At 66.5% G+C, this 46,346-nt stretch carries 43 protein-coding genes, 1 tRNA gene, 3 pseudogenes and 1 other annotated feature; of the genes and pseudogenes, 29 read left to right on the top strand and 18 right to left on the bottom strand.

Translation table 11 applies throughout. The features are described from left to right. Positions 1–704: pseudogene (locus tag M4D77_RS10775) on the top strand (endonuclease domain-containing protein); the annotation flags it as partial. A gap of 73 nt (positions 705–777) precedes the next feature. On the opposite strand, the gene M4D77_RS10780 reads toward M4D77_RS10775, so the two are convergent. After that, positions 778–1,602: a maleylpyruvate isomerase family mycothiol-dependent enzyme gene (locus tag M4D77_RS10780; protein ID WP_226513576.1), complete on the bottom strand. Its 825-nt coding sequence runs from the start codon at positions 1,600–1,602 to the stop codon at positions 778–780. 158 nt (positions 1,603–1,760) lie between these two features. Between M4D77_RS10780 and M4D77_RS10785 the strand changes: the two genes are divergently transcribed. The 5 genes from M4D77_RS10785 (at position 1,761) to M4D77_RS10805 (ending at position 6,714) form a co-directional block, all read left to right on the top strand. Next, the gene (locus tag M4D77_RS10785; RefSeq protein WP_226513577.1) at positions 1,761–3,326 is read left to right on the top strand and encodes a serine/threonine-protein kinase; all 1,566 of its coding nucleotides are present in this window, start codon (positions 1,761–1,763) and stop codon (positions 3,324–3,326) included. Between the two features lie 70 nt (positions 3,327–3,396). Next, positions 3,397–4,380, top strand: a complete 984-nt coding sequence (locus M4D77_RS10790; RefSeq protein WP_226513578.1) for a YafY family protein — start codon at positions 3,397–3,399, stop codon at positions 4,378–4,380. A gap of 102 nt (positions 4,381–4,482) precedes the next feature. After that, on the top strand, positions 4,483–5,574 hold the full coding sequence (locus M4D77_RS10795) for an NAD(P)H-binding protein (protein WP_226513579.1): 1,092 nt from the start codon (positions 4,483–4,485) through the stop codon (positions 5,572–5,574). Positions 5,575–5,625: 51 nt separating this feature from the next. Further along, positions 5,626–6,333: a type II CAAX endopeptidase family protein gene (locus M4D77_RS10800; RefSeq protein ID WP_226513580.1), complete on the top strand. Its 708-nt coding sequence runs from the start codon at positions 5,626–5,628 to the stop codon at positions 6,331–6,333. Between the two features lie 306 nt (positions 6,334–6,639). Further along, positions 6,640–6,714, top strand: a tRNA-Val gene (locus M4D77_RS10805). 152 nt (positions 6,715–6,866) lie between these two features. Here the strand turns inward: M4D77_RS10805 and M4D77_RS10810 are convergent. From M4D77_RS10810 to xerC, 4 genes are read right to left on the bottom strand one after another with little or no spacing between them, the layout of a single operon-like run. Further along, the gene (locus tag M4D77_RS10810; protein WP_226513581.1) at positions 6,867–7,358 is read right to left on the bottom strand and encodes a hypothetical protein; all 492 of its coding nucleotides are present in this window, start codon (positions 7,356–7,358) and stop codon (positions 6,867–6,869) included. Beyond that, a complete protein-coding gene (locus tag M4D77_RS10815; protein WP_226513582.1) occupies positions 7,358–7,747 on the bottom strand; it encodes a helix-turn-helix domain-containing protein in 390 nt (129 codons plus the stop codon). The genes M4D77_RS10810 and M4D77_RS10815 overlap by 1 nt, the downstream gene beginning before the upstream one ends. 39 nt (positions 7,748–7,786) lie before the next feature. Next, complete coding sequence (locus tag M4D77_RS10820; RefSeq protein ID WP_226513583.1) at positions 7,787–8,260, bottom strand: hypothetical protein; 474 nt, start codon at positions 8,258–8,260, stop codon at positions 7,787–7,789. Positions 8,261–8,300: 40 nt separating this feature from the next. Next, positions 8,301–9,650 carry a tyrosine recombinase XerC gene (gene xerC / locus M4D77_RS10825; RefSeq protein WP_226513584.1) on the bottom strand — a complete coding sequence of 450 codons (1,350 nt, stop codon included), beginning with the start codon at positions 9,648–9,650 and terminating at the stop codon, positions 8,301–8,303. Between the two features lie 160 nt (positions 9,651–9,810). Between xerC and M4D77_RS10830 the strand changes: the two genes are divergently transcribed. From M4D77_RS10830 to M4D77_RS10850, 5 genes are all read left to right on the top strand, one after another. Beyond that, positions 9,811–10,143, top strand: a complete 333-nt coding sequence (locus M4D77_RS10830; RefSeq protein WP_226513585.1) for an excisionase family DNA-binding protein — start codon at positions 9,811–9,813, stop codon at positions 10,141–10,143. 4 nt (positions 10,144–10,147) lie between these two features. Then, the gene (locus M4D77_RS10835) at positions 10,148–10,738 is read left to right on the top strand and encodes an NUMOD4 domain-containing protein (RefSeq protein WP_226513586.1); all 591 of its coding nucleotides are present in this window, start codon (positions 10,148–10,150) and stop codon (positions 10,736–10,738) included. Positions 10,739–11,034: 296 nt separating this feature from the next. Next, positions 11,035–12,021 (top strand): AAA family ATPase, encoded by a 987-nt coding sequence (locus M4D77_RS10840; RefSeq protein ID WP_226513587.1) that lies wholly within the window; start codon positions 11,035–11,037, stop codon positions 12,019–12,021. 498 nt (positions 12,022–12,519) lie between these two features. Continuing rightward, on the top strand, positions 12,520–12,930 hold the full coding sequence (locus tag M4D77_RS10845; protein ID WP_226513588.1) for a hypothetical protein: 411 nt from the start codon (positions 12,520–12,522) through the stop codon (positions 12,928–12,930). Positions 12,931–13,069: 139 nt separating this feature from the next. Next, positions 13,070–13,555, top strand: a complete 486-nt coding sequence (locus M4D77_RS10850) for a hypothetical protein (protein ID WP_226513589.1) — start codon at positions 13,070–13,072, stop codon at positions 13,553–13,555. Between the two features lie 304 nt (positions 13,556–13,859). On the opposite strand, the gene M4D77_RS10855 is transcribed toward M4D77_RS10850, so the two are convergent. Next, entirely contained in the window at positions 13,860–14,417 is a 558-nt protein-coding gene (locus M4D77_RS10855) for a hypothetical protein (protein ID WP_226513590.1), read from the bottom strand. 827 nt (positions 14,418–15,244) lie between these two features. Then, positions 15,245–16,550: pseudogene (locus M4D77_RS10860) on the bottom strand (IS256 family transposase). Between the two features lie 488 nt (positions 16,551–17,038). Here M4D77_RS10860 and M4D77_RS10865 point away from each other — a divergent pair. Further along, positions 17,039–18,321, top strand: a protein-coding gene (locus M4D77_RS10865) for an IS3 family transposase (RefSeq protein ID WP_226513591.1) whose coding sequence is annotated in 2 segments (ribosomal slippage) — positions 17,039–17,327 and positions 17,327–18,321 — 1,284 coding nt in all. Because the reading frame shifts where the segments join, the coding sequence is not laid out codon by codon here. Next, positions 17,317–17,445: a sequence feature (AL1L pseudoknot), on the top strand. It overlaps the preceding gene by 129 nt. A gap of 647 nt (positions 18,322–18,968) precedes the next feature. Further along, positions 18,969–19,820, top strand: coding sequence for a TIR domain-containing protein (locus M4D77_RS10870; RefSeq protein ID WP_226513592.1), 852 nt, complete (start codon positions 18,969–18,971; stop codon positions 19,818–19,820). Between the two features lie 428 nt (positions 19,821–20,248). On the opposite strand, the gene M4D77_RS10875 is transcribed toward M4D77_RS10870, so the two are convergent. Continuing rightward, complete coding sequence (locus M4D77_RS10875) at positions 20,249–20,728, bottom strand: hypothetical protein (RefSeq protein WP_226513593.1); 480 nt, start codon at positions 20,726–20,728, stop codon at positions 20,249–20,251. Continuing rightward, positions 20,721–21,383, bottom strand: a complete 663-nt coding sequence (locus M4D77_RS10880; RefSeq protein ID WP_226513594.1) for an RNA polymerase sigma factor — start codon at positions 21,381–21,383, stop codon at positions 20,721–20,723. Before M4D77_RS10880 ends, M4D77_RS10875 begins: the two co-directional genes overlap by 8 nt. A 124-nt stretch (positions 21,384–21,507) precedes the next feature. Between M4D77_RS10880 and M4D77_RS10885 the strand changes: the two genes are divergently transcribed. From M4D77_RS10885 to M4D77_RS10915, 7 genes are all read left to right on the top strand, one after another. Next, on the top strand, positions 21,508–22,020 hold the full coding sequence (locus M4D77_RS10885; RefSeq protein WP_226513595.1) for an Asp23/Gls24 family envelope stress response protein: 513 nt from the start codon (positions 21,508–21,510) through the stop codon (positions 22,018–22,020). Further along, complete coding sequence (locus M4D77_RS10890) at positions 22,020–22,370, top strand: hypothetical protein (RefSeq protein ID WP_226513596.1); 351 nt, start codon at positions 22,020–22,022, stop codon at positions 22,368–22,370. Before M4D77_RS10885 ends, M4D77_RS10890 begins: the two co-directional genes overlap by 1 nt. After that, the gene (locus M4D77_RS10895) at positions 22,367–22,546 is read left to right on the top strand and encodes a DUF2273 domain-containing protein (RefSeq protein ID WP_226513597.1); all 180 of its coding nucleotides are present in this window, start codon (positions 22,367–22,369) and stop codon (positions 22,544–22,546) included. Before M4D77_RS10890 ends, M4D77_RS10895 begins: the two co-directional genes overlap by 4 nt. Continuing rightward, positions 22,539–23,087 carry an Asp23/Gls24 family envelope stress response protein gene (locus tag M4D77_RS10900; RefSeq protein WP_226513598.1) on the top strand — a complete coding sequence of 183 codons (549 nt, stop codon included), beginning with the start codon at positions 22,539–22,541 and terminating at the stop codon, positions 23,085–23,087. Before M4D77_RS10895 ends, M4D77_RS10900 begins: the two co-directional genes overlap by 8 nt. Then, on the top strand, positions 23,084–23,674 hold the full coding sequence (locus M4D77_RS10905; protein ID WP_226513599.1) for a DUF6286 domain-containing protein: 591 nt from the start codon (positions 23,084–23,086) through the stop codon (positions 23,672–23,674). Before M4D77_RS10900 ends, M4D77_RS10905 begins: the two co-directional genes overlap by 4 nt. Beyond that, positions 23,671–24,219 (top strand): alkaline shock response membrane anchor protein AmaP, encoded by a 549-nt coding sequence (locus M4D77_RS10910; protein ID WP_226513600.1) that lies wholly within the window; start codon positions 23,671–23,673, stop codon positions 24,217–24,219. Before M4D77_RS10905 ends, M4D77_RS10910 begins: the two co-directional genes overlap by 4 nt. Before the next feature lie 70 nt (positions 24,220–24,289). Further along, positions 24,290–24,487, top strand: a complete 198-nt coding sequence (locus M4D77_RS10915) for a CsbD family protein (protein ID WP_226513601.1) — start codon at positions 24,290–24,292, stop codon at positions 24,485–24,487. A gap of 101 nt (positions 24,488–24,588) precedes the next feature. Here the strand turns inward: M4D77_RS10915 and M4D77_RS10920 are convergent, their stop codons facing one another. Continuing rightward, positions 24,589–25,794, bottom strand: coding sequence for an RtcB family protein (locus M4D77_RS10920; RefSeq protein ID WP_226513602.1), 1,206 nt, complete (start codon positions 25,792–25,794; stop codon positions 24,589–24,591). 475 nt (positions 25,795–26,269) lie between these two features. On the opposite strand from M4D77_RS10920, the gene M4D77_RS10925 reads away from it, so the two are divergent. Together M4D77_RS10925 and M4D77_RS10930 are read left to right on the top strand one after the other, a co-directional pair. Then, the gene (locus tag M4D77_RS10925) at positions 26,270–28,051 is read left to right on the top strand and encodes an ABC transporter ATP-binding protein (protein WP_226513603.1); all 1,782 of its coding nucleotides are present in this window, start codon (positions 26,270–26,272) and stop codon (positions 28,049–28,051) included. After that, entirely contained in the window at positions 28,048–28,938 is an 891-nt protein-coding gene (locus M4D77_RS10930; protein ID WP_226513604.1) for a serine/threonine-protein kinase, read from the top strand. Before M4D77_RS10925 ends, M4D77_RS10930 begins: the two co-directional genes overlap by 4 nt. On the opposite strand, the gene M4D77_RS10935 is transcribed toward M4D77_RS10930, so the two are convergent. The 3 genes from M4D77_RS10935 to M4D77_RS10945 all read right to left on the bottom strand — a co-directional run bounded on the left by M4D77_RS10935 (position 28,928) and on the right by M4D77_RS10945 (position 30,689). Next, a complete protein-coding gene (locus M4D77_RS10935) occupies positions 28,928–29,410 on the bottom strand; it encodes a peroxiredoxin (protein WP_068971527.1) in 483 nt (160 codons plus the stop codon). The genes M4D77_RS10930 and M4D77_RS10935 overlap by 11 nt on opposite strands. Continuing rightward, complete coding sequence (locus tag M4D77_RS10940) at positions 29,407–29,829, bottom strand: DUF3052 domain-containing protein (RefSeq protein ID WP_058252048.1); 423 nt, start codon at positions 29,827–29,829, stop codon at positions 29,407–29,409. The genes M4D77_RS10935 and M4D77_RS10940 overlap by 4 nt, the downstream gene beginning before the upstream one ends. A gap of 239 nt (positions 29,830–30,068) precedes the next feature. After that, entirely contained in the window at positions 30,069–30,689 is a 621-nt protein-coding gene (locus M4D77_RS10945) for a hypothetical protein (protein WP_226513605.1), read from the bottom strand. 151 nt (positions 30,690–30,840) lie between these two features. Between M4D77_RS10945 and aceE the strand changes: the two genes are divergently transcribed. From aceE to M4D77_RS10975, 6 genes are all read left to right on the top strand, one after another. Next, positions 30,841–33,720 carry a pyruvate dehydrogenase (acetyl-transferring), homodimeric type gene (gene aceE, locus M4D77_RS10950; protein ID WP_226514260.1) on the top strand — a complete coding sequence of 960 codons (2,880 nt, stop codon included), beginning with the start codon at positions 30,841–30,843 and terminating at the stop codon, positions 33,718–33,720. Positions 33,721–33,798: 78 nt separating this feature from the next. Then, entirely contained in the window at positions 33,799–35,070 is a 1,272-nt protein-coding gene (locus M4D77_RS10955) for a CdaR family transcriptional regulator (RefSeq protein ID WP_065630086.1), read from the top strand. A 195-nt stretch (positions 35,071–35,265) separates the two neighbouring features. Next, the gene (locus M4D77_RS10960; protein WP_137810264.1) at positions 35,266–36,174 is read left to right on the top strand and encodes an ACP S-malonyltransferase; all 909 of its coding nucleotides are present in this window, start codon (positions 35,266–35,268) and stop codon (positions 36,172–36,174) included. A gap of 131 nt (positions 36,175–36,305) precedes the next feature. Beyond that, positions 36,306–36,608, top strand: coding sequence for a meromycolate extension acyl carrier protein AcpM (gene acpM, locus M4D77_RS10965; protein ID WP_058252053.1), 303 nt, complete (start codon positions 36,306–36,308; stop codon positions 36,606–36,608). Continuing rightward, positions 36,608–37,876, top strand: a complete 1,269-nt coding sequence (locus M4D77_RS10970) for a KasA/KasB family beta-ketoacyl-ACP synthase (RefSeq protein ID WP_065630088.1) — start codon at positions 36,608–36,610, stop codon at positions 37,874–37,876. The genes acpM and M4D77_RS10970 overlap by 1 nt, the downstream gene beginning before the upstream one ends. A 38-nt stretch (positions 37,877–37,914) precedes the next feature. Next, on the top strand, positions 37,915–39,366 hold the full coding sequence (locus M4D77_RS10975) for an acyl-CoA carboxylase subunit beta (protein WP_058252055.1): 1,452 nt from the start codon (positions 37,915–37,917) through the stop codon (positions 39,364–39,366). A gap of 73 nt (positions 39,367–39,439) precedes the next feature. Here M4D77_RS10975 and M4D77_RS10980 read toward each other — a convergent pair whose 3' ends face one another. The 5 genes and pseudogenes from M4D77_RS10980 to M4D77_RS11000 all read right to left on the bottom strand — a co-directional run bounded on the left by M4D77_RS10980 (position 39,440) and on the right by M4D77_RS11000 (position 44,806). Continuing rightward, positions 39,440–39,958, bottom strand: a complete 519-nt coding sequence (locus M4D77_RS10980; RefSeq protein WP_226513606.1) for a DUF3145 domain-containing protein — start codon at positions 39,956–39,958, stop codon at positions 39,440–39,442. Positions 39,959–40,086: 128 nt separating this feature from the next. Next, positions 40,087–40,905, bottom strand: coding sequence for a serine hydrolase (locus tag M4D77_RS10985; RefSeq protein ID WP_226513607.1), 819 nt, complete (start codon positions 40,903–40,905; stop codon positions 40,087–40,089). 23 nt (positions 40,906–40,928) lie between these two features. Then, on the bottom strand, positions 40,929–42,059 hold the full coding sequence (locus M4D77_RS10990) for an NDMA-dependent alcohol dehydrogenase (protein WP_226513608.1): 1,131 nt from the start codon (positions 42,057–42,059) through the stop codon (positions 40,929–40,931). 252 nt (positions 42,060–42,311) lie between these two features. Then, a pseudogene (fadD5, locus tag M4D77_RS10995) lies at positions 42,312–43,917 on the bottom strand (fatty-acid--CoA ligase FadD5). Positions 43,918–43,999: 82 nt separating this feature from the next. Then, on the bottom strand, positions 44,000–44,806 hold the full coding sequence (locus tag M4D77_RS11000) for an enoyl-CoA hydratase-related protein (RefSeq protein ID WP_226513610.1): 807 nt from the start codon (positions 44,804–44,806) through the stop codon (positions 44,000–44,002). Positions 44,807–45,008: 202 nt separating this feature from the next. Between M4D77_RS11000 and M4D77_RS11005 the strand changes: the two genes are divergently transcribed. Then, on the top strand, positions 45,009–46,196 hold the full coding sequence (locus M4D77_RS11005; protein ID WP_226513611.1) for a TetR/AcrR family transcriptional regulator: 1,188 nt from the start codon (positions 45,009–45,011) through the stop codon (positions 46,194–46,196). Positions 46,197–46,346: the final 150 nt, after the last annotated feature.

The raw sequence follows: 46,346 nt of genomic DNA on the forward strand, positions 1-46,346 counted from the left end.
CGCGCGCACAGGCACGGATCGCGGTGCTCTCCGTGAGCTCGACGCCGCGTTGGGTGGGGTTGCCGCCGCTTGGTGGTTGGGCCTCCACCCGAAAGAACCTCGAAAACACCTGGTGTTCACCGGCTCTCACGGAGCGCATTCGCGCTCGTCGGCGACTGCGGTGGTCCGGCACCGCCGCCTGACCGACGCCGACGTCACCACGCACGCCGACCTCAGGGTCACTGCAGCGGCGCTCACCGTCCTCGACGCCTCCGCCGAACTCGGAATCGCTGTCCTCGATTCGGCGCTTCTCTCCGGCTCGGTGAAACTCGCCGACCTACAGGCCGCGCACTTGCGCTACCCCGGGCGGCATGGTTCTCCGGCCATCACTCAGTACTTGCGACTTCTCGGCGACGGCGCGATCGGAGGCGGAGCGAATCGTGGCCACGTTGTTTCGCGAGTCGGGCATAGTGAGCTGGACACCGAACGTGAGCGCCGAGGGATATGTCATCGACGTGGCCTTCACCCGGGAGAAGCTGGCTGTCGAAATCGACGGATTCGACTATCACCGCGATGTCACGACGTTTCAGCGAGACCGGACAAAGCGCAATGCGCTCATCGCCGCGGGCTGGACCGTCGTGAACTTCACCTGGGCCGACATCGTCGAACGCGGCGATCAGGTGGTGACCACGGTGAGAAATGCGTTGAGCCGTTCGGCCGCCTGATCCGGTTGCGACTTGTCCCGCAAAGCGATACAAACCGCAAGCGGATCAAGACGAGCCGCAAAGGGCCACCCGACTAGATCACGTAGTTCATCCGGCTCAGGATCGCTTGTCCGAGAGCCTGATCGCCGTGCAACTCGACCGCGGACGGATCGGCATCCCGTCGGCCGCCGGCGTACCGCGCAAGATTCATCGCATCCAGCCGGATACGCACGTCGGCAGCGTCGTCGCCGCCGTCGAACTCGTCGACGACGCCCGCCCGGTCCCCGACGGCGATTCGCACGGTCCGCGGAGACACCCCGGTGATGTCGAAGAGGACGGTGCTGCCCTTCGGTGCATCGGCTCGCTTCCCGACGACGAAGGGCAACGACGCGCCGATCTCGTCGAGTGCGAACGACGCCGGGCCCGGCTCTGCCACGGCTGAACGATCGGTGCCGTCACGCAGGTCGATCTCGTGCACCCAACAGTCGAAGATCCGAATCCGCATGAATCGCCCGTACGTGTCCGGCCCGGCGGGCGTCATCGCCTCGGCATCGAAGTCGTTCTGCGACATGGATTTCAACGCCTCGGTCCGGACGCCGATGATCTCGTCGAGGGCGGCAACCACCTCGGCACGCGGCTTCGGGCGGTAATGGTCGACCCACTTCTCGTTGAGTTCGCCGATCGGGTTACGGACGTGGTCGAGGGCGCTGACCGTACGGGTGGCCTCGACGTCGCGGCCGTCGAGCATGCTTTCGGTCCCGACGATGTGGGCGACGATGTCGGCATTGGTCCAGCCGGGCAGAACCGACGGGGCCGACCACGCGTCGTCGTCGAGCGCGCGGGCCAGTTCGCCGATCACGCCCCACTGCGCGATCAGAGCCTCGGTCACCTCGTCGATCGGCAGGATCGTCGTCGCCATCGTTTCTCCTCGGGTCTGGATCGGCGATCAGGGTCGCCGGCGGGTCACTCGGTTCAACCGTATCGGGGACCGATCTGCGGATCCCGGGACCCGCCGAACGGAGGACAATGCGCGGTGTCGGCCCCGGCGAACGACCCGGGCACCCTACGCTTGTCCGCGTGTCTGCATCCGTGCGCGCCGGCGACCGGCTCGGTCCGTACCTCATCGACGGGTTGATCGGCCGGGGCGGAATGGGCGAGGTGTACCGCGCGACCGACACCCGCAAGGACCGGGTCGTCGCCCTGAAGCTGCTCAGCCCTCAGGTCGCCGACGACCCGGCTTTCCGTGACCGGTTCCACCGCGAGTCGCGCGTTGCCGCCCGCCTCAACGATCCACACGTCATCCCGATCCATGACTGGGGAGAGATCGACGGGCGCCTGTTCATCGACATGCGCCTGGTCGACGGCCGCGACCTCCGCACCCTGCTCCTGCAGGACGGACCTCTGCCGGCTGAACGCGCGCTGCGGATCGTCGGTCAGATCGGTGACGCCCTGGATGCTGCGCATCGATCCGGCCTGGTCCATCGGGACGTCAAACCCGACAACATCCTCGTCGACGATCGCGACTTCGCGTACCTCGTGGATTTCGGTCTCGCACAGGCCGACACCGACACACGGTTCACGAGCACCGGCACCGCGGTCGGCTCCTTCGGCTACATGGCGCCGGAGCGATTCGGCGACGATGCCGTCGGGCCGCCCGCCGACATCTACGCGCTGGCGTGCGTGCTGTTCGAATGTCTCGCCGGAGTGCACCCGTTCGCCTCGGCGACCACCATCGAGCGGTTGATCGCCGCCCACCTCACCGCCCCGCCGCCGCGCCTCGGTGCCGCGATCGATCACGTCATCGCCCGCGGGATGGCGAAAGATCCGTCGCAGCGCCAGCTCTCGGCGGCAGCGCTGGTCGCCGACGCCGGCGCCGCCCTGCGGTCGGAGCCTCTCGGTGGCGCGCCGACGATCGTCCCGGCCGGAACCCCCACCGTCGTGCCCGCCACCCCGTCGGCATCGACACCCGCCGCTCCAGCCGGGCCGTGGGACGCCACCCGGGCCGCGGTCTGGACCACACCGCCCCGCCGCCGGTCACCTCTCGTTCCCATCGTCGTGGCGACGTCCGTCGTGCTGCTGATCTGCGCCGGCGTCGTTGCCTGGGCGATCATCACGACCGAGCGGGACAACCCGGCGACCACAGCCGCCGACGCATCCGCAGTGTCCACGACCACCGAGGCGGCGCCCCAGCCGACGACGCCGACGCCGGCCGAACCGACACCCCTTCCCGGACCGACTTCGCAACCGGGCCCCGCGTCGCAGCCGGGTCCGGCACCCCGGCCGTCGGCGAGTCCTCAACCCGCAATCGTCCCCGGCGATCTCGGTCTCACCGTGCCGATGACCCGGCCGGCGTGCGACGGCACGGGGATCGTCGTGGTCGCCAACGCGACCGCACCCGGGACCTACCCCGGCGAGGTGCAGTCCTATTTGAACCAGTACCCGGGTGCGAGCTACTTGCGCACAGATCAGTCGTGTCCGTCGCTGAAGCAGGTGAGCGATGACGGCACTCCGATCTATGCGGTCTACTACGTCGCGGGCCGCACTCTCGAGGACATCTGCACGATGCGCAACCAGATCGGCGGCCTTGCATACGGCCGCTGGCTCGACTACACCACCGACCCGGAATCGCAGATCACCTGCTGACCGCGCCCCTACAGGGACGACGCGACGAACAAGGACCGGACCTGTCCGCATCGTCGGGCAGGATGGGCACATGTTGGAAACCTCCGCGCGGTTGCTCGCGTTGCTGTCGCTACTGCAGACACGACGCGAGTGGTCGGGTCCCGAACTCGCCGAGCGCCTGGACATCACCACCCGCACCGTGCGGCGCGACATCGACAAATTGCGCGAACTGGGCTACCCGGTGGACGCCAACGTCGGCTCGCGCGGTGGCTACCGGCTGGGCGCCGGCGCGGAGATGCCGCCGCTGCTGCTCGACGACCAGGAGGTCCTCGCGGTCGCCCTGGGTCTCGACGCGGTGACGACCGGTGCGGTCGCCGACATGGCGGAGGCCTCGGCGGGCGCGCTCGCGAAGCTGCGTCAGGTCATGCCGTCGAGGCTGCGCCACCGACTCGACGCCCTGCGGATCGAGGCCGTGCCCCGTACCGCGCCGGCGAGCGCGGTGTCCGCGGACCGGCTCACCGAAATCGCGACCGCGTGCCATCGGAACGAGCGGCTACGGTTCGACTATCGGCGCAACGACGGGGAGGAGAGCCGACGCGAGATCGAACCCTATCGACTCGTGCGCAACGGGAACCGTTGGTACCTGGTCGGTTTCGACATCCAACGCGGCGCCTGGCGATCGTTCCGCGTCGACCGGATGGAACCGAAGGTGCCGACCGGACCGCGTTTCACCCCGCGCGAACCACCCGAGGGCGGCGCGGCGGCGTTCGTTCTCCGGGGCCTCGGGTCCGTCTACCGGCGGGCGACGGCGCGGGTGCGTATCCATGCCTCGCTCGACGCGGTGTCGGCGATGGTCCACGAATCGTGGGGTGCACTCGAGTCCGGCGACGAGCACAGTTGCGAGATCACGCTGTACAGCACGTCGCTCGCGGAGATCGCTCGCTGGCTGTACGCCTTCGGCGCGGATTTCACCGTGATCGAACCGGTTGAACTCCGGGCCGAGTTGGTGGCCGCCGCGGAGTACCACGACCGGGTCGCCGAACGGTACCGACGGGCAGTCGTCGCGCAACCGTGACCGTCACCGACGCCGTTACCCGACCGTGACATCGGCACCGTGTCTGTCACATGAACGCACCCGAGCCGACCGACTCCGCCGATTTTCTCTACCGTCGGTGTCATGCGACTTCTCATCACTGGCGCCACGGGGTACGTCGGTTCCCGCTTGGTGTGCGCATTGCTCAAGCAGGGACACGACGTGGTCGTCACGTCGCGGGACACCCGGAAGCTGGCCAAGTTCGGTTGGTCGGACCAAGTCAGCATGGTGACCATGGACGCCGACGACCCGGCTTCGGTCCAGAAGGCGATGTCGGACGCCGGCCAGATCGACGCGATCTACTACCTCGTCCACGCCATCGGCCAGGCCGACTTCGCGAACGGCGACCGCGACGCCGCACGCAACGTCGCCGAAGCCGCGCGTGACGCCGGAGTGGGACGGATCATCTATCTCGGCGGTTTCGTGCCGTCGGACGACAAACTGTCCACCCATCTGCAGAGCCGCGCCGACGTCGCCGACGGACTGGTGGTCGACGGCGGGCCCGAACTGGTGTGGCTGCGCGCCGCAGTGGTCATCGGCGCGGGTTCGACGTCGTTCGAGATCATTCGCTACATGGCCGACCGACTGCCGGTGATCCCCGAACCCGACTGGATCACCAACGAGATGGATCCCATCTCCATCCGCGACGCGGTCCACTATCTGGCCGCGGCGTGCGACTCCTCCGTCTTGCCCGCCGGGAACTACGACATCTCCGGACCCGACAGCGCACGCTACATCTCGATCCTGCACGAGTACGTGTCGGCGATCCGGATGCCGAGGCTGCGGCTACCGGTCTTCGGGATCTCGACCCGGCTCGCGGGCCGGGTCGGCGGCATGCTGGTGCCGGTCCCGGCGTCGCTCACCGAGGAGCTCGTCACCTCCCTCGACCACCCGATGACGGCGTCCGAGCACCGCATCCGCGATCTCGTCCCGCCGCCCGAGGGCGGACTGACACCGATGCGCGAGGCCGTCCGCGCGTCCGTGCGGTCGCCGTATCCGCGCTCGGTGTGCGACCTCGACGACCTCCACCACCTCGCCGACACCGACCCGGCCTGGGCCGGCGGCGACTGGCTGCGGGTGAAACGCAGCGTCGTCGAGACGATCGGCACGTCCCTCGGGGTGGCCACGAAGGTCGTCGGAGTCCTCCGACCGAGTCGCGCCGATGTAGCGTCGTGACCGGTGACCATTGATCGACCGATTTCCTGACCGATCGAACTAGGTGGTGATGTGCTGGTGACCTCACTGGCGCGCGACCTGTACGACTCCGTCGCCGCGGACCGCGACCCCGATCCCGGCGCCCACTACATCCGACGACGCTGGCTGGTCGGCGTCTTCCTCGTCATCGGTGCGGTGGTTCTCGGCATCTCCCTACGGGTGGAGCCGGGTGACGCCGCGTTCTACCCGTTGACCATCGGTCTGGCGGCGGTGTGGATCGTCGGTGCGTTCGTCTCCGGACCGCTGCGGCTCGGTGCCTTCAGCCCCACCCCCTCGCGCCCGCCCGACCGGATCGGGGCGATCGGACTCGGCGTCGTCGTCGGCCTGGCCGTGGGCGGCGCGTTCGTGCTCGGTGGCCTGGTGGCACGGATGATCCCCGGCGTCAGCGACCTCGCCAACCAGGTGCTGGCCTTCGCCGACTTCGGCAGCCTCGCCGTGGTCACCGCGATCACAATGCTTAACGGCCTCGCCGAAGAGTTGTTCTTCCGCGGCTCGGTCTACTCGGCGGCCCGCCCGCACAATCCGATCCTCGTGTCGACGGTCATCTACGTGCTGGTCACCATGGCCAGCGGCAACGTGATGCTCGGCTTCGCCGGCGCGGTCCTCGGTACCGTCTGCGCCATCCTGCGGCGCAGCACCGCTGGCGTCCTCGCACCCGCGATCACCCACGTCATCTGGGGCGCGGTGATGGTCCTGGCCCTCCCGCCCGTCTTCGCCTGACCGCCAGACCTCAACTCGACTGTCAGACTTCGATCGAAGTCTGTCGGTCGAGTTGAAGTCCCCCGGTCCCCCGGTCCCAACTCCTGGCGTCCGGGGGCATCGACAAACCTCCGCTCCCTAACCGAAAGAACGACCTGCCCCCTGCTCCCTGAGGAGCTCCTTGCTCCTTGAGGTGCGAGGAGCGAAAGCGACGAGCCTCGAAGGGCTGGCGACCCGACCACCCAGCCTCGGCCAGACCCGGTTTGAGCGCTCGGCATCGGAGCGACTAAATTCGTGTGCGCAGCGCCACGTTCGTCAGCGCGGCACGCGCGTATAGCTCAGCGGTAGAGCTCTGGTCTTACACACCAGCGGTCAGGGGTTCGAATCCCTTTGCGCGCACCAGTGTTGTTGCAGGTGGCGGTAAGTTTATGTGATCGCGACCAGCGTGCCGAATCCCCGCAGTGTGCCGAGACTGTGCCAACGCGCGGTGGATGACCGCCAATCCGCCTCGCCCAGACTGGCCTTGTCTGTCCGTTGCTCCGAGCGGTTCATCACTACTTGTCGTTGTCGACGGCACCTTCGCCGTCGGCATCGAGATCCTCGGACTCGCGACGAGCGTTCGACTCAGCAAGAATCTCCTTCAGACCCTTCTTACGGTTTCGGAAACTCTTCCGTATGCCCTCAAGCCCACTGAGGCCGTAGAACGGGACCTCGTCGCTTGTAATCGAGCGTGCTGTGTCGATCAGAGTCGCCGACGCGCACGATAAGACCTGCGGTAACGCCGTCTCCTCGACGAAGCCATTGAGGTCGTCCTCCGGAGTGACATCTCGCTCCCAGTAGTACAACACCGCAACGTCCACCGAAGCAGTTCCGTCCCGGTACTCGTCGACGATCCGAATGCGTATCCCGAGTTTCTCGGGCTGGACGTTGACCGACAACTGAAATGTGGTGTCAGGGAGAGTCTCGCCGGTGTTTTCATGGTGGTGCGAGGCCCTGCGCTCAAACACCGTGAACAGGGCGTCCTCGACCGCAGGGAAGGCGGTCACTACACCAACTCCCATACACCGATCGGGCCACGCTCTGGCTTGGCGGGGCTATCACTCTTCCGAACCGACACAGACAGGGTCTCAGCGGCAGCGCGTTCGTCGAGCTCCTCATCGAAGTCTGAAAGCCTAGTGTTGACCTTTCCCCCGACGGCCGCCGCATAGCGACGAATTGTCGAAAGGTGCGGGTCAGCGCCCAGCCGTTCAAAGTTGGACACTGCAGTCTTCGATCGGTTCATACGGGCAGCGACTTCGTCTTGAGTGAGTCGTTTCGCCTTGCGCATAGCGACCAAGTCCTCAAGCAATTGGTCATCATTCAGAGCAAGATGCTCGCGGAGAGGGGTGTAGGGATCATCCGCAAGGTCTGCTTCTAGTGCGTCGATTGCGTCCATGCGGTTCAGGTTAACCGTAACAAGCCGCGCAGGGTACATCTAGACCGGAAATGTGAGTAGTTCCCTACCAGTCGCCGATGTCGAGTTCGTGCGACCTACCGCAACATCGATGTCCGCCTGCTGCTCGGTCCCGACGTAGTCAGGGTGCAGACTCTTCGCACCCGCACCCATGCCCCACAACTCCTCTGGGCACAGCACTGGTTCATTGAAGTAGACGCGGTAGTTGACCGTAGTCGTTTCCGTAATCACGCGATCCGAGTAGATTGCCTCCACCTCAGCCTCCTCGTCGTATCGGATCTCGCCGATCGCACCACGTGTGCTTTCGCACGGATACTCCCAGTCCTCGTCACGAATGGTGCCTATTGCAGCGCGCCTAAGCTGTGCCTTGATGGCGACCCAAGTGTCTTTGTCGACTCGGAGTCGTCCGATGTCGTGAGCGAGGTCGCTGTGTCGCTTCCACGAGCAGTTGATCACCCCTATGCGATCTGAGTTGTGACGAGGAGCACGCCTCATCTGCTCACCTCCGCCTCGACGAGCGATCGACACGTATGGGTCATTCGCTCGCCGCCCGTGACCCGAGCAGCGATGCGCCGGCGGATTCGAGGGCGTCGTCGTAGACATGTCCGTACACCCGCAACGTCATGCCGGGATCGTGCCCGAGCCACTTCGCGGTCGCCGACACCGTGTTGCCCGAGTCGAGCATCATCGTCGCCGCGGTGTGCCGCACATCGTGCAACCGGATCACCGGCACACCCGCAGCCTTGGCCTGTCGGGCGAACTCGCTCGAGTACGTTTCCGGCCGGATCGGTGACCCGTCACCGTTGACCGCAACGAGCCCGGTATCGGGCCAGTCAGGCCCGATGACCAGGCGTTCGGCTGCCTGCGCCGCCTTGAACGATCGGAGCGCGGCGATCACGTCTGCCGGCACCGGCAACACCCGACGAGACCGCGCCGACTTCGGGTCGCCCTCGACGGTGCCCCGCCCCGGCACGATCACCCGACCCGACACAATCGCCACGGTGCCAGCGTCGAAGTCGATCGCATCCCACCGCAGGCCCAGCACCTCGGAGCGCCGCAGCCCGCACAAGGTGAGCAACCACAGCGCGTACAGCCGATCGGACTCGACGTGCGTACGGAACTCCGCGGCCTGCTCCCGCGTCCACGTCGCCATCTCCCTCGACGCCACCTTAGGCCGCTCGACGAGCCGAGCAACGTTACGCGCCACCAGACCTTGCGCCATCGCATCATCGAGCGCCGCCGACAACTGCACGAGCATCGTCACGACCGTCCTCGCGCTCACCCCAGCAGACTGCCCGGCGTCGTCGTCGACCTCGACAGCGACGTAGCGGCCACGCGCCGGCCGGTCGACGTGCCCACCCTCGCGCAGCCGGTCGAGGAACTTGCCAGCGTTCGCCCCGAACTCGGCCTCGACCTGCGCATAGCTCACGCCGTCGACATGGCTCGCGACGAACGCGAGTATCTGCGCGGCCCGCTCGGACAGGCGACGCGCCGGCACCCGCCCCGATTCCATGCGCCACGCCACGAGGTCGTCGACGTGCGACTTGGTGAGTTGCTGCAGTTGCATTCCGCCGAGCTGGTCGATCACGGGTTTCAGTGCCTGCTGGTAGCCAGCCAGCGTGACCGGCCGAATGTCGCGGCGACCGTCGAGCCATCCGGTCAGGAACTCGGAGACCGTAACCGCGTGCCGCACAACGTATGTGCCGGCGGAAACTTCGGTTGCGATGCGCCGGTATTCGCGTCGCGCCTCGGCCATCGTCCGATAGGTGAACCGCTGCCGCAGCCGACCGCCATCGGGTTTACTCCCCACATCGACCTGGAACGTATAGCTCGCGGCACCGTTCTTCGCGGTGCGCTTGGTGATCGGTTCGGCCCGTCGCGTCATGCCGACACCATAGCGCCGAGGTCTGATACATTCGGGAACGTTCAACGCTGCAGGCGAGGGGCCGGGCGGTCGAAAGGTCACCCGAACCCGAACCGGCGGCACCAATTTTCGCAGCTGGCTAGGGGCCGGGCGACCTGATCCTTACGAGGACGGCCCCGCTATGCCCAGAACTGCCGAACCAGCTATCGACCTCGCTGACGCACTCGACGCGATCGCGAAGGTTCCCACCGACAGCCTCGATCCGGCGACGGTCGACGCGCTCGACGTTGCGCGCCGCGCCATCGTCGCACTCGGCAACACCGAGACCGCCACTTGGGCAGTCAAGACACAGCCGACGATCTCAGTTGTCCAGTACGCGAACCTGATCGGCATCAACCGAATCACGGCTTATGAGCACGTCGAGCGCGGTGATATTCCGTCGATCAAGGTCGGCCGGCGCCGACGCATCCCGGCCGCGGTCGTCCGCCGGCAACTCGGCATCGAGGATGCGTGACGCGATGCCCAACAACGAAGGCCGGCAACAATTGCCGGCCCCCGAACGCCTCTCCAACAAAGGCAACGCCGAGTCTATCCGTCCGACAGCGTTCGAGGAATGGCGCGCAATCCCCGGCTACGTCGGCGTCTACGAGGTATCGGACCTCGGCCGCATCCGATCACTCGACCGCACGATGGTCAGCGCGATCGGACACGCGACACGCCGGACCGGGCAACTGATCTCACCCGCGCGAGACAGCAAAGGCCACCTCGTTGTCAGCCTTTACGGGCGTGACCACACCAAGCGCAGCTTCCGCGTCCACAGGCTTATCCTGGCCGCGTTCGCCGGCCCGTGCCCGCCCGGCCACGAGGCACTGCACCGCAACTCCCGAGCCGACGACAACCGGCTCGCGAACCTGACGTGGGGCACCCCCGCCGATCTCGGCAGGCTCACCGTCCAGAACGGACGGCACCCGATGGCCCGGCGAACGCACTGTGCCCACGGCCACGGCTACACCCCCGGGAACACTCGCATAGTCCGGCGTTCCGAAGGTCGCACTGTTCGCGCCTGTCGCGCCTGCCTGGCCATCCACGGCAGGAGGCCCCAGCGATGAGCCCACACGCAGCGAAACGTCAACGCCGCAGCCAGCCGCGCCGCAACGTCGTGGATGACATGCGGCGAGCCGAACGCAGCAACCTCGACAGCCACGGCGACCGGAAGATCGACGAGGCCCGGCAAGTCCTCGAACGCCGACAAGCCGGCGCGGTCAGCACTGCGGCTGTGACAACCACCGTCGACTCACCCGACGTCGACCTCATCGGCCCCCACCACGTACCGCTTCCCGAGGAACCCGTAGCTCAGGACGACGGCCCTTCTGAGCATCGCCCGCGACGCTCCATGCGCGCGCCTTTGGCCGATCGCCTGCTCACGCTCTCGTCGCTCGGCGAGCTCCGCATACCGACGCCCCTCGTCGACGGGCTGCTCTACCGCGGAACCCTCGCCCAGCTAGCCGGTCCCGCCGGCAGCTACAAATCGTTTCTCGCGATCGCCGTTGCCTGCTCCGTAGCGGCTGGTACGGACCTCGACGGGCAAAGGGTCGGTGAACCCGAGCACGTCATCTACGTCGCCGCTGAGGGGGCGGCAGGACTGCGTGCTCGAATCCTCGCGTGGTGTGAACACCACGGCATCGAACCCCGCGCACTCGAACCGACGCTTCACGTCCTACCTCTGCCCGTCCAACTCGATACCAGGACCACCGACGTCGCCGAAGCCGCCGCACTCGCCGAACAATTTCATGCCGCGCTCGTCATCCTCGACACCCGATCGAAATGCACGATCGGCATGGAAGAGAACAGCAACACCGACCAGGCCAAGGCCGTCGCGGCCGCCGAGCAAATTTCCGAAGCGAGTGGCGCAACGGTCCTCGTCATCCACCACACCGGCCGTGACGGGAACAACCCGCGCGGGGCGACCGCATGGGACGGCGGCGTCTGGTCCGATCTGCGCATCAAGGAGGGCAAGAACTTCGGAGTCACGGTCCGTTGCGAAAAGCACAAGGACGCCCCGTCGGGATGCTCGCACGGCTACCAACTCGTCGAGCATCAAGTATCCGAGGATGCGATGCCGGGCAGGTCCGAGAACGTGCGCAGCACCCTCGTTTGTGTCTCACGAGGGGGTGAGACTCTCCGTCCTGTGTCTAAGTCAGAAAGTCTCATCGTTGAAGCGCTCCGTGAGACTCCCAGCGTCAAAGCCGGGCAGCTGACCGATGCAACCGGAATCCCAAGGGCGACCGTCTACAAACGCCTAAGCGCACTGGTAGAGAACGGAAACGTGGTCAAGTCGGGTGACCGCTACTCCCTTACCTCGTCCGCAGTCGCTCAGCGGAAAGTCTCATGAGTCTCACCATAGTCTCACCCAAGTCTCACCCCACGGTCACCAGTATCACCCACCCCACACCCTTAGGGGTGGGACTGAGACTCGGGAAGTGAGACAGGACATGGTTGGTCGCGTTTCTGCTCCGCTCCTTCGTCGCTCCGTTCCGCCCCAAATCGCTCCGCTGGCGCTCCACGATTTACGCCGGCCGTTATCACAACAGGAACGCCAAGCAGGCATCTCACGCCCTCACCACGAGGCAAGAGGTTCGCGGAGGGAGGGACGACCGGAGCGGTTCTCGCGGCAGCGGAGCGAGGCACGAGCGGAGAACCGAACCCGACCACCAACCGAGGCGAGACGCCGACGACGACCAGCCACCCACGAACTCGGCGACCACCCACGTCGACCTCAACCACAAAGCGATCGCGAGCACCACACCAGGAGGGCACCGGACCGCTGCCGCACGAGCAGCAACCACCGACCGATAGATCTGCCAGCCCTCCAGCGAGACAGGAACCCACGATGACCACAAGCCACGGCGGATACCCGCCACCCGACGACGAGGACGACGACCAGATCGCCGCCCAGTTCCTCGACGTCCTCCGCGCCCGCCTCGACGCCGCCGGCGAATACGGGTCGGTACCGTGGCGCACCGAACGCGACGCCCAGATCCAGCGACTCGCCTCACTCGGCTGGACCGACGCCGACCTCGCCGCCCACTACCGAATCGGCCGCGACACCGTGCGCGCAGCACGCGTCCGCCACGCCAGCAACACGACGAGACCCGACCCGGCGACCATCCGCCGCCACAGCTACCTCGTCCGCATCCCCGACTACGCGATCGACCTCGCCGTCGACCACGACACAGCAACCCGTCTGCACAGCCTCATCAACGACTACGGCATCGACGCCCAGATCGTTCGCCACGACTGACCGTTCGCTTTGCGACGGTTGTCACAGGATCAGACTCGTAGATCGCCCCTAGAAGGTGACACACCTAGAAGGCACCAGGCCAGTGCCTTTCTATCGGTCGTTTACGATTCGCTGAACATCGTCAGAGGAAGAGTGCGTCTTGACAAAACTGATCGGAACCGCCGCTGCCGTGGCACTCGCGCTACTTGCAGCGACAGGATGCTCCACCGACGAACCAACGTCGACCCCACCGACAACAGAACTCGCCAGCGCTCCGACCACCACTAGCGTTCACGCCACGACGACAAGCTCCGCCCCATCCACGACCCAACAGCAGCCCGCCGCCGTGTCATCGGTCCTCACAGCACTGACAACACTCGGCTATGCATGCAACGCTGAGACCGACATGACGATCTGCACCAAAGACTCCGGCGAACACTGGCAGATCCGCGAATCGCCCCAAGGCGATGGTGACCGCGCCTTTGTAACCGCGGCGTGTGAGGCCGGAGTCAACGACGACGGCAGAGTCATCACAGACGGGGCACGGGTCGTGATCTACGCCGGTAACGACGAGGATCTAGACGCTCTCGTCACGACTCTTGCCAGTGTGGGCCTATCCGGGCTTGAAGCCATCGACTACTGCTAGCGACCGTAAGCCACACACCCACCAAGGATGCGCAACGAGACTCTTTCACTGTCGACGCTCGACCCGGGTGTTCGGTCTGTTTTCGTCGTTTGTTCGCCCGGTGAGCCCGCGTCGTCGCCGCTCCGCCTCCCGCTGTTGAAACTCTCTCCACGCGATACGCCGCGCCTCGTGATTACCGAACGCCCACATGCTCAGCAACACCCGTCTACCCGCGTACGGATTGGCCGCCCCGGGTCGGGAACTCAGCCCCTCAAGGTAGGCCTGCTTCGCTGCCTCCGCAGTTGGCAGCAGCTGTGACCGGCGGTCACGTTCGCGAGGAATCACCATCACCTATCGCCTCGTCGTCGAACTCACTACCAGGTGTCCATGTCTCGCGATGCTCGGCACCGTGCTCGGCGACGTACCGCCGTCGGTTGCCCATTGCGGCCCTAGCGATCTCGGCATCTGGCGACCACACCGATTCAGTGACTATCGGCCATCTCGGCGTCTCGACCTCGGACCGCCGGCGGATCGGTGGAGGTGTCCACCCGACCGACAGTGTGGCACCGTCGTCGAGATCGTCGAGCGCGAGGACCGTCGACCACTCAACACTGGTACCCGGCTCGACGAACGCAGCGAACCCGATCCGCTCGGCCCGGTCTGCGCCCGGCCGATGCACGTAGACCACCACACGGTGCGCCGGCCCGTCGCCGAAGTTGCTCACCGTGCCCGCGAACCGCAGACCACCCTGCGCCGGCCGCACCTCGCCGGCGAACTCCCAGTCGACCGTCGAGCGAGTCCACCACGCCCGCACTATGACACCACCGAGTGACGCGAGCGAGATCCCGGCCGCGATCCACGACGACAACGTGCCCCAGTCCATGTCGGAACCGTAGCGACCCCGTCGCCAGCAGGACACCCGAATCCCCGCAGTGTGCCGAGAGTGTGCCAAGAACCGCACGACCAAGCCAATACGGAACCGACCGGCAAAGCCTGTTTACACTGGTCAGAGCCGATCGAGGCGACCATCGCCGACCCTGCTCGAACACATGAGCTCGCTCTTACACACCAGCGGTCAGGGGTTCGAATCCCTTTGCGCGCACCAGTGTCCCCAGGAAAACGCAGCAATTTGATGTTCCGCTGTTGTTGGACATGCCTCGATTGCGACAGTCTGTGCAACTGTTCGGTGTTCCCGTCCAGGTAGCAACCTCGGAGGGCGAGACGGCGCAATGCCAACACACAGACTGCCCACGCGGCGAAACCCTCATCCACCATGCCTCGGACCTCTCCGGACAAGGACCCATCACCACCATGCCGAGTCTTTGCATAACGCTGTCTGGCAACCGGAAGAGTCCGTTGACCCTGAACGCTCCGACGCACTCCACCAACTTGGCCGCGAAGTCGCCCAAGCACTCACTTTGGCGACCGGCGGCGAAGTCGACGAACTGCAGGCCCTTATGGCCGGTGTCGCACTTGGCTCGGACTCTAAACACACGATTTCTCAACGACTTCTACACTTCACGGAGGACCGTGAGCATGACCGACGCCACCCTCGCCACCCCCTCAAACGTCGAGAGAATGAACGAACACAGGGCCAATGCCCTCCACGAAGCCGCTAACCAACCTGGCGTTCATACGGATGTCTCTTCAGACCGTGAGGAGGTGACCGTGGAGGGAGTATCAGATTAACGGTGTAAGTGGCGTTTTCGGTTAGTTGTCTTCGCTGGCCGGCATGCGGTCGGCGAAGGTGATGGCGAATGCGTTGAGTGCTGGTTTCCACCGCATTGTCCATCGTTTCTGTCCGGTGCCGGTCGGATCGAGCGACCGGGTCACCAGGTACAGGCACTTTAGCGCCGACTGCTCGTTCGGGAAATGCCCACGAGCCCGCACTGCGCGCCGGTAGCGGGCGTTGAGTGACTCGATCGCATTCGTCGAGCAGATCACCTTACGGACCTCGATGTCGTAGTCGAGGAACGGTATGAATTCTTGCCATGCGTTGCGCCACAACCGGATAGCTGCCGGGTACCGGTGCCCCCACTCGGCGTCGAACGCATCCAGCGCCTCGGCCGCGGCTGCAGCGGTGGGGGCGGTGTAGATCGGTTTGATCGCCTTGGCGATAGCATCGCGGTGCTGGCGGCCGGCATAGCGGAATGTGCCCCGGATCAGATGGATGACACACGTCTGCACCACCGTGTCGGGAAAGACCGCCCCGACCGATTGCGGCAGGCCTTTTAGCCCGTCGCAGACGAGGAAGAAGATGTCGGCTACACCCCGGTTCTTCAGCTCGGTAAGCACCGCCAGCCAGTACTTTGCCGACTCACCATCGCCTTCACCTGCCCACATCCCGAGCACGTCACGATGCCCGGCCAGATCCACCCCGATCGCGGCGTAGATCGGCCGGGGCCCTACCTGCCCATCGCGGATTTTGACATGGATGGCGTCGATGAACACCGCGGCGTAGACGCGTTCGAGCGGACGGGCATGCCAGGTGGCCATCTCTTCGAGCACCCGGTCGGTGATCCGGCTGATCGTGTCTTTGGAGACCGCAGCACCGTAGATGTCGGCGAAATGGGCGCTGATTTCACCGGTGGTGAGCCCACGGGCATACAGCGACAACACCACCTCATCCACATCAGTCAAGCGGCGTTGGCGCTTCTTCACGATCTGCGGCTCGAAGGTGCCCGCCCGATCCCGCGGGACATCGATCTCGACCTGCCCACACGCATCAGTCAGCACGGTCTTCGACCGAGACCCGTTGCGCGAGTTGCCACTCCCGCGACCACGCTGGTCGTGCTTGTCGTAACCGAGATGCTCAGACATCTCTTCATCGAGCGCCGTCTCGAGCACCGTTTTGGTCATCGCTTTGAGCAACCCATCCGGACCGGTCAGGCGGACCCCCGGCCTCCCGGGCCTGGCGGACCAGCTCGCGTTCATCGACGCTGCGGTCCGCAGGCACCTCGACGATCCCGTCATCGTGTTCATCAGATGGCTCCACAGCCACAAGAGTGTCGGTCATGATGCGACCTTCCTGCCCCCGACACACCGAGGGCGGTAAGGCCACTTACACCGTTCTCACGACAGTCCCACCGTGGACTGATAACCCCAGACTGTCGGCGCTATTACCGTCACCGTCGAATCGTCCTACCCGTTGACAGGTGGCGTCATTGAGCACGGTGTACGAGTTGTGGAGGCAATCAAGGAAGCCACTACGCGCTGAAATCACCTACAGCGTCGCCTAGTTCATCGACCGATCCCGGACTCATATTTGCAGCCGATCACAAGGGAACATCTTGTCCAGAGCCCTCACCGCCACCATCCTGACCATTGCGGGCATCGCCCTAACTAGCGGAGTCGGCGTAGCGTCTGCCGATCCCGCTGCCACCGTCTCGTACAACGCCCGGTTTTGCGCCGACGTGAAACAGGGCAACAAAATTGCCGTTCAAGTAAACGAGTGAACCGCCCCGGGTCTGTCGGAGGCTCTCGAACCTGTGAAGGATGGAGAGCATGGCAGCACCACGCAAGTACAGTGAGGAACTCAAGGACCGGGCCACCCGGATGGCATGTGAAGCGCGACGAGATCCCGATTCGTCGAGAGGTGCGATCAAGCGGATCGCCGATCAGCTCGGAGTCCATCCCGAGGCGTTGCGCAATTGGGTTCGTCAGGCCGAGATCGACGGCGGGGTCCGCCCGGGCACCACGAGTGAGGACGCTGACCGCATCGCGGCGTTGGAGCGGGAGAACCGTGAACTGCGGCGAGCGAACACGATCTTGAAGCAGGCTTCGGCTTTCTTTGCGGCGGAGATCGACCGCCCACAGCGCTGATCGTGGAGTTCGTCGCGGCTCACCGCGATGAACACGGAGTCGATCCGGTCTGTGCGGCATTGCGCGATACGTCCGCCCAGATCGCTCCGTCCACGGTACGAGCCCACCTGAGCCCCCAGAAGACCGAGGCGCCTCGTGTGGTGCGTGACCGGGAGCTCCTTACCCAGGTCCGCGCGGTGCATGCCGACAACCTCGGCGTCTACGGTGCCCGCAAGGTGCATGCCCAATTGCGCAGACAGGGCCATAGTGTTGCCCGCTGCACCGTCGAGCGATTGATGAAAGCCGATGGGCTGCAAGGGATAGCGAGACTCAAGACACGCAAGACCACGCGCAGCGAGGGAGCTGAAACACCCCGGCCGGCTGACCGGGTCAACCGTCAGTTCACCGCGGCGGCACCGAACGCGTTGTGGGTGGCGGACCTGACCTACATCCGCACCCACTCGGGCTGGGTGTACGCGGCGTTCGTCCTGGACGTGTTCTCGCGGATGGTCGTCGGCTGGCAGGTCTCGACCACCATGCACACCGACCTCGCCCTCGACGCCCTGAACATGGGATTGTGGGCACGGTCGCGTGCCGGCCACGACGTGGCCGGGCTGATCCACCACTCCGACCGCGGAGTGCAATACCGAGCCATCCGCTACACCGAACGACTGGCCGAAGCCGAAGCGGTGACATCTGTTGGCTCCAAAGGGAATTCATACGACAACGCGATGGCTGAGGCGTTCAACTCGCTGTTCAAAGCCGAATGCATCCGTAACCCCGTGATGCGCCCGCGAGGCGGCTGGGCAGGTGTGGGCGAGGTCGAGATCGCCGTCGCTGAGTACGTCGAATGGTTCAACCACCGCCGCCTGCACGGCGAGATCGGACACGTCCCACCCGTCGAGTACGAGAGCGCCTACTGGTCGACCCACACCGTCACCAGCTACCGTGAGAACCCGGTCCCCGCAAACGCTGGAACCAACTAACCGAGCCTCCAGCAAACCCGGGGCGATTCAGAGAAACCAGCGAATACTTACCCGTGGGGCGACGCGCCCGAGGAAACCTGGCACGGTCCGCGGATAGGGGATGCACCATTCGACACCTGGGTCGAACAAGTTCCCAATAACCCGTATCCCGGAGGAATGTGGTGTCACACCGTCGTTCGGACGGACCTGAAAGAGGGCGATTGGGTCCGTCTCATACATCGCGCCGCCGGCCGCGGTATCGCCACCCAGATGACCGAGGTAGTGAGAGCCAATGGTGTGGTAGCTGAGCGCCTGATCGGCGGTACAGGCTGGGCGGCTGGCCCCGGACCGGGCGCTGGTCTCTGGACCATTCCGGCGCCTGTAATTCCGGAGCCTGTAGACCCTGATCCTCCTACCGAGCCCACCGAACCCACTGATCCGCCATCTACGGGCGGTGGTTCCTTGCCCAGCTTCGGGAGCTCGTAGCTGCCCCGTTCCACTAAGCTATAACCGCGCAGCACTTGGCCTTCCAGAATGTAAATGGCAGCAGCTTTACCATCCCGCAGCTTGTCATGCCGCTTCGGTGCTAGCACCGAAGTCTCTGGAGAGACAGTCTCCGCGCGCGCGGCAGGGGTACGTTGGTCGAACTCGCTGCTAACCTCAGCGCCATGCCTACGGATAAAACTGTCTTCGTGAGCTGGTCTGGCGAGTTAGCCAAAGCAGTAGCCCAGGTCATTCAAGAGTGGTTACCGACGCTGGTCGACGACATCGAGCCCTGGGCATCGTCGACAAGCATCCAGGCTGGCATGGGTTGGTTACATGAAGTCAACACCAAGCTGACCGCTGCTCAGTTCGGCATAGTTGTAGTTACCCTTGAGAACAAAGACCGTGAGTGGCTGAACTTCGAGGCCGGCGCTTTGGGACAACGATTCGTCAATGACGAGCGTGGTCGAGTCGTCCCAGTGATGGTCGACTTCACGAATACGAGCGACCTTCCATCCACTCTCAGTCAGTTCCAGGCCATCCATCTCGAAAAAGAAGGCCTGCGCAGCCTAGCGAGGTCTCTTGCCAGGGCTCTTGAAAAGAACGAAGCTCCGGTTACAGAGCGTTTTGAGAATTCCTGGCCGAGTCTCGAACGTAAACTATCGAAGGCGAAGGCGACACCCAGCGCTACGCCAGCGCGCTCCCATCAAACCAAGGTCGACGAAATTCTTGAGATCGTGCGAAATGAAGCAAAGAACAACGCAACCCTCGCGCATGCCGAGGCCAGGGACGAGATCGCAGCGCGAATTATAGCCTCGGCCAATATCCACTCAATTAGATTTTATGGCTTGAGTGAGACCCAATATACGAACATGGTGCTCGAGATTAAAGACGGCCAGAACTTCACCGAACAAGAGATTCAGATATACGAACGAGCACTTAGCGCCGTCTGGAACGCGCCATACAGAATCATCACCCATTCGGAGGCGGCAACTAGCCCGCTTCTCGATGCGGTCCGTGAAAGGACCCACCGATAGTGTCTATCTTGAGGCTTTCTTGACATGGCACGCACGTGAAGGCCAACTCCTGCGCATCAAAATTGCCGCCGCAGTCGTCGCGAAGCGATCAAGGCCCTGTCTTCGACCCCTGCCCACATTCAGAACCCGCACTCCCGTGTGTCTCTGAGACGACGTCCAAGTCAACAATCACTCTCCTGTGAACCCAGCCGTCACGACGTCCGACGTCGAGCTGCCGGTATTCAGCCATCGGGTCGCGAGGTGTGCGGCCGTGGCCGCCGCGCTTGTGACATCGACACTGGGCACATACGCGCCCAAAGCGCGACGGTGAGATCAGCATGAACGCTTCCGGGAAACTAGCTCGATGGCGAAGATCGCCTATGTAGTCGATCGCAACCGATAACATAGCCCCTAACCGCGCGCCCATCGCGACTCGCAACTGTGAACCGCTACCGGCTCAACCACTCTCGGGTGTACACGTCCTGCCAGCGCACCGAGATGTTGCGTCGGGCGGCAGCACTGCTCTCGGTCCCGAGGGTGTCGATCAGCACGTCGTCGACGATGTCGCGCACCTCGTCGGAGAGCGCGGGCAGGTCGTCGGCGTACCGGGCGATCAGGCCGACGCGCACGCCGTCGACGGTGTCGCCAGTGCCGTCGACCGACACGAAGACCGTCAGGCGGCCGAGTTCGCGGCGGGTGCGCACGGCGATGAGTTGTTTGACGACGCGGTCGCTCGTGTTGACGCGCAGTTCGTCGGTCGCCAGGGTCCGAGCCGGCCGCCGAATCCGTTGCAGGCTGCCCGAGATCGAGGTGATCAGCCGATCGACGTCACCGATGGGTTCGTCGGCGGCGATCTGCTGTGTCGCCTCGACGAGCCAGGCGTCGGCGACGTCGGTGGCCTCGAAGTCGCGTCCGTGCTTGTCAGGCACCGACCTCGCCTCCCTCCGCGTCGTCGACGGTCTCCGTCGGTGTGATTCTCGGTTTACCAGGGTTCCACGGCGCCAAACGGGTCGACAGGAACTTCCGGCTCCGTTGGAGATGACCGCGCACCGATCCGGTGGTGATGCGCAACACCTGTCCGATTTCCTCGAGGGTAAGCCCCTCGACTTCCTTCAGCCACCACGCGGCGCGCGAATTGGCGGGGAGATTGTCCAATTCGGCGCGCAGGGCATCCATGAGCAGACTCCGTTCGGCCATGTCGGAGGGCAGCGGTCCGGCGGCCTCGAGTTCGGCGAACCGCTCGTCGTCGAACGGGACGTCGCGTCGGCGGCGGTGGTAGTCCACCGCCTTGCGGTGCGCGATGGCGAACATCCACGTGCGGAAGCTACTCCGGAAAGCGAAGTCGGGCAGCCCCTTCCACGCGTCGAGCAAGGTCTCCTGCGTGAGGTCCTCGGCGGTCTGCTGACCGTCGACCATCCGCAGCATGTATCGCAGCAGACCCGGGGTCACGCGCCGGACGAGCACGTCGAACGCCTCGGTGTCGCCGACTGCGGCCGCGCCTGCGAGTTCGTCATCACCGAGCCCCGAAAGGGTCAGCGCAGACAGGTCGAGCGGCTGTCTGTGAGCTGAATCACCGGTATTCATGCGTGCAACTCCCCCCGTCCGTCCCGACTGACCTTACAGACGGATCGTGAACAGCCTTTGCGATCGCGCATCATCCGAACGCGGTCCGTCTACGAAGAAGACACGACGACCGAAGGAGTTCGACATGTCCGCAAGCGCCACCACCACCACCAAGGACGCCACCAAGGACGAGGCTGCCACCGTCGACGCGTCGCGCACCGACGCCACCGACGCCGCCGCCGGCCGTGCCCTCGCCCGCCGTGATTCGTCGGGCGACCGGGGACGCACCTCCATCGCCGACATCGTGGTCGCCAAGGTCGCCGGCATCGCCGCGCGCGAGATCGACGGTGTCCACGACCTGGGCGGCACCACCGAGCGCGTGGTCGGCCGGGTCCGCGACGTCCTGCCGGGCACGACGGTGAGCACAACCCAGGGCATCGAGGTCGAGGTCGGCGAGCGTCAGGCCGCCGTTGACGTCTCGATTGTGGCCGAGTACGGCGTCGCGATTCACCAACTCGCAGCCGCCATTCGACGCAATGTGGTCTCTGCGATCGAGCAGATGACGGGCCTCGAGGTCACCGAGGTCAACATCACCGTGCACGACATCGCGTTCGGCGACGACGAGCAGGAGTCGAACACCACGCCGCGGGTCCAGTGATGACGTCGGACCTCCCGGCGGCGCAGACCGACGACGGGGGCCCGCTGGCGGAACGCCTCGCCACCGCCGTCCTCGCCGTACCGGGCGTCCGTGACCTGCACAGCGGCCTGTTCGGGGAGATCGCCACGTATCTCCCCGGGCGTCGGGTCCCGGGCGTGTCCCTCGCCGACGACCACGGCGAGGTCCACATCGTCGTCGACGCCGCGTACGACCTCCACGGCACCGCCGCGCGGGTACGCGATGTCACCGAGGAGCTCGCCGCGAGACCCGTCACGGTGACCGTGGCAGACATCAGCGTCACCTCGACGCCGACTCCGACTCCGATTCCGAAAGATGGTGAACCGCAATGAACAACGCGATCGTGGGCCTGTTCGTCGGCCTGCTCCTCGCTCTGGCCGCCGTCGCCGGCGGGCTGGCCGGTTTCCTGTTGGCCGTCGTGCTGGGCGCCGCGGGACTCGTGCTGGGACTGAACCGGGACGGGGCCATCGATCTGGGGGCACTCCTGCGGAGCCGGGGTCGTGGCTGAGCACGAATCCGGCGGGCCCGCGCGGGATGCGCATCCGACCGCGGGTGACTCGCCGCCCGGCACGCTCACCGTCGCCGATCGCGTGATCGAGAAGATCGCGGCCCGAGCAGCTCTCGACATCCCGGGGGTCGTCCGCCATCGCGGTGGCGTCGGGTCGGTTCTGGGGGTCGTCGGTGAGCGGTCCTTTCCCGACGCGGCCGTTCATGCGGGCGGGGCCCGGATCACTCTGTCCCTCGCCCTCGAATGGCCGTGCGCGGTCGCCGAGGTGTCCCGCAGCACACGCGATCACGTCGCCGCCGAGGTCGAGCGACTCGCCGGGATCGTCCCGCTGCGCGTCGACGTGACGGTGTCCAAGTTCGAGCCACGACAAGCGATCCGACGCCTGCAGAAGGGTTACGTGGACCTGCCGCCGGTCGTCGACGAGCCCGAATACGACGACGTTGACGACCACGTTCACGACAACGACCCGCGCCCCGAAGACCCGGACAACACCGACGCACTCACTCCGACCATCAGCATCGACACGGGGGTACGACGATGACGCAGACCGCACCGGCACCGGATCTCGCACCTCACGAGCACGAACCCGATCCGGGGGACGTGTTCCCACCCGCCGCCCTCCCGGGCGCCGCGATCGCCGGCGCAGCGTTGGGGCTCACCCTCATCGCGCTCGGCGCGGCAGCCGTACGCGACATCGCCGTCGACGCCAACTGGCTGGACGGTCGCCCGTGGTCGGTGACCGCCGCGCAGTGGGTCGCAGAACTGCAGTGGCAGAACTGGATGTGGCCCGCCGCCATCGGGTTGATCGTGGTGGGCCTCGTTCTGCTGTGGATCGCGGTCAAGCCTCGTCGCCGGACCCACCTCGAACTCGCCGGTGGCGGGGGGATGTGGACCCGTCCCGGAGACGTCGCGCGACGCTGCAGCGCCGCCGTGTCCGACCTGCCCGGCGTACTCGACGCCGACACCGTGGTGACGCGACGGAAGGTGACCTGCACCGTCGGGGTGCGGAGGCAGGTCGTCGACCCCGCCCTCATCGACAGCACGGTCGCCGCCGTGGCGGCCGATCTCGCCTCGTCACCGCGGGTTGTGGTGCGCGTGCGCGATCGAGGACCGAGGAGCGTCCGATGAACCGTCTTCCCGCAACCGCACATCGACTGTCGATCGGACTCGTGGCACTGCTGCTCATCGCGGTCGGCGCCGCGGCCGTGGCCTCGCAGGTCGACGCCCAACCGGTGGCCGGGTGGGTCGACCGTCTCGACGAGCGTGCCGCTCTCGACGCCGCCCAGGCGTCTTGGTGGGTGTGGGTGTTGGCCGGCGTCACCGTGGTCGCGATCGGCTGGGGCCTGTTGTTGCTGGCCACCAACGTACGGCCCCGCGCAGTGGACGACGCCCTGCTCGACGGTTCCGATCAAACCGGAGCGCTCACCGTCGCACCGAAACTGATCGCGAACGCGGCAGCGACGGAACTGGCCGGCAACCCGCTGTTCCAGAAGGTGACCGCGAAGGCGATCGACGACCGGTCGCGCAGCATCATCCGACTCGAGGTGTCGGCGACGCCGAATCGCAGCTTCGACGAGATCACCGCGCCCGTCGCGGAGACCGTCACGGCCATCCGTACCGCGCTCGGCGACTCCGGAGTCCACGTCCAGGCTTTCATCCACCTCGACAGATGACACCGACACAGACCGACAGACCGCCTCGTCCGAGGCAGTCGTCCGAGAAAGAAATGAAAGGAAAGTCACGATGGGATTCAGCGACAAGGTCGGCAACAAGGCCGAGGACCTCTCCGGCAAGGCGAAGGAGACCGCCGGCGATGTGACCGGTGACGACCAGCTCAAGAGCGAGGGCAAGGGCGATCAGCTCTCCGCGGCCGTCAAAGACGGCGTGGAGAACGTGAAGGACGCCGCGTCGAACATCAAGGACAAGCTGACCGGCAAGTGATCATCGTCGCCGGCCCCACACCCCGGCCGGCGGCGACAGACGAATCCCGAAGGTGCTCAGCACCTTCGGGATTCGATCTGTTCGGGGCGAACCCGGACCGGTCACGTCCCCTTGACGTTGAGGATCTGCCGCAGGGTGTGCTCGATGTCCACCAGATCGACGGCGTCGGCCATGACCTGATCGATGTCCTTGTAAGCGTCCGGGATCTCGTCGACCCACTGCTCGCCGTGCCGGTACTCGATCCCCGTCATCCGGGCGGCGAGATCGTCGGCGGTGAACCGCCTCCGCGCCTCGCTCCGCGAGAACCGCCGGCCGGCACCGTGCGGCGCCGAGCACAGGCCCGCGGGATTTCCCCTGCCGCGCACCACATACGACCGTGTACCCATCGAACCCGGGATGACGCCCCGTACGCCCTCATGGGCGTCGATCGCACCCTTCCGGGTGAGCCAGACGTCTTGGCCCGCATGCGTCTCCCGCACGGTGTAGTTGTGGTGGCAGTTGATCCGGTCCACCTCCAAGGATCCCTTTCCCTCGGCGGCGCCACCAGAGGCGTTGTCTGCGAACCACTTCCCGAACACCTCGACGAAGCGGTCCATCATCTCCGCGCGGTTCTCGAACGCGAACCGCTGCGCCCAGGACAGATCCCGCAGGTAAGCGGTGAGTTCCGGGGTCCCCTGCGGCAGGTACGCGAGGTCGGCGTTCGACAGCTTGATCCACCACTGGCGGCACAATCGCTGCGCGATCTTGATGTGCTTCTGCGCGATCTTGTTGCCGACGCCCCGCGAACCCGAGTGCAGGAACAGCCACACCACGTCACCCTCGTCGAGGCACAGCTCGATGAAGTGGTTGCCACCGCCGAGCGAGCCCAGCTGCTCCCGCCACTTCGGCGAATGTGACAGGTCGACACCGTCTTTCGTCGCCTGTTCGGCGAGGGCATCAATGCGTGGCCGGGTGAACTCGAACCGGTCCAGACCGCGGTTGTAGTTGCCGGGCGACAGCGGGATCGCGTCCTCGATCGTCCTCCGCAGTCGCCCGAGGTCCATTCCGTCGATGTCCGCGGCGCGCAGGCGCGTCTGCACCGCGATCATGCCGCAGCCGATGTCGACGCCGACGGCCGCGGGAATCACCGCGCCGGTCGTCGGGATGACGGTGCCCACCGCGGAGCCCTTCCCGAAGTGGGCGTCGGGCATGAGGGCGACGTGCGGGTGCACGAACGGCAACCGGGCGGTCTCGGCCGCTTGGGTCAGGGTGTTGTCGTCCACGTGCGATGCGTAGTTCAGCACCTTGGGCGACACCTTGGTCGGCATGGAGTTCTTCCTCTCGTGTGCGCCCGCGTCGACGGGCTCGCCCATCACACCGTCGAATCCGCTCGGCGGCAACCCCTTTTCCACTCCGCGATGCCACTCGCCGCAAGGGGGCGGCACCCGTCGGCGACGATGAAGGATCTTTCATGTGCGACTCACGGAGACCTCATCGGGGTCCGTGACAGTGAGAACCGTTCCGCTCGGGACCACCGGCGGAACGATCACGACACCCGACGAAAGGTCTTCTCATGTCGCACTCCAACATCCTCTGCGCCCTCGCGCCGGCAGTTCCCGGCGCATGCCGTCCCCACGACACGTCCACGGACAACCGCCGACGCGCGCCCCGCCGTCCGCGTCGTCGCCCGCCGGTCACCACCACCGATTAAGCGGTGCGGCCCGATCTGTTCCCCCGAAGCAGATCGGGCCACCCGCCCGCCCGCTCTCGCAACCGCGAGCACGGCCACCACCACGAACCCGGATGGACATCTCCGTCATGCCCTCGCCGTCACCGTTCTTCGCGCTGCTACGACCGCGCGCCGACGATCAGCCCCTCGTCCAGCACTCCGCGACCCTGACCGTCCTGCAGATCTTCCGCACGTTCTGCCCGCGGTTGCGCACGCTCCGGTGGTGGCTCCTGCTCAGCCTGATGCTGTCGGTGATCCCCGCCGTGATCGCCGTCGCCGAGATCGCGCTGTTCGAGCGTCTCGTCGACGACGTGCTGGTGCCCGCGGACCTCGGCCCCTTCCCCTACATCGCGGCGATCTACGTCGGGCTCAACCTGCTGGCCGCGGTAGTCGACGGCGCCGACGACTATCTGGGTACCTGGATCTCCCAAAGATTCCTCACCACCTTGCGGCGCGAGGCGTTCGCGCACGTGTTGGCACTGCCCGCCCACCGACTCGACCATCTGCGGCTCGGCGACGTGATGAGCCGTCTCACCTCCGACATCGGCACGGTCGAGTCGTTCATGGTCCGCCACCTGACCTGGGGCTTCCGCCAGCTGGCGACCCTGATCATCTATGTGGCGGCCCTCCTCTGGATGGATCTCCTCCTCGCCCTGGCGGCGATGGTCGTCGTACCGCTGTTCTTCTGGGCCGCAACCCGATTCGCCGACTACACCAAGTCCGCATCACGCGAACGGCGGCGTCGGGCCGGGTCCCTCAGCGCGATCACCGAGGAACACCTCGCCAATGCCGCCCTCGTGCAGGGGTACAACCAGGAGTCGACGGCGATCGCGCGCTACGAGCGCCAGAATGTTGCCATCATGGACGCCGAGCTGGTCGCCAGCCGGGTCCGTGCCGTGTTCCTGCCGATGGTCGGCCTGTTCGAACTCCTCGGCGTCCTCGTGGTCATCGGGCTCGGCGTCTGGGCACTCGCCACCCAGCGGATGACCCTGGGCGAAGTCCTGGCGTTCCTGGCTCTGCTGGGGAGCTGCTATCGCCCGGTGCGCGACCTCGGCAACCTCCTGCCCTCGCTGTTCGCCGCGACCGCCGGCATCGAGCGGGTACAGGAACTGCTCGACGAGCCCACCATGGCCGATCCGCCCCACGCCGTCGCACTGCCGGCCGAGGCCGCGGGCGTCGCGCTCCGAAACGTCCACGCGCGCTATCCCAGCCGGGACGTCGACGCCGTGCGCGACCTCGACCTCACGATCGAACCCGGTGAACGCGTCGCAGTGGTCGGCGGCAGCGGGGCGGGCAAGACGACGTTGACCCGCCTGCTCGACGGTTCCCTGCAACCCCATTCGGGAACGGTTCGATTGGGCGACAACGATCTCGCTCTCGTGACGCGCGAGTCGATCCGCGCCTCGGTCGCCGTCGTCGCCCAGGAGATGTTGCTGTCCGACGCGACCGTCGCCGAGAACATCGCCTTCGGCGAACCCGGCGCCACCCGTGCGGACATCGTCGCGGCCGCTCGACGCGCCGACGCCCACGACTTCATCACCCGGCTCCCGGACGGGTACGACACCCGCATCGGACAGCGGGGCCGCACCCTGTCCGGCGGACAACGGCAACGGCTCAACGTGGCACGCGGACTTCTCCACGGTGGCGGATTGCTCATCCTCGACGAGCCGACCACCGGACTCGACCCGGCGGGCGCCCATCGCCTGATGCGCTCGCTGACCGAGCACCGGGATCGGAGTCTGTTGATCCTGACCCACGACCCGGTCGTCCTCGACCACGTCGATCGGGTGATCGAGCTGCCCGCCGTCGAATCCGTCGGCACCCGACTGATCACATCGGCGAGTGACGTTCAATGAGGCAACTGTCAGACCTGTTGCAGCGCAACGGCACCGACGACCCGACACCACGTTTCCCCGGTGTCGAACCACTTGCCCCGTTGGCCGTCGGCAAGCGCACCGTCACCTGGGACGCGTTCGACACCGACCGCCACACACGATGCGTCCTGAAGGTCATCCGACGGCATCGACGCCACGATGAGGAGGTCGCGGAGTCCGTCCGTCGGGAGGGACGCGCGCTCGCCGAACTCGCCCACCCGCATCTCGTGCGCGGCTACGGCATGCTCCCCCGGGACGAGTCGGGTCTGATCGGTTTCACCATGCAGACGATCCCCGGCGCCACCCTGGATGGGGTGATCGAGAACGGCCCGCTGAGTGTCGACGACGTGGTGCAGCTCGGCGTGCAGCTGTCATCCGCGCTGCGATACCTACACTGCCACAACTGGATTCACCTGGACGTGAAGCCCTCGAATATCATCGTGCACGGCGGGCAGGCGATCCTCATCGACCTCGGTCTGCTCGGCCGTCCCGGAGAGCGCCGAGACGGCTCGGGCACGCGCGGTTACCTGCCGCCCGAGCAGGCCGTCGACGTCGCCCTGACCCCGGCGGCGGATGTCTTCGCCCTGGGCGTCACGCTCTTCGAGACGCTGACGGGACGACGACCATACGGTGCGGTCCCGCCGTGGTCCGAACGGGGCATCCGACGCCTGCGCACTCTGCGTCGCCCGACGTCGGCCACGACGCGCGACTCCGGATTCCCGACGAACCGCGCCCTACCCGATGATCTGGGCGAACTGCTCGACCGGATGCTGGATCTCGAACCCGAGCAGCGACCGGGGATGGACTCCGTATGGCACCGACTCGACTCGATCGCGCGGGATGCGGAGAAGCGCCGACTCAGCCGATGACGCCGAGTGCCTTGTCCCAGACGGCGTTCTCGCGCACCTCGCCGGGACCGACCATGTCGGCGAAGACGATCGTGCCGTCCCGATCGACGAGAAAGGTCCCGCGGTTCGCGTAGCCGCGGTCCTCGTTGAACACCCCGTAGGCGCGCGCGGTGTCGCCGTGCGGCCAGAAGTCGGACAGCAGCGGGAACAGGAAACCCTGCGCGGCGGACCACACCTTGTGCGTGGGAGAGGGTCCGACCGAGATGGTCACCGTGGTCACGTCGTCGTTGTCGAAACGGGGCTGCTGGTCGCGGATGTAGCCGAGCTCGCCCTGGCAGGTACCGGTGAACGCGAGCGGGAAGAACACGACGAGCACGTTGCGGTCGGCTCGCAGGGTCGACAGCGACACGAGCTGGTTGTTCTGGTCGCGCAGGGCGAAATCCGGGGCCCGGTCACCGACGGTCAGGGGCGCAGAAGGCAGAGCACCGCTCATGCTTTCTTGCCCGCGCGGGCCTTGGGCTGGACCAGTCGGGCCGCCGACCAGTCACCGAGGCTGATGGCCGACGTCTGGGTGAGTCCCGCGGTCGGGGCCGCCTCGGCGATCTCACTCGGATCGACGTATCCGGACTTGCCGGTCTTCGGCGACAACACCCACACGAAACCGTCTTCGGCGAGCGGACCGATCGCATCCATGAGGGCGTCGACGAGGTCGCCGTCACCGTCGCGCCACCAGAGGACCACGACGTCGACGACGTCATCGGCATCCTCGTCGACCATCTCGGCGTCGATCGCGTCCTCGATGTCAGCGCGCAGTTCGTCGTCGGTGTCCTCGTCCCAGCCGAGTTCCTGCACGACCAAGCCTGCGGTCAAGCCCAGTTTCTGGGCGTTGCTACCGTCTGTGGCGGCTACCACCGCGCGTGACCTCCTGAAGATTCGTGGATCGTTCTGTGCGTCGTCTGTGGCGAATCCGCGTGCGCTCCCGCACGCCGTTCGCCTGTCAGCATAGGCAACAGCCTAGAGCCTCACATTGCAAGCCGAACGCCGTCAGGGATTTCGGGCGTTTCGCACCGGTTCCGTGACCGACCCGCCCGATCGTTACCCACAGCGGGGCGGAACAAACCGTACCCAGCGGCGCGAGGCGGACGGCGGCGTCAACCCCCGGGTCGCTCGGCCGACGTCGTGGCGGGAACCGACGGTCGAGGTGTGGCCGAGGACGTGGCCGGGAGCGGCGTGTAGGTACCGCACACATCGAGCAGGCGCTGTTTGGTGCGAGACCACTCGCTCGACACCGGGTTCAGGCCGACACGCAGTTCGCGACTGATCGCGTTCTCGAGGCGCGCGGTCGACGCGAGGAACGCCCGCGCCGGCGTGGAGACGTCCGCTGGCGACGTCTCGGTGATCTTGGGGCGGATCCCGTCGGCACCGGCGATGAGACTGGCACGTGCCTTCTCGTCGAGATCCCCGACCCCGGCGTAGGTCTGCGCCGCGTTCAGCCGGGCGACGAAGGCGTTGAACCCGCGGACCATCACGACCATCGACGCCATCGACTCGCGGCAGAGCTCGACACCCTCGGCACGCACCTCCGCGGCCGCCGAGGCGGACAGTTCGGAGCGGTACACCGCCACCTCGCCGGGCGCCGGCGCCCCCGCGCCATCGACGGTCGACGCGCACGCCCCCGACAGGGCCGCGCCGAGTGCGATCGTGGCCGCGGTCGCCGACCGGACGGCACGACCCCGGCGCCGCCCGTCGGCCGCGCCTCCTCGATCCGGCATCCACTCCCCCTACTGGTCAGTAACCGTTTCTGGACGCTACCGCATCACGCCGATCGGGACACGCGACACCGATCCACCCGGTGCCAAGCCACCCCACATGGGGCACGATGAGGGTAGGCGCCGCACCACATCGGAGTGCGGTGCCGACGCCATGCGGTCGGACCACCACCCCGAGTTCGGCCTGTCAGAGGGAGTAGGCATCACCGTGACCAACCAGATGGACCAAGCGACACAGGACGTCTCGCCGAGCGCCGCCGGGAACACCGGCCCCCGCTCGAACGGACGTGCCGCCGGACAACGAGTCCGGGTCATCCGTGAAGGAGTCGCGTCCTATCTGCCAGACATCGACCCCGACGAGACCGACGAGTGGCTCGACTCGTTCGACGCCCTCCTCGACGCCGCGGGCCCTGGTCGCGCCCGGTACCTGATGTTGCGTCTGCTCGAACGCGCCGGCGAGAAGCGGGTGTCGATCCCCGCGCTCACCTCCACCGACTACGTCAACACCATCCCCACCGAGGCCGAACCCTGGTTCCCCGGTGACGAGGACGTCGAACGCCGATTCCGCCAGATGATCCGGTGGAACGCCGCGATCATGGTGCACCGCGCACAGCGCCCGGGCGTCGGCGTGGGCGGCCACATCTCCACCTACGCCTCGTCGGCGTCGCTGTACGAGGTCGGCTTCAACCACTTCTTCCGCGGCAAGGACCATTCCGGCGGCGGCGACCACATCTTCATCCAGGGCCACGCCTCCCCGGGCATCTATGCCCGCGCCTACCTCGAGGGCCGCATCGACGAGGCCCGCATGGACGGGTTCCGGCAGGAGCACAGCCACGCCGGCGAGGGCGGCGGCCTGCCGTCGTACCCGCACCCGCGACTGATGCCGGACTTCTGGGAGTTCCCGACGGTGTCGATGGGCATCGGCCCCATGAATGCCGTCTACCAGGCGCGGTTCAACCACTACCTGCACGACCGCGGCATCAAGGACACCTCCGACCAGCACGTGTGGGCCTTCCTCGGCGACGGCGAGATGGACGAGCCGGAATCGCGCGGCTTCGCGAGCTTCGCGGCCACCGAGGGCCTCGACAACCTGACCTTCGTCATCAACTGCAACCTGCAGCGTCTCGACGGCCCGGTGCGCGGCAACGGCAAGATCATCCAGGAGCTCGAGTCGTTCTTCCGCGGCGCGGGCTGGAACGTCATCAAGGTCATCTGGGGCCGCGAGTGGGACTCGTTGCTGCACGCCGACCGTGACGGCGCGCTGGTCAACCTGATGAACACCACGCCCGACGGCGACTTCCAGACCTACAAGGCCAACGACGGCGCGTTCGTCCGCGAGCACTTCTTCAACCGCGACCCGCGCACGAAGGAACTCGTCAAGGACCTCTCCGACGCCGACATCTGGAACCTCAAGCGCGGCGGTCACGACTACCGCAAGATCCACGCCGCCTACGCGTCGGCGATGACCCACAAGGGCCAGCCGACGGTGATCCTGGCCCACACCATCAAGGGCTACACGCTGGGCAAGCACTTCGAGGGCCGCAACGCGACGCACCAGATGAAGAAGCTGACGCTCGACGATCTGAAGGCCTTCCGCGACAGCACTCGCATCCCGATCTCCGACGAGCAGCTCGAGAAGGACCCGTACCTGCCGCCGTACTACCACCCCGGCACGGACTCGCCGGAGCTGCAGTACATGCTCGACCGGCGCAAGACCCTCGGCGGCTTCCTGCCGAGCCGGCGGACCAAGGCGAAGGTGCTGAAGGCCGACATGAGTTCGGCACTGAAGGCCACCGCGAAGGGCTCGGGCAAGCAGCAGGTCGCGACCACCATGGCGCTCGTGCGCGTCTTCAAGGATCTGTTGCGCGACAAGGAGGTCGGCAAGCGGATCGTGCCGATCATCCCGGACGAGGCGCGGACCTTCGGTATGGACTCCTGGTTCCCGACCCTCAAGATCTACAACCGCAACGGACAGCTCTACACCTCGGTCGACGCCGAACTGATGCTCGCCTACAAGGAGAGCCCGGAGGGTCAGATCCTGCACGAGGGCATCAACGAGGCCGGGTCGGCAGCCAGCTTCGCCGCGGTCGGCACGTCGTACTCGACCCACGACGAGCCGATGATCCCGCTGTACATCTTCTATTCGATGTTCGGCTTCCAGCGCACCGGTGACAGCTTCTGGGCCGCCGCCGACCAGATGGCGCGCGGTTTCATCATCGGCGCGACCGCGGGCCGCACCACGCTGACCGGTGAGGGCCTGCAGCACGCCGACGGGCATTCGCCGCTGCTGGCCGCGACCAACCCCGCCGTCGTCTCCTACGATCCGGCCTTCGCCTATGAACTCGGCCACATCGTCGAGAGCGGTATGGAGCGCATGTTCGGCGAGGACCCGGAGAACGTCTTCTACTACCTGACCGTCTACAACGAGCCGATCAGTCAGCCGGCGAAGCCTGAGGGACTCGACCCGACCGGCATCGTCAAGGGTGCGTACCGGTTCCAGAAGGCGCCGGAGGGCAAGGAACACCCGGCCAACATCCTCGTGTCCGGTGTGACCATGCCCGACGCACTGCGCGCCGCCGACATGCTCGCGGAGGAATGGAACGTCGGCGCCGACGTCTACTCGGTCACGTCGTGGAGCGAGCTCGCCCGGGACGGGATCCGCGCCGACCGCGAGGTACTGCGTGATCCGGCCGCCGAGCCGGCACCGGCGTACCTGACCGAGCTGCTCGCCGACGCCGCCGGCCCGTTCGTCGGTGTCAGCGACTACATGCGCGGAGTGCAGGAGCAGATCCGGGCATACCTCCCGGGCACCTACCTCACGCTGGGGACGGACGGGTTCGGGTTCTCCGACACGCGCCCGGCGGCGCGACGGTTCTTCAACGTCGACGCCGAGTCCATCGTCGTCGCGGTGCTCGTCGCGCTCGCCCGGGACGGCAACATCGAGATGTCGGTGGCCAAGCAGGCCGCCGACAGGTACCGGATCGACGACGTCTCGGCCGCACCCGAGCAGACCAGCGATCCGGGAGTCGCCTGACCGGTCGCGCCGACGGACACGGCCTCCACTCGCCCTCGGCCGGGGAACCCACCCCGGCCGAGGGGCTAGATTGAGGTCGTGTCCGATGCGCGCGTGAACAGGAAGCAGCCACCGGCTGACGTGTTCGGTGAGCGGGGCGCGCACGTACCGGCCCCCGCCACCGTGCACGACGCGCTGCCGGACACTCTTCTCCGGCGGGTCAAGCAGTACAGCGGCCGACTCGCCACCGAGGCGGTCCATTCGATGCAGGACCAGCTGCCCTATTTCTCCGACCTCGACGCCGCGCAACGCGCGAGTGTGCAACTCGTCGTGCAGACCGCGGTGGTCAACTTCGTCGAGTGGATCCAGGACCCCGAGGGCAACGTGAAGTTCACGGTCCAGGCCTTCCAGGTGGTCCCGCAGGACCTCGCCCGCCGCATCACGCTGCTGCAGACCGTCGAGATGGTCCGCGTGGCCATGGAGTTCTTCGAGAAGTGGCTGCCGCTCCTCGCCCGCAACGATGCCCAGCTCCGTGCGCTGACCGAGTCGGTGCTGCGCTACGGACGCGAGATCGGTTTCGCCGCGGCAGCGATCTACGCCTCGGCCGCGGAGTCACGCGGGGCGTGGGACTCCCGGCTCGAGGCCCTCGTCGTCGACGCGGTGGTCCGCGGCGACACCGGGCCACAATTGCTCTCTCGCGCAGCGGCGCTCAACTGGGACTCGGATGCGCCGGCCACCGTGATAGTCGGGACGCCGCCCCCGGAACAGAACGTGTCGGTGCCACTGGCGATCCACAACACGGCCAAGTCCTTCGACCGGTCGGCCCTGTCGGTGGTGCAGGGTTCGGTGCTGGTGGCCATCGTGAGCGGTCCCGCCCGTCCGACCGAGAAGTTCGTCGGCGCACTGCTCTCCCACTTCGCCGACGGTCCGGTGGTGATCGGTCCGACCATGCCGAACCTCGGCAGCGCGCACTCGAGTGCCACCGAGGCCATGGCCGGGATCGAGGCGGTGGCCGGCTGGCCGAGCGCACCGCGGCCGGTCCACAGTCTCGAACTGCTACCCGAGCGCGCGCTCAACGGCGACGAGTCAGCGATGACCGCTTTGATCGAATCCCTCGTCCAGCCGCTCGCCGAGGGCGGTGCGACGCTGAGCACCACTCTCGAGGCCTACCTCGACTCCGGCGGCTCGGTCGAGTCCTGCGCCCGAATTCTGTACATCCATCCAAATACGGTTCGCTACCGACTGAAGAAAATTTCGGAAATCACAGGACGTGACCCAACTAACCCGCGCGATGCCTACGTTCTGAGGGTCGCGTCGACGGTGGGTCGACTGACACACTTCCGGCACAAATCGCCAACATCTGCCACATGAGTCACACGGGTTTCATGTCCGATTCACCGTTTGTGCTGATAGGAGCCTTAAGAACACGGTTCGGTAACAAATCTCAGACTGATGACGAACCAGGTGACCTCTAGGTCTCCTTTGTGGGAACCCCACAAAAGCCCGCGACAAGCTTCATGCTTCTCCACACCCACATCCCCCGGGTAAAGGGTGTTCTCTGGTCACGTGCTTTCGATGCTTGCTCCCGGACAGGGATCTCAGACACCCGGCATGCTCACGCCATGGCTCGAATTGCCGGGCGCGCGTGACCAGATCGCCACCTGGTCCAAACAGACCCGTCTGGACCTCGAACGCCTCGGCACCACCGCCACGGCGGAGGAGATCACCGACACCGCCGTGACCCAGCCGCTCGTCGTCGTCGCCGCACTGCTGGCCTACGACGAGGTGCGCAAGCACGGTGAACTGCCCGCCGACGCCGTGGTCGCCGGCCACTCGGTCGGCGAACTCGCCGCCGCCGCGATCACCGGTGTCATCTCGGCCGACGAGGCCGTCACGCTGGCCGCGCTGCGCGGCTCGGAGATGGCGAAGGCGTGTGCCCTGCAGCCCACGACCATGGCCGCGGTCCTCGGGGGCGACGAGGCGGCCGTCCTCGCACGTCTCGACGAACTCGATCTCGTCCCCGCCAACCGCAACGCCGCCGGGCAGATCGTCGCCGCCGGCGCGGTCGCGCAGATCGACGAGCTGATCGCCTCGCCGCCGGAGAAGGCCCGGATCCGCAAGCTCGCGGTCGCCGGCGCGTTCCACACGCACTTCATGGCCCCGGCGCAGGACGCCGTCGCCGCAGCCGCCGCCCGCATCACGCCCGCCGATCCCACCCGGACCCTGCTGTCGAACTCCGACGGACAGCCGGTCACGAACGGCGCCGACGCGCTGGCCAAGCTGGTGGGACAGGTGACCAGGCCGGTCCGCTGGGATCTGTGCTCGGCGTACCTGCGAGACCACTCGGCACACGCCCTGGTGGAACTGCCCCCGGCAGGGACGCTGGTGGGCATCGCGAAGCGCGAGCTCAAGGGCACCCCCGCGCTGGCGCTCAAGGAGCCCGGCGACATCGCGAAGATCACCGAACTTGGATAGCGGTCGCGGGTAGTCCGCGACCCCCGGAACGTCGGCCTCAACGTCGGCGTGTCCAAGCGCGCGGACTTCTCCGTCCGTGCTGCGCTCCGGAAATCTCACATCCACGTAGGAAGACGAAAGGGAACCACACAGTGGCTGCCACCCAGGAACAACTCATTGCCGGCATCGCCGAGATCATCGAGGAAGTCACCGGCATCGAGCCGTCCGAGGTGACCCTCGAGAAGTCGTTCGTCGACGACCTCGACATCGACTCGCTGTCCATGGTCGAGATCGCGGTCCAGACCGAGGACAAGTACGGCGTCAAGATCCCCGACGAGGATCTGGCCGGCCTGCGCACTGTCGGTGACGCGGTCGCCTACATCCAGAAGCTCGAGAGCGAGAACCCCGAGGCCGCAGCTGCCATCAAGGCGCAGGTCGAGGCAGACGAGGCCTGATGACCCCCTCTTCCCTCCGCGAGTACTCCACGCTGGGTGGGAACTTCCCGAGTGTGGTGGTCACCTCCATGGTGGCCACCACCTCGTTGGGTGGGGATCTCGACTCGACCTGGAAGAACCTGCTGGCCGGCGAATCGGGCATCCGTGAGCTGACCGACGACTTCATCACCAAGTACAACCTCCCGGTGCGCATCGGTGGTCGTCTCCTCCAGGATCCCGCCGAGGAGGTCACGCGCATCGAATCCCGGCGGATGGCCTACGTCGAGCGCATCTCCCACGTCATGAGCAAGCGCCTCTGGGCGCAGGCCGGCGAACCCGACGTCGACAAGGACCGCCTCGCGGTCGTCATCGGCACCGGTCAGGGTGGCGCCGACGCGATGGTCGACGCAGTCCAGGCCATGGAGGGCACCGGCAACTACCGCAAGGTGTCCCCGCTCGCCGTCTCGATGGCGATGCCGAACGGACCGGCGGCCGTCGCGGGACTCAACGTCGGCGCACGCGCCGGCGTGATCACTCCCGTCTCGGCCTGTTCGTCGGGCGCCGAGGCCATCGCGCACGCCTGGCGGCACATCGTCATGGGTGACGCCGACATGGTCGTCACCGGCGGCGTCGAGGGTCACATCGACGCGGTGCCGATCGCCGCGTTCTCGATGATGCGGGCGATGAGCACCCGTAACGAGGACCCCGCAGCGGCTTCGCGACCGTTCGACAAGGATCGCGACGGTTTCGTTTTCGGCGAGGGTTCGGCGATGCTGATCCTCGAACGCGAGGAACACGCCCGCGCACGCGGTGCACACATCCACGCCCGCCTGCTCGGTACCGGCATCACCTCCGACGGATTCCACCTCGTCGCCCCCGACCCGAGTGGTCAGGGCAACGCGCGGGCCATGACACGGGCCCTGCAGACCGCTGGTCTGCAGCGCTCCGACATCACCCACATCAACGCGCACGCGACGTCGACCCCCATCGGCGACACCGCCGAGGCCGCGGGCATCCTCGCCGCCATCGGACAGCATGCTGCGGTGTACGCGCCGAAGTCCGCGCTCGGACACTCCATCGGTGCGGTCGGGGCGCTCGAGTCGGTCCTGACGATCAAGAGCGTCGAGGAAGGCGTCATCCCGCCGACCCTCAACCTCGAGAACCTGGACCCGGAATGCGACATCGACGTCGTGCACGGTGAACCCCGGTACGGGCAGATCGATTACGCGATCAACAACTCGTTCGGTTTCGGTGGGCACAACGTGGCGCTCGCCTTCGGTCGCTACTGAGAATCACCGCCACACCCCCCGACACCCAGGAGACATCGATGACGACCTTGGCTCCCGTTGCCGGCCGCGAAGAAGCCGCCGATCCCCGCGACCCGCTGTTGCGGCTGACCAACTTCTTCGACGAAGGCACGATGTCGCTGCTCCATCCGCGCGACAAGTCGGGCGTCCAGGCCGCCGTCGGTCTGGTGCACGGGGTCCGTACGGTCTCCTACTGCACCGACGGCACCGTCATGGGCGGCGCCATGGGTGTCGTGGGGTGTGCGCACATCGTCAACGCCATCGACACCGCCATCACCGAACAGGCGCCGGTCATCGGCATCTGGCACTCGGGTGGCGCCCGCCTCGCCGAGGGTGTCGAGGCGTTGCACGCGGTGGGTCAGGTCTTCGAGGCGATGGTGCGTGCCTCGGGCTACATCCCGCAGATCTCGGTGGTCGTCGGCTTCGCCGCCGGCGGCGCCGCCTACGGCCCGGCGCTCACCGACGTCGTGATCATGGCGCCGGCCGGCCGGGTCTTCGTGACCGGCCCGGACGTCGTCAAGAGCGTCACCGGCGAAGAAGTGGACATGGAGTCGCTGGGCGGCCCGACCACCCACGGCAAGAAGTCCGGTGTCTGTCACATCGTCGCCGACTCCGAGCCCGACGCGCTGTGGCGCGCACGGCGTCTGGTGTCGACGTTCACCCAGCAGGGACATTTCGACCGCGAACACGCGCGGGCCGGCGACACCGACCTCAAGGCCTTGCTGCCGGAGTCGAATCGGCGCGCCTACGACGTCCACCCGGTCGTCGAGCAGTTGCTCGACTCCGGTGTCGCGGCCGACGGCGAGACCCAGATCTCGAGTTTCGAAGAGCTGCAAGCCAAATGGGCGCCGAACATCGTCGTCGGCTTCGGCCGGTTGTCCGGACGCAGCGTGGGGATCATCGCGAACAACCCGCTGCGGATGGGCGGCTGCCTCAACTCCGAGAGCGCGGAGAAGGCATCGCGTTTCGTCCGCCTCTGCGATGCCTTCGGCATCCCGCTCATCGTCATCACCGATGTGCCGGGTTACTTGCCCGGCGTCGGCCAGGAGTGGAACGGCGTCGTCCGCCGCGGCGCGAAGCTCTTGCACGCGTTCGCCGAGGCCTCGGTCCCCCGGGTCACGCTGGTGACCCGGAAGATCTACGGCGGCGCCTACATCGCGATGAACTCGCGTGCGCTCGGCGCCACCGCGGTGTTCGCCTGGCCGGGCTCCGAGGTCGCCGTGATGGGCGCGAAGGCCGCGGTGGGCATCCTGCACAAGAAAGCTCTCGCCGCAGCGCCCGACGACGAGCGTGAGGCCCTGCACGACCGTCTCGCCGCCGAGCACGAGGCGATCGCCGGCGGTGTCGGCCGCGCACAGTCCATTGGCGTGGTCGACGAGATCATCGACCCGGCGCACACTCGCAGCATCATCGCCGAGGCGCTCGCCGCGGCACCCGCGCGCCGCGGTCGCCACAAGAACATCCCGCTCTGACGCGTCGCACAGACGACGAAAGTGCCCCGGTCCACGAGGACCGGGGCACTTCTCGTTGTAGTTCGTCCCCCTGCTAACCCACCCGCTGCTGCAACCAGGTGACCTCGGCGCCGGCACCGCCCATGCGGTACTGCTCGAGCGCGTTGTCCCACGCGGTTCCGAGCGCGCCTTCGAGTTCACCGGCGAGACCGGCGCTGTCGGGCTGCGATTCGATCATCGAACGCAACTGGTTCTCGCCGATGATGACGTCGCCGTTGGCGCTCGCGGAGCCGCGCCAGAGGCCGAGTCCCGGGACGTAGCAGAACCGTTCACCGTCGACACCCTCGCTGGGGTTCTCGGTCACCTCGAAACGCAGCGCCGACCACTCCCGCAGCGCCGTCACCAGACGAGCCGCGGTACCGACCGGACCCGCCCAGTCGACAGTGGCACGCTGCATGCCGGGTTCGGCATCCTGTGCCGACCATTTCAGGTTGGCGCGCGCATTCAGGGTCGACGACAGAGCCCACTCCACATGCGGGCACAGCGCCACCGGCGCCGAGTGGATGTAGACCACTCCTGTTGTCATGTCCGCAAACTGATTCAGATTGCGCACCTTGTTCACCTCCGTTGTCGACGAGGAACGTCTTCCCCAACACACCTCGCGACAGCGGATATCACATTCGTAGGGTCAATTGTGCCCCATGATGCACGTGTTGCGCTAGTTTCTCCTGCGAGAAAAATTCAGTTCTGTGACGAGAGTTCATCAACGACGCGATCGTTGAACTCGCTCCACAGCGGCTTCGCCCATGGTCCGAAGAGCCGATCCGTCAGCACGACGCAGGCCGCGTCGAGCGCCGGATCCACCCAGAGGAACGTGCCGGCCTGACCGAAGTGCCCGAACGTCCGCGGGGAGTTCCTCGTCCCGGTCCAGTGCGGCGACTTCTCGGACCTGATCTCGAAGCCGATCCCCCAGTCGTTGGGACGGTGCTTGCCGTACCCGGGGACGAATCCGTCGAGTCCGGGGAACCGCACCGACGTCAGCGTCCCGAAGGTCTCCGGCGCCAGCAGGCGCGGATCCAGCAACTCGCGGGCAAAGGCCGCCAAATCCGCCACGCTCGAGCGGGCGGCATGCCCGGCCGGCCCGTAGAGCGTCGTCGACGACATCTCCAGCGGCGCGCACACGGCTTCGGAGAGATAGCGGCCGAACTCGATACCGGTCGCCTCGGCCACGACCTCGGAGGCCACCTCGAAGCCCGCGCTCGAGTAGATCCGCTGCTCCCCCGGCGGGGCCTCGACCTCGCGGGTGTCGTAGGCCAGGCCGGACGCGTGCGAAAGCAGGTGGGCAAGGGTCGACCCCGACGGCCCGGCCGGGTCGTCCAGCTCGACGGCTCCCTCCTCGACGGCGACGAGCACCGCGTAGGCCACCAGCGGCTTCGTGACCGAGGCGAGCTCGAAGACGCGAGCGGGGTCGCCGAACTGGTCGGCGACCCCGTCGCGGGTGATGATCGCCGCCGACACGTGGTCGACGGGCCATTCCGTCAGAGAATCAAGGACAGACACATCGGGTCACGTTACCCGGGTGCTCACCAGTCCTCTTCGGTGTAGCGGATGACTCCGCGGATGTTCTTGCCGTCCAACATGTCCTGGTAGCCCTCATTGATCTGGTCCAGACGGTACTGCCGGGTGATCATGTCGGCGATGTTGAGCTTGCCGATCTTGTACATCGACAGCAGCTGTGGGATGTCGAGCTTCGGGTTGGCACCGCCGAAGATCGAACCCTGCAGATTCTTCTGGAGCAGGGTCAGCATGGCGAGATTGAGGTTGACATCGCTCTCGAGCATGTTGCCCATACCGGTCAGGACGCAGGTGCCACCCTTGGCGGTGATACCCATCCACAGGTCGACGTCCTTGCCGTGGACCTCGCCGACCGTGACGATCACCTTCTGGCACATGCCGCCGTGAGTGGTCTCCGCGATCGCCGTGGCCGCCTCTTCGACCGTGGCGAAGGCCGCGGTGGCCCCGAACTTGAGCGCCTGCTCCCGCTTCCACTCCACCGGGTCGATGGCGAACAGGTTGCGGGCGCCGGAGATGACCGCGCCCTGTAGGGCCGCGGTACCCACGCCGCCGACACCCACGATCGCGACGTCCTCCCCCGGTCGTACGTCGCCGCTGCGGGTCGACGAGCCGTAACCGGTGGGGATGCCACAGCCGCAGAGCGCCGCGACCTCGAACGGGATGTCCTTGTCGATCTTCACCGCCGAGGCCTCGTGCACGACCATGTACGGCGCGAAGGTGCCCAGCAGCGTCATCGGGTAGACGTTCTCGCCGGCGGCGGTCTGGATCCGGAAGGTGTTGTCCGACACCGCCTCGCCCTGCAGCAGCATGGCGCCGAAGTCGCACAGGTTGGCCATTCCCGACTGACACGACGGACACTTGCCGCACGACGGGATGAACGACAGCACGACGTGGTCGCCGACCTCGAAGTCGGTGACTCCTTCACCGACCTCGGCCACGACGCCCGCACCCTCGTGACCACCGAGGATCGGGAACCCGGCCATCGGGATGCCACCGGTCATCAGGTGATGATCGGAGTGGCACATGCCGGCGGCTTCCATCTTGATCTTGATCTCGTGGGCCTTGGGATCGCCGATCTCGATGTCCTCGATCGCCCACGGCTTGTTGTGCTCCCGCAGCAATGCACCCTTTGTCTTCACTGAACTCCTCCGTTCGAACCCGGCGACGTCTCGCACCGGGAGGATCTACTCACTCCGACGGTTGCCGCCATGACGTGACAGTAGTCACTCAACCACAAAATTGGAACGTGTTCTAGTGCGTGTTTCTTGGCGCGTCGATGCCGGCGGTGGTCGGGACGGACGAGACCACGACGACCTGGGCGCGAGTGCTCGCGCCCAGGTCGGAGGGTGTCGACGTCGCCGAGGTGTCCGACGACGGTGGATACGACGGCGTCAGTCGGCCAGGCCGGCGTCCTTGCTGCCGTAGCTCTGGCGCAGGGTCGGCTTGACGACCTTGCCACCGGCGTTGCGCGGCAACTCGTCGACGATGACGATGTCCTTCGGATGCTTGAACCGCGCGAGGTTCTCGTTGAGGTACGGCTCGAGGTCGGCGAGCGTCAGGTCCTCGACGCCTTCGGCGAGCACGATCACCGCGACCGGCACCTCACCCCACTTCTCGTGTGCGCGACCGATGATCGCCGCCTCGGTGATGCTCGGATGACCGAAGAGGACGTTCTCGACCTCGGCGCAGTAGATGTTCTCGCCACCGGAGATGATCATGTCCTTGGCGCGGTCGACGACGTAGAGGAAGCCCTCCTCATCGGCCCGGACCAGGTCACCGGAGTGGAACCAGCCGCCGGCGAAGGCGTCGGCGGTGCCCTGCTCGTTCTGCCAGTACCCCTTCATCATGTTCGGACCGCGGTAGACGATCTCGCCGACCTCACCCTGCGCGACGTCGTTGCCCTCGGGGTCGACGATGCGCGCGGTCACGGCCGGGACGACCTTTCCGATGGAGCCGATCTTGCGCAGGGCATCCTTGCCCTCGAGTACGCAGGTGATCGGCGACATCTCGCTCTGTCCGAAAACGGCGACGTTGAGCGCCTCCGGGAAAGTCTCGTTCATCGCGTTCAGGACGGTGTCCGACGCCGGGGCCGCACCCCAGCTGATCACGCGCAGCTTGAGATCACGCGGCTTGGCCTGCTGCGCGGCACAGACGGCCTGCCACTGTGCGGGCACCAGGAAGATCGAGGTGGTGCCCTCGCGCTCGATGGTGTCCAGCATGTGGTCGGGGTCGAACGCGCCGAGCGGATGGATCACCCGAGAGGGCGCCCATGTAGAACAGCGGCGCCATGGCGCCGAGGCCGGCGATGTGGAACATCGGGGCAACACACGAGCCGATGTCGTCGGAACGGGTCTGCAGGGCCTGCAGACAGGTGACCGCCTGCGCCTGCATGTTCGTGTGGGTGAGCATGGCGCCCTTGGGTTTTCCGGTCGTGCCCGAGGTGTACATGATCAGCGCGACGGTCTCCTCGGGAACGTCTATCTCCTCGAGATCCGACGAATCCTCGGCGACGAGCGCCTCGTAGTCGAGGTGATTGTCCTTGTCCGAACCGCCGACCACGATGGTGTGCTCGATCGCTCCGGTGGAGGCGCCCGCGGCGTCGGCCAGCGGGGCGAGCAGGGTCTCGGTGACGATCACCTTCGCGCCGCTGTCGTTGACGAGAAACGCGACCTCGGCCGGGCTCATCCGGATGTTCACCGGAACGGGGATGGCACCGATCAGGTTCGCACCCAGAACCGCTTCGACGTACTCCGAGCGGTTGAGCAGGACGGTCAGCACACGATCGCCGAACTGCACGCCGCGGCGGCTCAGTGCGGCCGCGAAGGCGCGGCTGCTCTCGTCGAGTTCCTTCCAGGTGGTGATGTTGCCCAGGAACTTCAGCGCCGGCTTGTCCGGGGTCATGAAGGCGTGGCGGCGGATCTGGTTGTTCCAGTGGTTGCGGCGCGAACGCAGCGGCTCGGTGGCCAGGTCGCTGAAGGTGTCGACGGTCGCGGTCATACGATCGGTCTCCTCGTTGTCTCTCTGGTGGTGATGGGGTCGGGAACGGTTGGGGTACAGCGATTCCGACGTGTCGCGGCGCTCACTTGGAGGCGCCGGCGAACGCGGTGATGGCCGCCTGGAACTCCGGGGACTGGAGCAGTTCGGTCTGGCCGTCGAGTTCTCGTTCGATCGCGGCCTCGAAACCGGACATCGTGTGCGCGTCGAGAGCAGCCTTCGTGAGCCGGAGCGCGGTAGCGCTCTTACCCGCGAGCTTGCCGGCGACCTTGCCGACCACCTCGTCGAGCGCGGCACGATCCTCGACGACGCCGTTGACGAGTCCGGCGTCGAGAGCCTCTGCGGCACGCAGCTTCTCACCGAGCAGCGCCAGCTCGTTGGCACGCACGCGACCGACGGCCGTCGCGAACGACATCGAGGCGGCGCCGTCGGGCATGAGACCGATGTTGACGAACGCGAGCAGGAAATACGACCTGGCCGTCGTATAGATGAGGTCGGCACCGAGTGCGAGCGACGCACCGATCCCCGCGGCTGCACCGTCGACGGAGGCGATCACCGGGACCGGGACCGAACGCACGGCCCGGATGAGATCAGAACCTCCGGAGATGATCTGACGCGCCTGCGTCGGAGTGAACCCGGAGGCGCCGCCCGCGGTCGACTGTTCGGCGAAGCCCCGGACATCGGCGCCCGCACTGAAACTGCCGCCCGCGCCGTCGATCACGATCACGCGGACGTCGTCGCGAGTCGACCACTCCGCCAACGTGTCCTCGATCGCCTGATGGGCCCCGCCGTCGAGGGCGTTCATCCGTTCCGGACGAGAAATCGTCAGGCGCCCGATCCCGGAGTCGTCCACCGATGTGATGACTCCGCCGCGCGTGATCTCTTCGCTCACTGCTCTCCCCACTCCAGGCCGGCTTCTCGGTAGACACAGCCCCCCGCATCTGTGCCATCGCCTAGATTACTACCATAATGCGACGCAGATCACGAGAATCTCGGTTAACTTATCAGATCCGCAAGCCGGTCTCTCCTGCGGTTTTGCCGGTCGATGCCGAAATCTGTCACGAGAACGCGGTCTCCGGATAGGCTCTGTCGTCATGACCGCACGTCCGCAGACGTCGCGCCCGGACACCGGCGCCCGGCGTCGTCGTCCCGCCGACCGGCGACGCATGATCGTCGACGCCGCGGCGAAGGCCTTCAGCGACGGCGGGTACCACGCGGTGCGGCTCGACGACATCGCCGACGCCGTCGGCATCTCCACCCCGGCGCTGTACCGGCATTTCCCGAACAAGTACGCACTGTTCGCCGAGACCACCGCCGAGCTCGCGACCGGCCTGCGCGACGTTCTCGACACCGTCCCGGAGGGGTCGCCCGAGGAGTTGCCCGCACTCCTCGAGGCGATCACCGCCACCTCGTTCGACAATCGTCGCCGCGGTGGGCTGTACCGGTGGGAGTCGCGCTACCTCGAGCCCGCCGACGCCGCGATCGTCCGCGATGTCGTCGTCCACCAGCATCGTCGTGTGCGTGCCGCCGCCCGCCGGCTGCGCCCGTCGCTGACCGATCTCGACGCCAATCTCGTTGCCGCGGCGATGATCAGCGTCGCGGCGAGTCCGACGACGCATCGCGCCTCGTTGCCGGCCCGCGAGGCGACGGCGTTGATGTCGGCCGCCGCGATCGGCCTGCTCGAAGTCGAGCTGCCCGAGCCGACCGACCCCGAGCCGCCGTCGGTGACCGGACTCGCCCCGGCCGCCAAGCGCGAGGTCATCCTGACCGAGGCGATCGAGCTGTTCGCCGCCCGCGGGTTCCGGGACGTGACGATCGAGGACATCGCACACGCGGCAGACCTGCCGGCATCAGGCGTGTACCGCCACTTCCCCAGCAAGGTCGCCATTCTCGAGGCCTCGTTCTGGCGCGCCACAGACCGGGTCACGTCGGCCATCTCCGACGCGCTGGCGGCGTCGACCACGCCCCGCGAGGCGATCGCCGCGATGGTCGCCTCGTACATCCGGTTATCATCCAGCGCAACCGATCTCATCGCGATCTACGAGACCGAGATCGGGCACACGACTCCACAGGCACGCGAGGAACTACGCAACCAGCAGCGGATCACCGTGGACGAGTTCGCCACCTGGCTCACCCGCGTCCGCGACGAGCTGTCGCTCTCGCAGGCGCGGTTCCTCGTACACGCTTCCCTGAACGTGGTCACCGACCTGTCGCGTCAGTCCCTACCGCCCTCCCCCGACCGGATCGACGCACTGGCGATGCGGATTCTGTTGCACGGCTGACTATCTGATGACCGGCAAGCACGCCGGACCCCGCTCCCTGATCCGAAAGAACTACAGAACCCGAGAGACGTGCTGAGCCACTGCTCCCTGAGGTGCGAGCGAAGCGAGCCACGAAGGGCTTCGCAACGTGTCTCACCAGGCCCTTCGTGG

The organism is Gordonia sp. p3-SID1431, from assembly GCF_025143765.1.
Classification (GTDB): domain Bacteria; phylum Actinomycetota; class Actinomycetes; order Mycobacteriales; family Mycobacteriaceae; genus Gordonia; species Gordonia hongkongensis.

What these genes read in the sequence shown, in the direction of transcription:
- M4D77_RS10780 (WP_226513576.1), bottom strand. Translation starts at nt 1,602, where the DNA reads ATGGCGACGACGATCCTGCCGATCGACGAGGTGACCGAGGCTCTGATC.
- M4D77_RS10790 (WP_226513578.1), top strand. Translation starts at nt 3,397, where the DNA reads ATGTTGGAAACCTCCGCGCGGTTGCTCGCGTTGCTGTCGCTACTGCAG.
- M4D77_RS10795 (WP_226513579.1), top strand. Translation starts at nt 4,483, where the DNA reads ATGCGACTTCTCATCACTGGCGCCACGGGGTACGTCGGTTCCCGCTTG.
- M4D77_RS10815 (WP_226513582.1), bottom strand. Translation starts at nt 7,747, where the DNA reads ATGGACGCAATCGACGCACTAGAAGCAGACCTTGCGGATGATCCCTAC.
- M4D77_RS10820 (WP_226513583.1), bottom strand. Translation starts at nt 8,260, where the DNA reads ATGAGGCGTGCTCCTCGTCACAACTCAGATCGCATAGGGGTGATCAAC.
- xerC (WP_226513584.1), bottom strand. Translation starts at nt 9,650, where the DNA reads ATGACGCGACGGGCCGAACCGATCACCAAGCGCACCGCGAAGAACGGT.
- M4D77_RS10830 (WP_226513585.1), top strand. Translation starts at nt 9,811, where the DNA reads ATGCCCAGAACTGCCGAACCAGCTATCGACCTCGCTGACGCACTCGAC.
- M4D77_RS10835 (WP_226513586.1), top strand. Translation starts at nt 10,148, where the DNA reads ATGCCCAACAACGAAGGCCGGCAACAATTGCCGGCCCCCGAACGCCTC.
- M4D77_RS10845 (WP_226513588.1), top strand. Translation starts at nt 12,520, where the DNA reads ATGACCACAAGCCACGGCGGATACCCGCCACCCGACGACGAGGACGAC.
- M4D77_RS10855 (WP_226513590.1), bottom strand. Translation starts at nt 14,417, where the DNA reads ATGGACTGGGGCACGTTGTCGTCGTGGATCGCGGCCGGGATCTCGCTC.
- M4D77_RS10870 (WP_226513592.1), top strand. Translation starts at nt 18,969, where the DNA reads ATGCCTACGGATAAAACTGTCTTCGTGAGCTGGTCTGGCGAGTTAGCC.
- M4D77_RS10880 (WP_226513594.1), bottom strand. Translation starts at nt 21,383, where the DNA reads ATGAATACCGGTGATTCAGCTCACAGACAGCCGCTCGACCTGTCTGCG.
- M4D77_RS10885 (WP_226513595.1), top strand. Translation starts at nt 21,508, where the DNA reads ATGTCCGCAAGCGCCACCACCACCACCAAGGACGCCACCAAGGACGAG.
- M4D77_RS10890 (WP_226513596.1), top strand. Translation starts at nt 22,020, where the DNA reads ATGACGTCGGACCTCCCGGCGGCGCAGACCGACGACGGGGGCCCGCTG.
- M4D77_RS10895 (WP_226513597.1), top strand. Translation starts at nt 22,367, where the DNA reads ATGAACAACGCGATCGTGGGCCTGTTCGTCGGCCTGCTCCTCGCTCTG.
- M4D77_RS10905 (WP_226513599.1), top strand. Translation starts at nt 23,084, where the DNA reads ATGACGCAGACCGCACCGGCACCGGATCTCGCACCTCACGAGCACGAA.
- M4D77_RS10910 (WP_226513600.1), top strand. Translation starts at nt 23,671, where the DNA reads ATGAACCGTCTTCCCGCAACCGCACATCGACTGTCGATCGGACTCGTG.
- M4D77_RS10915 (WP_226513601.1), top strand. Translation starts at nt 24,290, where the DNA reads ATGGGATTCAGCGACAAGGTCGGCAACAAGGCCGAGGACCTCTCCGGC.
- M4D77_RS10920 (WP_226513602.1), bottom strand. Translation starts at nt 25,794, where the DNA reads ATGCCGACCAAGGTGTCGCCCAAGGTGCTGAACTACGCATCGCACGTG.
- M4D77_RS10925 (WP_226513603.1), top strand. Translation starts at nt 26,270, where the DNA reads ATGGACATCTCCGTCATGCCCTCGCCGTCACCGTTCTTCGCGCTGCTA.
- M4D77_RS10930 (WP_226513604.1), top strand. Translation starts at nt 28,048, where the DNA reads ATGAGGCAACTGTCAGACCTGTTGCAGCGCAACGGCACCGACGACCCG.
- M4D77_RS10935 (WP_068971527.1), bottom strand. Translation starts at nt 29,410, where the DNA reads ATGAGCGGTGCTCTGCCTTCTGCGCCCCTGACCGTCGGTGACCGGGCC.
- M4D77_RS10945 (WP_226513605.1), bottom strand. Translation starts at nt 30,689, where the DNA reads ATGCCGGATCGAGGAGGCGCGGCCGACGGGCGGCGCCGGGGTCGTGCC.
- aceE (WP_226514260.1), top strand. Translation starts at nt 30,841, where the DNA reads ATGCGGTCGGACCACCACCCCGAGTTCGGCCTGTCAGAGGGAGTAGGC.
- M4D77_RS10970 (WP_065630088.1), top strand. Translation starts at nt 36,608, where the DNA reads ATGACCCCCTCTTCCCTCCGCGAGTACTCCACGCTGGGTGGGAACTTC.
- M4D77_RS10975 (WP_058252055.1), top strand. Translation starts at nt 37,915, where the DNA reads ATGACGACCTTGGCTCCCGTTGCCGGCCGCGAAGAAGCCGCCGATCCC.
- M4D77_RS11005 (WP_226513611.1), top strand. Translation starts at nt 45,009, where the DNA reads ATGACCGCACGTCCGCAGACGTCGCGCCCGGACACCGGCGCCCGGCGT.